Annotated in this window: 50 protein-coding genes (2 of these 50 cut by a window edge); 17 read left to right on the plus strand and 33 right to left on the minus strand. The window is 61.9% G+C overall.

Going from position 1 to position 57,671, the window contains the following annotated elements:
* The 3 genes from prfB to AUL28_RS13360 all read right to left on the minus strand — a co-directional run.
* Positions 1–1,089, minus strand: a protein-coding gene (gene prfB, locus AUL28_RS13350; protein ID WP_153003587.1) for a peptide chain release factor 2 whose coding sequence is annotated in 2 segments (ribosomal slippage) — positions 1–1,019 and positions 1,021–1,089 — 1,128 coding nt in all; it reaches 40 nt to the left of the window's first position. Because the reading frame shifts where the segments join, the coding sequence is not laid out codon by codon here.
* Between the two features lie 90 nt (positions 1,090–1,179).
* Positions 1,180–3,621, minus strand: coding sequence for a penicillin-binding protein 1A (locus AUL28_RS13355; protein ID WP_062233399.1), 2,442 nt, complete (start codon positions 3,619–3,621; stop codon positions 1,180–1,182).
* Between the two features lie 183 nt (positions 3,622–3,804).
* Positions 3,805–4,986, minus strand: a complete 1,182-nt coding sequence (locus tag AUL28_RS13360; protein ID WP_062220323.1) for an N-acetylmuramoyl-L-alanine amidase — start codon at positions 4,984–4,986, stop codon at positions 3,805–3,807.
* A 548-nt stretch (positions 4,987–5,534) separates the two neighbouring features.
* On the opposite strand from AUL28_RS13360, the gene AUL28_RS13365 reads away from it, so the two are divergent.
* Positions 5,535–8,390, plus strand: coding sequence for an Rne/Rng family ribonuclease (locus AUL28_RS13365; protein ID WP_062233402.1), 2,856 nt, complete (start codon positions 5,535–5,537; stop codon positions 8,388–8,390).
* A 59-nt stretch (positions 8,391–8,449) separates the two neighbouring features.
* Here AUL28_RS13365 and AUL28_RS13370 read toward each other — a convergent pair whose 3' ends face one another.
* Positions 8,450–9,619, minus strand: coding sequence for a pyridoxal phosphate-dependent aminotransferase (locus tag AUL28_RS13370; protein WP_062233405.1), 1,170 nt, complete (start codon positions 9,617–9,619; stop codon positions 8,450–8,452).
* Between the two features lie 102 nt (positions 9,620–9,721).
* On the opposite strand from AUL28_RS13370, the gene AUL28_RS13375 reads away from it, so the two are divergent.
* The 5 genes from AUL28_RS13375 to aat all read left to right on the plus strand — a co-directional run bounded on the left by AUL28_RS13375 (position 9,722) and on the right by aat (position 14,690).
* Positions 9,722–11,113 (plus strand): M48 family metalloprotease, encoded by a 1,392-nt coding sequence (locus tag AUL28_RS13375; RefSeq protein WP_192843459.1) that lies wholly within the window; start codon positions 9,722–9,724, stop codon positions 11,111–11,113.
* Positions 11,110–11,889 (plus strand): DsbA family protein, encoded by a 780-nt coding sequence (locus tag AUL28_RS13380; RefSeq protein WP_062233411.1) that lies wholly within the window; start codon positions 11,110–11,112, stop codon positions 11,887–11,889. Before AUL28_RS13375 ends, AUL28_RS13380 begins: the two co-directional genes overlap by 4 nt.
* A gap of 237 nt (positions 11,890–12,126) precedes the next feature.
* Positions 12,127–12,606: an acetyl-CoA carboxylase biotin carboxyl carrier protein gene (gene accB / locus AUL28_RS13385; protein ID WP_062220332.1), complete on the plus strand. Its 480-nt coding sequence runs from the start codon at positions 12,127–12,129 to the stop codon at positions 12,604–12,606.
* A gap of 52 nt (positions 12,607–12,658) precedes the next feature.
* Positions 12,659–14,011, plus strand: a complete 1,353-nt coding sequence (gene accC / locus AUL28_RS13390) for an acetyl-CoA carboxylase biotin carboxylase subunit (RefSeq protein WP_058598302.1) — start codon at positions 12,659–12,661, stop codon at positions 14,009–14,011.
* A gap of 7 nt (positions 14,012–14,018) precedes the next feature.
* Positions 14,019–14,690, plus strand: coding sequence for a leucyl/phenylalanyl-tRNA--protein transferase (aat, locus tag AUL28_RS13395; RefSeq protein WP_062233414.1), 672 nt, complete (start codon positions 14,019–14,021; stop codon positions 14,688–14,690).
* Here the strand turns inward: aat and AUL28_RS13400 are convergent.
* The 7 genes from AUL28_RS13400 to AUL28_RS13430 form a co-directional block, all read right to left on the minus strand.
* Positions 14,630–15,040 carry a DUF2155 domain-containing protein gene (locus AUL28_RS13400; RefSeq protein ID WP_062233520.1) on the minus strand — a complete coding sequence of 137 codons (411 nt, stop codon included), beginning with the start codon at positions 15,038–15,040 and terminating at the stop codon, positions 14,630–14,632. The genes aat and AUL28_RS13400 overlap by 61 nt on opposite strands.
* Positions 15,041–15,057: 17 nt before the next feature.
* Positions 15,058–15,438, minus strand: a complete 381-nt coding sequence (locus AUL28_RS13405) for an NADH:ubiquinone oxidoreductase subunit NDUFA12 (protein WP_244493523.1) — start codon at positions 15,436–15,438, stop codon at positions 15,058–15,060.
* 77 nt (positions 15,439–15,515) lie between these two features.
* Positions 15,516–17,015, minus strand: coding sequence for an Asp-tRNA(Asn)/Glu-tRNA(Gln) amidotransferase subunit GatB (gene gatB, locus AUL28_RS13410; RefSeq protein ID WP_062233418.1), 1,500 nt, complete (start codon positions 17,013–17,015; stop codon positions 15,516–15,518).
* Positions 17,016–17,070: 55 nt separating this feature from the next.
* Positions 17,071–18,552: an Asp-tRNA(Asn)/Glu-tRNA(Gln) amidotransferase subunit GatA gene (gene gatA / locus AUL28_RS13415; RefSeq protein WP_062233421.1), complete on the minus strand. Its 1,482-nt coding sequence runs from the start codon at positions 18,550–18,552 to the stop codon at positions 17,071–17,073.
* A 27-nt stretch (positions 18,553–18,579) separates the two neighbouring features.
* Complete coding sequence (locus AUL28_RS13420) at positions 18,580–19,059, minus strand: GNAT family N-acetyltransferase (RefSeq protein ID WP_062233424.1); 480 nt, start codon at positions 19,057–19,059, stop codon at positions 18,580–18,582.
* A 2-nt stretch (positions 19,060–19,061) separates the two neighbouring features.
* Positions 19,062–19,349, minus strand: a complete 288-nt coding sequence (gene gatC / locus AUL28_RS13425; protein WP_062233427.1) for an Asp-tRNA(Asn)/Glu-tRNA(Gln) amidotransferase subunit GatC — start codon at positions 19,347–19,349, stop codon at positions 19,062–19,064.
* 98 nt (positions 19,350–19,447) lie between these two features.
* A complete protein-coding gene (locus tag AUL28_RS13430; RefSeq protein ID WP_062233430.1) occupies positions 19,448–20,149 on the minus strand; it encodes a metal-dependent hydrolase in 702 nt (233 codons plus the stop codon).
* A gap of 97 nt (positions 20,150–20,246) precedes the next feature.
* Here AUL28_RS13430 and ruvX point away from each other — a divergent pair, with 97 nt between their 5' ends.
* Positions 20,247–20,741: a Holliday junction resolvase RuvX gene (ruvX, locus tag AUL28_RS13435; protein ID WP_058633547.1), complete on the plus strand. Its 495-nt coding sequence runs from the start codon at positions 20,247–20,249 to the stop codon at positions 20,739–20,741.
* Here the strand turns inward: ruvX and AUL28_RS13440 are convergent.
* Positions 20,678–21,010, minus strand: coding sequence for a DUF6105 family protein (locus AUL28_RS13440; protein ID WP_058598294.1), 333 nt, complete (start codon positions 21,008–21,010; stop codon positions 20,678–20,680). The two genes, ruvX and AUL28_RS13440, sit on opposite strands and share 64 nt — an antisense overlap.
* Positions 21,010–21,528 carry a hypothetical protein gene (locus tag AUL28_RS13445; RefSeq protein WP_062233434.1) on the minus strand — a complete coding sequence of 173 codons (519 nt, stop codon included), beginning with the start codon at positions 21,526–21,528 and terminating at the stop codon, positions 21,010–21,012. The genes AUL28_RS13440 and AUL28_RS13445 overlap by 1 nt, the downstream gene beginning before the upstream one ends.
* A gap of 154 nt (positions 21,529–21,682) precedes the next feature.
* On the opposite strand from AUL28_RS13445, the gene AUL28_RS13450 reads away from it, so the two are divergent.
* The 8 genes from AUL28_RS13450 (at position 21,683) to rpmG (ending at position 31,654) form a co-directional block, all read left to right on the plus strand.
* The gene (locus tag AUL28_RS13450; protein WP_062220350.1) at positions 21,683–22,636 is read left to right on the plus strand and encodes an aspartate carbamoyltransferase catalytic subunit; all 954 of its coding nucleotides are present in this window, start codon (positions 21,683–21,685) and stop codon (positions 22,634–22,636) included.
* Entirely contained in the window at positions 22,633–23,949 is a 1,317-nt protein-coding gene (locus tag AUL28_RS13455) for a dihydroorotase (protein ID WP_062220352.1), read from the plus strand. Before AUL28_RS13450 ends, AUL28_RS13455 begins: the two co-directional genes overlap by 4 nt.
* A gap of 8 nt (positions 23,950–23,957) precedes the next feature.
* The gene (plsY, locus tag AUL28_RS13460; RefSeq protein WP_062220354.1) at positions 23,958–24,563 is read left to right on the plus strand and encodes a glycerol-3-phosphate 1-O-acyltransferase PlsY; all 606 of its coding nucleotides are present in this window, start codon (positions 23,958–23,960) and stop codon (positions 24,561–24,563) included.
* Positions 24,563–25,684 carry a DNA-processing protein DprA gene (gene dprA, locus AUL28_RS13465; RefSeq protein WP_062233436.1) on the plus strand — a complete coding sequence of 374 codons (1,122 nt, stop codon included), beginning with the start codon at positions 24,563–24,565 and terminating at the stop codon, positions 25,682–25,684. The genes plsY and dprA overlap by 1 nt, the downstream gene beginning before the upstream one ends.
* Positions 25,685–25,811: 127 nt before the next feature.
* Positions 25,812–28,547: a type I DNA topoisomerase gene (topA, locus tag AUL28_RS13470; RefSeq protein WP_062233439.1), complete on the plus strand. Its 2,736-nt coding sequence runs from the start codon at positions 25,812–25,814 to the stop codon at positions 28,545–28,547.
* An 8-nt stretch (positions 28,548–28,555) separates the two neighbouring features.
* The gene (rnr, locus tag AUL28_RS13475; RefSeq protein ID WP_062233442.1) at positions 28,556–30,835 is read left to right on the plus strand and encodes a ribonuclease R; all 2,280 of its coding nucleotides are present in this window, start codon (positions 28,556–28,558) and stop codon (positions 30,833–30,835) included.
* Positions 30,832–31,275 (plus strand): DUF983 domain-containing protein, encoded by a 444-nt coding sequence (locus AUL28_RS13480; RefSeq protein WP_062233445.1) that lies wholly within the window; start codon positions 30,832–30,834, stop codon positions 31,273–31,275. The genes rnr and AUL28_RS13480 overlap by 4 nt, the downstream gene beginning before the upstream one ends.
* Positions 31,276–31,486: 211 nt before the next feature.
* A complete protein-coding gene (gene rpmG / locus AUL28_RS13485; protein ID WP_019995293.1) occupies positions 31,487–31,654 on the plus strand; it encodes a 50S ribosomal protein L33 in 168 nt (55 codons plus the stop codon).
* A 384-nt stretch (positions 31,655–32,038) separates the two neighbouring features.
* Here the strand turns inward: rpmG and AUL28_RS13490 are convergent, their stop codons facing one another.
* Complete coding sequence (locus tag AUL28_RS13490; RefSeq protein WP_062233447.1) at positions 32,039–33,403, minus strand: PleD family two-component system response regulator; 1,365 nt, start codon at positions 33,401–33,403, stop codon at positions 32,039–32,041.
* A gap of 3 nt (positions 33,404–33,406) precedes the next feature.
* The gene (locus AUL28_RS13495) at positions 33,407–33,778 is read right to left on the minus strand and encodes a response regulator (protein ID WP_058598284.1); all 372 of its coding nucleotides are present in this window, start codon (positions 33,776–33,778) and stop codon (positions 33,407–33,409) included.
* Positions 33,779–33,896: 118 nt separating this feature from the next.
* Here AUL28_RS13495 and AUL28_RS13500 point away from each other — a divergent pair, with 118 nt between their 5' ends.
* The gene (locus AUL28_RS13500; RefSeq protein ID WP_058598283.1) at positions 33,897–34,208 is read left to right on the plus strand and encodes a DUF3572 domain-containing protein; all 312 of its coding nucleotides are present in this window, start codon (positions 33,897–33,899) and stop codon (positions 34,206–34,208) included.
* On the plus strand, positions 34,208–34,852 hold the full coding sequence (locus AUL28_RS13505; RefSeq protein WP_062233450.1) for a hypothetical protein: 645 nt from the start codon (positions 34,208–34,210) through the stop codon (positions 34,850–34,852). Before AUL28_RS13500 ends, AUL28_RS13505 begins: the two co-directional genes overlap by 1 nt.
* A 57-nt stretch (positions 34,853–34,909) precedes the next feature.
* Here the strand turns inward: AUL28_RS13505 and dnaE are convergent, their stop codons facing one another.
* From dnaE to nuoF, 18 genes are all read right to left on the minus strand, one after another.
* Entirely contained in the window at positions 34,910–38,395 is a 3,486-nt protein-coding gene (gene dnaE, locus AUL28_RS13510; protein ID WP_374701418.1) for a DNA polymerase III subunit alpha, read from the minus strand.
* Positions 38,396–38,795: 400 nt separating this feature from the next.
* Complete coding sequence (locus tag AUL28_RS13515) at positions 38,796–40,349, minus strand: GMC family oxidoreductase (RefSeq protein ID WP_062233454.1); 1,554 nt, start codon at positions 40,347–40,349, stop codon at positions 38,796–38,798.
* Positions 40,346–40,891 (minus strand): gluconate 2-dehydrogenase subunit 3 family protein, encoded by a 546-nt coding sequence (locus tag AUL28_RS13520; RefSeq protein WP_280137276.1) that lies wholly within the window; start codon positions 40,889–40,891, stop codon positions 40,346–40,348. The genes AUL28_RS13515 and AUL28_RS13520 overlap by 4 nt, the downstream gene beginning before the upstream one ends.
* Positions 40,892–41,166: 275 nt before the next feature.
* Positions 41,167–41,856 carry an ABC transporter ATP-binding protein gene (locus AUL28_RS13525; RefSeq protein WP_058598279.1) on the minus strand — a complete coding sequence of 230 codons (690 nt, stop codon included), beginning with the start codon at positions 41,854–41,856 and terminating at the stop codon, positions 41,167–41,169.
* On the minus strand, positions 41,853–43,112 hold the full coding sequence (locus AUL28_RS13530) for a lipoprotein-releasing ABC transporter permease subunit (protein WP_244493520.1): 1,260 nt from the start codon (positions 43,110–43,112) through the stop codon (positions 41,853–41,855). The genes AUL28_RS13525 and AUL28_RS13530 overlap by 4 nt, the downstream gene beginning before the upstream one ends.
* A gap of 55 nt (positions 43,113–43,167) precedes the next feature.
* A complete protein-coding gene (proS, locus tag AUL28_RS13535) occupies positions 43,168–44,490 on the minus strand; it encodes a proline--tRNA ligase (RefSeq protein ID WP_062233460.1) in 1,323 nt (440 codons plus the stop codon).
* A 448-nt stretch (positions 44,491–44,938) separates the two neighbouring features.
* The gene (locus AUL28_RS13540; protein WP_058598276.1) at positions 44,939–45,205 is read right to left on the minus strand and encodes a DUF1467 family protein; all 267 of its coding nucleotides are present in this window, start codon (positions 45,203–45,205) and stop codon (positions 44,939–44,941) included.
* Between the two features lie 38 nt (positions 45,206–45,243).
* The gene (locus AUL28_RS13545; protein ID WP_244493524.1) at positions 45,244–46,854 is read right to left on the minus strand and encodes a ribonuclease J; all 1,611 of its coding nucleotides are present in this window, start codon (positions 46,852–46,854) and stop codon (positions 45,244–45,246) included.
* Positions 46,855–46,971: 117 nt separating this feature from the next.
* Complete coding sequence (locus AUL28_RS13550; protein ID WP_062233466.1) at positions 46,972–47,748, minus strand: biotin--[acetyl-CoA-carboxylase] ligase; 777 nt, start codon at positions 47,746–47,748, stop codon at positions 46,972–46,974.
* A 3-nt stretch (positions 47,749–47,751) separates the two neighbouring features.
* On the minus strand, positions 47,752–49,200 hold the full coding sequence (gene nuoN / locus AUL28_RS13555; RefSeq protein WP_062233469.1) for an NADH-quinone oxidoreductase subunit NuoN: 1,449 nt from the start codon (positions 49,198–49,200) through the stop codon (positions 47,752–47,754).
* A gap of 21 nt (positions 49,201–49,221) precedes the next feature.
* On the minus strand, positions 49,222–50,730 hold the full coding sequence (locus AUL28_RS13560; protein WP_062233473.1) for an NADH-quinone oxidoreductase subunit M: 1,509 nt from the start codon (positions 50,728–50,730) through the stop codon (positions 49,222–49,224).
* Positions 50,730–52,706, minus strand: a complete 1,977-nt coding sequence (gene nuoL / locus AUL28_RS13565) for an NADH-quinone oxidoreductase subunit L (protein ID WP_062233476.1) — start codon at positions 52,704–52,706, stop codon at positions 50,730–50,732. The genes AUL28_RS13560 and nuoL overlap by 1 nt, the downstream gene beginning before the upstream one ends.
* An 8-nt stretch (positions 52,707–52,714) precedes the next feature.
* Complete coding sequence (gene nuoK / locus AUL28_RS13570) at positions 52,715–53,023, minus strand: NADH-quinone oxidoreductase subunit NuoK (protein ID WP_058598270.1); 309 nt, start codon at positions 53,021–53,023, stop codon at positions 52,715–52,717.
* A gap of 23 nt (positions 53,024–53,046) precedes the next feature.
* Entirely contained in the window at positions 53,047–53,661 is a 615-nt protein-coding gene (locus tag AUL28_RS13575; protein ID WP_058598269.1) for an NADH-quinone oxidoreductase subunit J, read from the minus strand.
* A gap of 109 nt (positions 53,662–53,770) precedes the next feature.
* Positions 53,771–54,262, minus strand: coding sequence for an NADH-quinone oxidoreductase subunit NuoI (gene nuoI / locus AUL28_RS13580; RefSeq protein ID WP_058598268.1), 492 nt, complete (start codon positions 54,260–54,262; stop codon positions 53,771–53,773).
* A gap of 111 nt (positions 54,263–54,373) precedes the next feature.
* The gene (gene nuoH, locus AUL28_RS13585) at positions 54,374–55,420 is read right to left on the minus strand and encodes an NADH-quinone oxidoreductase subunit NuoH (RefSeq protein WP_058633524.1); all 1,047 of its coding nucleotides are present in this window, start codon (positions 55,418–55,420) and stop codon (positions 54,374–54,376) included.
* Between the two features lie 14 nt (positions 55,421–55,434).
* Positions 55,435–57,510 carry an NADH-quinone oxidoreductase subunit NuoG gene (nuoG, locus tag AUL28_RS13590; RefSeq protein WP_062233479.1) on the minus strand — a complete coding sequence of 692 codons (2,076 nt, stop codon included), beginning with the start codon at positions 57,508–57,510 and terminating at the stop codon, positions 55,435–55,437.
* Positions 57,511–57,579: 69 nt separating this feature from the next.
* Positions 57,580–57,671, minus strand: the end of a protein-coding gene (nuoF, locus tag AUL28_RS13595) for an NADH-quinone oxidoreductase subunit NuoF (protein ID WP_062233482.1). Its footprint extends 1,216 nt past the window's final position; the window shows 92 of its 1,308 coding nt (coding positions 1,217–1,308); its start codon lies beyond the right edge, outside the window; its stop codon occupies positions 57,580–57,582.

Raw genomic sequence — 57,671 nt, forward strand, 5'->3', positions numbered from 1 at the left:
CGCTGCGCAAGCGCGGCTTCGATGAAGTCATCCAGACTGCCGTCCAGCACCTGTTGCGGTGCCGTGCTTTCCCTGCCGGTCCGCAGATCCTTCACCAGCTGATAGGGCTGGAGGACGTAGGACCGAATCTGGTGCCCCCAGCCGATGTCGGTCTTGGAGGCGGCGGCGGCGTTGGCCTTTTCTTCCTGCTTTCGCAGCTCTTCCTCGTAGAGGCGGGCACGAAGCATGTTCCAGGCGGTAGCGCGGTTCTTGTGCTGCGAGCGCTCGCTCTGACACTGCACCACGATCCCGGTCGCCAGATGCGTGATACGCACCGCCGAGTCGGTCGTATTGACGTGCTGACCACCCGCACCCGAGGCGCGATAGGTGTCGATGCGAACATCGGCTTCGCTGACATCGATTTCGATCGAGTCGTCGACGACCGGGTAAACCCAGACCGAAGCGAAGGACGTGTGCCGCCGCGCCTGACTGTCATAAGGCGAGATGCGCACGAGACGATGCACGCCGGACTCGACCTTCATGCGGCCATAGGCGTTGTGGCCCTTCAGAAGAATGGTCGCGGACTTGATGCCCGCTTCTTCTCCCGAATGCTGCTCCAGCACTTCGACCTTCAGCTTCGCCCGCTCGCCCCAGCGCATATACATGCGAAGGAGCATGGAGGCCCAGTCCTGGCTTTCGGTGCCGCCTGCTCCGGAATGGATTTCGACATAGGTGTCGTTGCCATCGACTTCGCCGGACAGAAGCGTCTCGATCTGGCGTTCGGCGACTTCCTTCTGAAGCGCGCGAATACCGGCCTCGGCCTCGGTCACGATCGACTCGTCACCTTCCTCGTCGCCCATGGCGATGAGTTCGATGTTGTCGCGAAGACCGCGTTCGATCGCGAGAATGCCGTTGATGCCCGAGTCCAGACGCTGGCGCTCCTTCATGAGGCGCTGAGCCTCCTGCGGATCGTTCCAGATGGACGGGTCTTCGGCGGCCGCGTTCAGCCGATCGAGTTCTCGAAGGGACTGATCCCAGTCAAAGATGCCTCCTCAGCAGGCTTACGGCCTGCTGGATTTCGTCGACAATGGATTGGATCTCGGCTCGCACGCCGCTCTCCCTCGTTTGCAATGAAAAGGGTTGGAATGGCGCGGACCATAGGCACCACGTCACGCCCTGTAAAGCTGACACAAAAGCGGTTTAGAACAGACCGCCCGCGCCCGACACGATCGCCTGCTGCGCCTCGGCCGGCAGCGGCTGCGAGGCGACCGGGCCGCCGCCCCCTTCGCCGATCACTTGATAGACATTGGACGGGCCCGTGCCGGGCTTGAACGCCTCGATGATCGCATCCTTGGAATTGGGGTCGGCCGCCATACCGGTTCGCCTGTCGACGGCAACCTGAGTCATGCCCTCGGGAATACGGAAATCGGCGACGGGCTTGCCGGCGATCGCATCCTTCATGAAATCGACAAAGACCGGCGCCGCGAAACCGCCACCGGTTCCGCCATGGCCCAGAGGCTGAGGGTTGTCGTAGCCAAGATAGACGCCCGTCACGAGATTCGGGGTGAAACCAACGAACCAGGCATCCTTCTCGTCATTGGTCGTCCCCGTCTTACCGGCCGCAGGCACGCCCAGTTCCTTGACGACGGTCGCCGTGCCGCGCTGGACCACGCCTTCCATCATCGAGGTGATCTGATAGGCGGTCATGGGATCGAGAACCTGCTGGCGATCATCGATGAGTTCGGGTTCGGGCTGATCGGACCAGGCCGCGTCATTGCACTGATCGCACTTGCGGTTGTCATGCTTGTAGACGGTGCGCCCATAGCGGTCCTGCACCCGGTCGATCAAGGAAGGCTCGATGGACCGCCCGCCATTCGCCATCACCGAATAAGCCGAGACCATGCGCATGACCGTTGTTTCGCCGGAACCGAGCGCCATCGGGAGATAGGGCATCATCTTGTCATAGATGCCGAACCGCTCCGCATATTCGGCCACGAGTTTCATGCCCATGTCCTGCGCGAGGCGAACGGTCATGAGATTGCGGCTTTTCTCGATGCCTGTGCGCAGAGTCGAAGGGCCGGCGAACTCGCCGCCATAATTCTTCGGCTCCCAGAAACCGCCCGTTCCGTTCGGGATCGAGATCGGCGCATCGAGAATGACGGATGCCGGCGTGTAGCCATTGTCGAGCGCGGCCGCATAGACGATCGGCTTGAACGACGAGCCAGGTTGGCGGTAGGCTTGCGTTGCTCGGTTGAACTCGGACTGGGCATAGGAGAATCCGCCGACCATGGCGAGAACGCGGCCCGTATGTGGGTCCATCGCAACCAGCGCGCCCTGCACGCGAGGCGGCTGGCGCAGACGATATTCGCCGCCGTCGCCCTTCTTCTCAACATAGACGACATCGCCGCGTTGAAGCACCCGATCGGCGGTCTTCACCGAGACGCGTCGACCGCCCTCGACCATCGAGAGCGCCCAGCGCATGTCCGATAGCGCGATCGTGCCGATCTCGCGCTCCGGACCGCGCCGGCCCGAGGGCAGCTTGTCAGGCTGGAGACCGATGCTCACCGAGTTCGCGTCCGTGGTCAGAACCACCGCGAGCTTCCATTCGGGAACGTCCGACAGGCCTTCGATCTCACCCAGCGGCGTGCCCCAGTCATTGCCGAGTTCGATGGTCTTGACCGGCCCCCGGAACCCCTTGGTCTGGTCGTATTGGACGAGGGCATGTTGCAGCGCTTTGCGCGCCTCGACCTGCATATGCGGATCGATCGTGGTCCGCACCGAGAGGCCACCTTCGTAGAGGGCGTTCACGCCATAGCGCGAGATGATGTCGCGCCGAACCTCTTCGGTGAAATATTCCGCCGATGGCACATAGGCATTGTTGGAGCGCGTCTTGATGCCAAGCGGCTTCGCGATGGCCTTGTTGGCTTCGTCCTGCGTGATGAAGCCGTTCTCGGCCATGCGTTGGATGACCCAATTGCGGCGCGCCAACGCCTCGTTCGGGTTTCGGAACGGATTGTAGTTTTCAGGCGCCTTGGGCAGAGCCGCGAGGTAGGCGACCTCCTGGATTTCCAGCTCGTTCACGGACTTGTCGAAATAGGACAAGGACGCGGCTGCCACGCCATAGGCACCGAGCCCGAGATAGATTTCGTTCAGATAGAGTTCGAGGATTCGATCCTTGGAATAGGCCTGCTCGATGCGCAGCGACAGGATGGCTTCCTTGACCTTGCGCTCCATCGAGCGCTCGTTGGTCAGAAGAAAGTTCTTGGCGACCTGCTGCGTGATGGTCGAACCGCCCTGCATCGGGCCGCCCTTGATGGAGACGACGGCGGCACGCACGATCCCCTCGGGATCGACGCCGTGATGTTCGTAAAAATTCTTGTCTTCGGCCGATAAGAACGCATTCTTCAGCCGCTCAGGGATCGCCTGGATCGGCAGGTAAAGACGCCGCTGCTTGGCATACTCGGCCATGAGCCCGCCATCGGACGCGTGGATGCGCGTCATCACCGGCGGCTCGTATTTCTCCAGAACCTGATAGTCCGGCAGGTCTTCGCTCATCTTGGCGACATAGACGCCGACGCCACCTGCCCCGATCAGCGCGAGCACCGACCCGATGCCGAAGAAATAGCCGAGCAGCTTGATCATCGTGACCCTATCGCCTGCATTCTGGATTCGCCCGAACAGCACGCGACCGGGTCGCGCGGTCCCGAACCCGCGAGTGCGCGATATGGCCGGGAGTTTGGACTTCCTTCATAAATGAGGCGCCCCGATGTTGCGAGGCGCCAATGCGTGTTTGCTGTGGCAATTGCGCCACGCGGAACGCTCGCGTCAATTCGCGCTGCGTTGGTCCACGATCGAGCGATGCCGGGAAAACGCCTCGATCGACCGCGCCAAAATGGACGCGACCTTCTTCTGCCAGTCGGGCGAGGTCAGGAGTTTCTCCTCCTGTTCGTTCGAAAGGTATCCCATCTCGACCAAGACCGACGGCACATCGGGGGCTCGCAGAACGCGAAAACCGGCCGACCGCTTGGGGTTGTTGATCAGGCGAACGCCGCCGTCCTTCAATTGCGCTACCAGCCCGAGGGCGAAATGCTCCGAGAAGCCCTCGGTCTCCTGTCGAACGAGGTCCACGAGGATGTCATGGATTTCCGGAGCGTCCTGGTCCCATTCGGCGCCAGCAAAACGATCGGCGGAGTTTTCGCTATCTGCCAGTTCGCGCGCCAAGCCGTCCGACGCCTTCTCCGAAAGGGTATAAACGGTCGCCCCCCGCAGATCCTTGTAACGGATCGAGTCGGCATGGAGCGAGACGAAAAGGCCCGCCTTCGCCCGGCGGGCAATGGCCGCCCGCTCGTTCAAGGGAATGAACGTGTCGTCCTCGCGCGTCATCAGCACTTTGATATTCGGATAAGCCGAGAGCGCGTCGCGAAGGGCGAGACCGAACGCGAGATTGACGGCCTTCTCTTCCGTACCCTTCTCGCCGGTCGCCCCGCGATCGATTCCCCCATGGCCCGGATCGATGACGATGACGAACGGATCGGACGCCCGGCGCGGCTCAACGTGATCCGCGACGGACGCCTCGCGGGCTTTCGCCGGCACCACGAAATCCGCCTCCCGGCCTTTGCGCAGCGTCAGGAGGATCAGCGTTCGCCCATCCTCCTGTCGAGACGTGAGCTTCGGTTTGACCGCACTATTGAGTTCGAGAAGCAATCGGTAGCGATCGGCGGCGACCAGCCCCTGCTTCACCCCCCGCACCCAATGCGCGCCTTTCGTAATCGGCGCTGCGGCCGCCGAGAGCGTGGCGTCGAAATCCAGCGCCAATCGATAGGGCGACTTGAGCGTCAGAAGATCGGGCTGCGCCGCACCGTCCAACTCGATCTCCACGTCGTCGCCCTCATCCACCGACGTCAGTCGAATCGCCGTAATGACGGAGGGGTCGGCCGCTTGCGCTGGCAGCAAACCGGTAACGAACAGAAGAAAAAGCACCGCAAGGCAACGAAGAGTTTGAGACATGCAGTTGGCAACCGGGGGTCTGGCGGCAAGTTGAGCCGGTTCTAGGCGACGAACATGGGTAGGAACTGCCCTCTGGAGAGGCCTGGCACTTGTTTAGGCGCGTCCCACGCCATAAAAGCAGAAGTGAGGCTACCGCGTCGATTGCGGAACGGCTTCGCGACCGATCGGAAAGACGAGATCTCGTCTCCGAGCCGAGACGCGAGGCCCGACCGAACCAGCGATCGATCGTGACGAGCCTTCGACAAATTTTCTCCGTTCGAGACAGTCTCGACGGACTTCCATCATGCGGGACGGCCGTCAGGTTGGCTGCATGTCTTTCATCGGCCGATGAAACGGCCACCCATTTATTGCAGGTCGCGAGCGCGTGTCGTCAGCAGTGTTTTCATCCCGGATAGACCGCCGCCAGATTGGGCAGGCGAAGCATCCTTTGACCGGGACCATGCTGTTTGCAAACCGTTCGGCACCTGCCGGCCCGCCCTTTCCGATCTTTCAACCGGCGTTATCCGCCGGATCGTTCGGCAGGCTCCGGGTCTCGGAGTTGAGATTTCATGGCAAACAAGATGTTGATCGATGCGTCGCATCCGGAAGAAACCCGGGTCGTCGTCGTCAAGGGTAACCGGATCGAAGAATTCGATTTCGAGTCCGAACACAAGAAGCAGATCAAGGGCAATATCTATCTCGCGAAGGTAACGCGGGTCGAGCCGTCGCTGCAGGCCGCCTTTGTCGAATATGGCGGAAACCGGCATGGCTTCCTCGCCTTCAGCGAAATCCATCCCGACTACTACCAGATCCCTGTGGCGGATCGTCAGGCCCTGATCGAGGACGAACTCGCCCGCGCGGCCGAGGAAGAAGAAGAAACCGAACGCAAATCCGCCCGAGACAGTCGCGCGCGCTCGCGCCGCTCGCGTGAAATGGAGGCGAAAGCCGCTGACGCGGGTGACGACAGCGTCTCGGAAAACGTCTCCGGCATCGAGGACGTCCCTGATACCGAGGAGGAAATCTCCGAGGTGGGCTCGGCCCAGGTCGGCAATTACGGCGAAACGGATGGCGAGGACAGCTCCGCATCCGAGAGCGCCGACACGTCCGACGAAGAGGATTTGGGCGAGCAGCCCGCAGAGCCTGTAGCCTCTGACGAAACGCAGAAGGATGGTAATCGTCGGCGTCGGCCGCGCCGTCGCACGCGTGGGTCGGACGACGATGCGCCGTCCGGCGAGGACGAGGCCGAACAGATCGACGATCTCGGCAGCGAAGACGCGATGGAAGAGGTGCCGGTTCGCACCCGCGCTCCGCGCAAGAACTACAAGATTCAGGAAGTCATCCGTCGCCGCCAGATTCTGCTCGTTCAGGTGGTCAAGGAGGAACGCGGCTCCAAGGGCGCCGCGCTGACGACCTATCTCTCGCTGGCGGGCCGCTATTCGGTTCTCATGCCGAACACGGCGCGAGGCGGCGGAATTTCGCGCAAGATCACCAACGCTGCGGATCGCAAGCGGCTGAAGGATGTCGTGCGCGATCTCGACGTGCCGCGCGGCATGGGCATCATCCTCCGTACGGCCGGTGCCAATCGCACCAAGGCCGAGGTCAAGCGCGACTACGAATATCTGATGCGCCTCTGGGAGACGGTTCGCACTCTGACGCTTCAATCGATGGCGCCGACCCTCGTCTACGAGGAAGGCAGCCTGATCAAGCGCTCGATCCGCGATCTCTACAACAAGGACATCGATCAGGTTCTTGTGGCGGGTGAAGCCGGCTACCGCGAAGCCAAGGACTTCATGCGGATGCTGATGCCAAGCCAAGCCAAGGTGGTGCAGCCCTACCGGGACCCGACGCCGATCTTCGCGCGCCAGGGCATCGAAGCGCAGCTCGACAAGATGGTGCAGCCGAACGTGACGTTGAAGTCCGGCGGCTACATCATCATCAACCAGACGGAAGCGCTGGTGTCGATCGACGTCAACTCGGGACGCTCGACCCGCGAGCACTCCATCGAGGACACCGCTTACCAGACCAATCTGGAGGCCTCCGAGGAGATCGCACGCCAGCTTCGCCTGCGCGATCTCGCGGGGCTGATCGTTATCGACTTCATCGACATGGAGGAGAAGCGCAACAACCGGAACGTCGAGAAGCGCCTGAAGGATTGCCTGAAGGACGATCGCGCTCGCATCCAGGTGGGCCGCATCTCGCATTTCGGCCTTCTGGAAATGAGCCGCCAGCGCATCCGCGCGAGTGTGCTCGAATCCACCATGCAGACCTGCCCCGTCTGCAACGGCAACGGCTTCATCCGTTCGGCGTCCTCGCTCGCGCTGCATGTCCTGCGCACGGTCGAAGAGCATCTCCAGAAGCACGGGACGCACGACCTCATCGTCCGGGTGCCGACCGCGACAGCGCTCTACATTCTGAACGAGAAGCGCCGCACGATCGATGAACTTGAGGCCCATTATGGGCTCCACATCATGCTGGAAGCCGTGGAAGGTCACGGCCATCAGCATATCGCGATCGAACACGGCGCCGAGGCGGTTCAGCGTCCGCGCCCCCAGCCGGTTCGCCCAATCAGCCTCGCCCCGGATGATCTGATTGAGGTCATGCCGGAGGAAGACGAGATCGTTGCCGAGGTGATGGACGACACGGAGGCCGCGACCGAGACGGAAGGCTCCGATGACGATCGCCGCGACGGTTCGCGTCGCCGTCGTCGCCGTCGTCGCAACGGGCGCAAGTCCGATGCCGCTGGTCAGGACAACGATATCGAAAGCGTCTCCGACGAGGAGGACATCGCCGCCGATGACGAAACCACATCGTCGGAAGCAGACGTAGAGGTGGATGGTGAGGATGCCGAGTCCGAGGCGGCGGCAGGTCACGATGAAGATGGCAAGAGCCGCAAGCGTCGTCGCCGTGGCCGGCGCGGTGGCCGTCGCACCCGCGAGGACGAGGCCAATGACGCGCCGGTCATGGATCTCGCCGAAGGTGCTGGCTCGAACGAAGCTTTGCCAGATGTCGTGTCGGACGATGTTGCCGAGGAACCGGTGGAGGTCGATGCGACCGCTCCCGTCGAGATTGGCGACGTGGCCGAACGTTCGTTCGAGCCGGAGATGACGGACGCCGTCGACGCCATGGCGGGAGTCGATCTCGATGCTCGCCCGCTCGGTGAACTCGAGGCGGACCGGAACAGCGATGTGCCGGATGAAAACGAAGTCATGGCAGCCACAGCCGAAGCAGGCGCATTGATCGACGGAAACCCGCCTCTGGATGAGGTCTTCCCGTCGGACAGCACGCCCTCGACCGAAGCCGAAGACAACTCGGCTGAAGAGGCCTCCCGCGGTCCACGACTGACGACCAACGGCGTCGATCAAGAAAGCGAACAGGACGATCGTCCCAAGCGCACGGGCTGGTGGTCGCGTCGCGGCTTCCTCTGATTGAAACCAAAAGGGCGGCTCTCGAGCCGCCCTTTTTGCATCGAGTGTCTTGCCGCCTCTCAGGCCTTCAGAAAGCCCGCCAACCTTTCGGTCGCTTCCGCCAGTTCGGATGTGGAGCCGGCATAGGACAAGCGCACGAAATGCTCCCCCGCCACCGGATCGAAGTCGATCCCAGGCGTCAGCGCGACGTGACAGCTTTTGATGACGCGGCTCGAGAACTCGCTCGCGCTCCCCATCCCAGCAGGAAGGCGCGCATAGACGTAGAAGGCGCCGTCGATCGGAGCGATATCGGAAAATCCGAGCGACGGTAGACGCTGCGCAAGAATCGCGCGGTTGCGAATGTAGGTCTGCTTGATCTCTTCGAGTTGATCGCGCGTTTCGAATACCGCTTCGGCCGCAACCTGACTGAGTTCGGGCGCGGAGATATAAAGGCTCTGCCCGATCCGCTCCGAGGCTCGCACCAGCGAAGCGGGCAAGACGAGCCAGCCGATCCGCCAGCCGGTCATGCAGTAATATTTCGAAAACGAATTGACGACGATGGCGCGGTCAGAGAACTCCAGCGCCGAACTGTCGCGCTCGCCATAAGCCAGCCCATGGTAGATCTCGTCCGAGATGAAGGCGATCCCTTCCGCATTGCAGAGTTCAACCAGCGCCTTCAACTCCCCGCGTGGGGTGACCGTCCCTGTCGGATTGGCCGGGCTAGCTATGAGGACGCCTTGGATCGATTCTTGGCGATGCGCTTCGAGCAGCCGCTCCGCCGTCAGGATATAATCCTCATTCGCGCCCACCGGGATCTCCACGGGCACCAATCCAAGAGCTTTCAGGATATTGCGATAGGCGGGGTAACCCGGATTGGCGATGGCAACACGGTCCCCGACATCGAAGGCCGTCAAGAACGCGAGATTGAAGCCCGCCGACGAACCGGTCGTGACCATGATTCGTTCGGGCGGCACGTCGACGCCGTAGGTCTCAGCGTAATGGCGCGCGATGCGCCGTCTCAGTCCGATCCGGCCGAGCGCGTCCGTATAGCCGATGCGGCCGGCGCGAAGAAACGCCTCCGCCGCTTCGGCCGCATGGGGCGGTATGGGCGCGGAGGGCTGGCCGACAGCAAGAGAAATGACGTTGACGCCCGCTGCCATCATCCGGTTCGCTTCCGCCAGAACGTCCATCGCCCGGAACGGGTCGATTTCGGAGCGTCGGGATGCTTTGATGGGACGGCTAGTGTACATGTCTGGTCTCACAATCGCCAAGGCGCCTTATTTTCCCGGCAAGGGAAAGGGTGTCTGTGATCCGTTCATAGGGGCCGGTCGGGGAGCATGGGAAGGGTCGCAATGAAAGAATGGCGCCGGCAATTGTCGACAGCCTGCCTCGCGGTCGCGCTCGCCTTTTCCTGCGTGATGCCGACCGCTACGCCATCCTTCGCTCAGTCCGCCGGGCAGCGCCGCCTGCCGGTGGTTCGCGACGCGGAGATCGAAAGTCTCGTTCGAGACTACGCGTCGCCGATTCTGAAGGCTGCCGGGCTGTCGCCGAGCCGAGTCGAGATCGTCCTCGTCAACGATCTCAACTTCAACGCCTTTGTGGCGGGCCGCCGTATCTTCATTAATACGGGAACGTTGCTCGATTCCGAAACCCCCAACGAAACCATCGGCGTGATTGCCCACGAGGTGGGCCATTTGGCCGGCGGCCACCAAGAGCGACTGCGAGATCAGATTGCCCGCGCGCAGACCATCGCCGTTGTCGCAGGTCTGATTGGTGCGGGTGTCGCGGCGGCGGGCGCGGCGTCGGGTTCGGGCGCTGTCGCAGGCCTAGGCAGCGGCCTGATGACAAGCGGAAGCGGCATCGCGCAGCGCGGATTGTTCTCCTATCAGCGCACCGAAGAAACCACAGCCGACCGCTCCGCCCTCACCTATCTCCAAAAGACCAATCAGTCTCCCAAAGGTCTTCTCGACAGTTTCGAAGGGCTGATGCGCAAGAACATGCTCGCTGGCATCTCGCGCGACACTTATCTTTCCTCGCATCCGGCTCCGCAGGACCGGATCGGCTTCCTGCAGACGGCTGCGCACGAGAGCCCTTTCTTCGACAAGAAAGACTCGCCAGACCTCCAGTTGCGACACGACTTCGCCCGCGCCAAGATCGCCGCCTATAATGGTGGTGCCGCGCAGGTGCGTCGCAGCTTCGGACGGCAGCTTCACTCCCTTCCCGCCCTCTACGGCGACGCGATCGCAACGCATCTGGCGGGCTCGCCGAAAGCGGCGCTCGACAAGATCGACGCTCTCATCGTCAAGCAGCCGAATAATCCTTGGTTTCACGAATTTCGCGGTGAAATTCTGATGACCGCTGGTCGCGCCAACGAGGCCGAAGCTGCCTTTACCAAGGCGGCCAAACTCGACCCTTCGAAGTCCGGGCTCATTCAAGCCTCCATTGGTCAAGCCATCGTCACCGGGGGCCGGCCCGAGAAGATGAAGGACGCCGTCGCCCAGATCCAGCGCGGCTTGGAAGCCGATCCCGGCAACTCGTCCGCCTACCGCTTCCTGGCCATGGCCTATGGCAAGCTCGGCCAGATCGGGGACGCAGAACTCGCGACCGCCGAGGGCTACTGGGAGGCCGGCAACTTCAAGGACGCGAAGGTCTTCGCGGCTCGCGCTCAGCAAAAATTCCGCCCGAACTCGCCGCAATGGCGAAGGGCACAGGATATCCTCGTCACAAAGGTCAAGCGTCCATGACATCTCCACGCCGCTCGTCGACTCGCCTTCGCCGAGCCGGCTCTCTTCTTCTGGCGCTGACGTTCGTCGCGAGCGCGGTCCCCGCCCGAGCGTTCGATGACGCCCAGACCAAGGACATCGAAGGGATCGTGCGCAACTATCTGCTGACGCACCCGGAAGTCCTGATCGAATCGATGCAGGCTCTAGAGGCCAAACGTACGGCCGAGGAAACCCATAGCCGCCGCCAAACGATCGAAACGTCCCGAGCCGCCTTGGAATCCACGCCCGCTGGCACCGCGCTCGGCGCGAAGAACAGCGACGTCACGCTGGTGGAGTTCTTCGACTACAATTGTGGCTACTGCAAACGCGCGGCCAGCGATATGGAAGTGCTGCTCGACAGCGACAAGAAGCTTCGCGTGGTTCTGAAGGAAATTCCCGTGCTCGGGCCTGCATCCGAGGCTGCGAGCCGTGTCAGCCTCGCGTTTCGTTCTCTGAAGCCTGAAAGCTATGGCGCGTTCCAACGCCAGTTGCTGGCGAGCAAGGCACAGGTCGATGAGGCGCGTGCCCTGCAGGTGGCCAAAGACTTCGGCGTCGAGGCATCCGCTTTGAAGCCGCTTCTCCAGAGCTCCAGCATTCAGACGGAACTGCAACAGGCCGGCGCCTTGGCCATGGCCCTCGGCATCGACGGAACCCCCAGCTACGTCGTCGGGGATGAAGTGGTCGCAGGCGCGGTTGGAGCTGATGCCTTGGCTCAGAAAATCGCCAATGTGCGCCAATGCGGGAAAGCCTCCTGCTAAGATTCCTTGCCAAAGGCGTAAAAAGGGAGCTTTTCCCGCAACCTGCCCCGGTCTATACGCCGTGGGAGACAGGATCGCGGCCTGACCGGACGTGGCGCGCGGATGCGAACGAGACGAACCGATCCCCCACCAGAAAAGCCCCAGAGCACGGGGCCGTTTTCTGGACGGGATCGACACCGCAACCGCTGCGCGGCGACGTCGCCGCGACCTCCCATGATTTCATTTCGAAGGATCCCCATGCAGAACCCGGAAACGAAAGTCGATCGGTCTCTCGTCCGCGAACTCGCCGACATTCTGAACGACACCGATCTGACGGAGATCGAAATCGAACAGGGTGAGCTTCGAATTCGGGTCTCTCGCAAGAAAGAATATATCCAAGGCGGCTACGCCGCGAGCATCCCGATGCCGGTTGCCGCGCCTGCCATGCCGGCCGCCACTCCTACGGCCGCCCCTGGCACACCAGCGCCTTCCGCCGGTCCCGAGGTCGGCTCCGTCCCCTCGCCCATGGTTGGTACGGCCTATCTCTCGCCCGCACCAGGCGCGAAAGCCTTCATCGAGATCGGCCAGTCGGTGAACGAGGGGGACACGCTGCTGATCATCGAAGCCATGAAGACGATGAATCAGATTCCGGCGCCGCGCTCGGGAACGATCAAGCGCATCTGCGTCGATAATGGACAGCCCGTCGAATACGGCGAAGCGCTGGTGGTGATCGGCTGAGCCGATCCTGCCTCCCGCACTCAGTGCCCAGCCGACCGATGAAAGGCCCGTCATGTTCAACAAGGTTCTGATCGCCAACCGTGGCGAGATCGCGTTGCGCGTTCTGCGCGCCTGCAAGGAGCTCGGCATCGCCACCGTCGCGGTCCACTCGACCGCCGACAACGCCGCGATGCATGTCCGCCTAGCGGACGAAAGCGTTTGCATCGGCCCCCCGCCCGCTCGCGACAGCTACCTGAACATTCCGCAGATCCTTGCAGCCTGCGAAATCTCCGGGGCGGACGCCGTTCATCCAGGTTACGGCTTTCTGTCGGAAAACGCGCGCTTTGCCGATATTCTCGACGCCCACAACATTACCTTCATTGGCCCGACGGCCGACCATATCCGCGTGATGGGCGACAAGATCGAAGCCAAGCGGACGGCCCAGAAGCTGGGCATTCCGGTGGTGCCCGGCTCGGCCGGCGCAGTGACGGACGATGGCGAGGCAGCCCGGATCGCGACGGAAATCGGCTTCCCCGTCATCATCAAGGCCTCGGCTGGCGGCGGTGGGCGCGGCATGAAGGTGGCCAAGACGGCGGCCGATCTCTCGGTCGCTCTGGCCACGGCCCGCTCCGAAGCGGGCGCGGCCTTCGGTGACGACGCAGTCTATATCGAGAAATATCTGGAGAAGCCTCGCCATATCGAGGTGCAGGTTTTCGGCGACGGAATGGGCAAAGCCATTCATTTGGGCGAGCGCGACTGCTCGCTTCAGCGCCGGCATCAGAAGGTCTGGGAAGAGGCGCGCTCTCCGGCTCTCGATGATGCCCAGCGCAAGCGGATCGGCGAGATCTGCGCCAACGCCATGGCGGAAATGCGCTATCGAGGCGCCGGCACGATCGAGTTCCTTTACGAGAATGGCGAGTTCTATTTCATCGAAATGAACACCCGCCTTCAGGTCGAGCATCCCGTGACGGAGGCGATCACCGGTCTCGATCTCGTGCATGAGCAGATTCGAGTGGCGGCCGGCCTCGGCTTGTCCGTGCAGCAGTCCGATATCAACTTTCTCGGCCACGCGATCGAATGCCGCATCAATGCGGAAGACCCACGAACCTTCGCGCCATCGCCCGGGCAGATCACCTATTATCACGCGCCGGGTGGCCTTGGCATTCGCGTCGATTCGGGTGTCTATCAGGGCTACTCGATCCCGCCCTTCTACGACAGCTTGATCGGCAAGCTGATCGTTCATGGCCGCACGCGCAATGAGTGCCTGATGCGTCTTCGGCGTGCCTTGGACGAGATCGTCGTCGACGGTGTGAAGACCACCCTGCCCTTGTTCCAGGATCTGGTGGAGAACCCGGACATCCAAGCCGGCCAGTACGACATTCACTGGTTGGAACAGTATCTCGCTCGATCCGCTCCGGCGGCTTGAGGCGGATTTGGCCTCCGGACGGCGCGACGATGATTTCCGGCTCACGCCGGAAATCCTGTTGAGAGCCTATGCGGCCGGCATCTTCCCCATGGCGGAAGATGCCGACGACGATTCGATCTACTGGGTCGATCCCACCATGCGCGGCATCCTGCCTTTGGATGGGTTCCACGTCCCGCGCAGCTTGATCAAGACGATCAAACGACAGCCGTTCGATGTTCGGGTCGACACGGCTTTTGCGGCTGTTCTGGATGGATGCGCTGAGCCCGCGCCCGGCCGCGAGCACACCTGGATCAACGCCCAGATTCGCGACCTCTATCTCTCGCTACACGCAATGGGATATGCTCATTGCATCGAAGCCTGGATGGATGGCCAACTGGTGGGCGGGCTTTACGGCGTCAGCCTCGGCGGCGCCTTCTTCGGCGAGAGCATGTTCTCCCGCTGCACCGATGCCTCGAAAATCCCGCTTGTCTATCTCTGGGATCGACTGAGGCGCGGCGGCTATACGCTGCTCGACACGCAATTCATCACCGCGCATCTCTCGCGCTTCGGGGCCACCGAAATTCCGCGCGCGGATTATCGTCTCATGTTGGACGAAGCGCTGGAACGCAACGCGACCTTCTATCCGGCCGGCGCTGGAACGCTGGACTCTGTTTTGCAATCTTTGAGCCAGACGTCGTAGACGGGATGCTCGACCGCGTTGAGACCGGGCGAGTCCGCAAACATCCAACCGGAAAAGATCCGCCTGATCTGTCGATCCAACGTGATCTCGTCCACTTCCACGAAACTGTCGGTTTTCGGCGATTCGTTCTGCGAGCGCGTGTAGCAGGCGCGCGGGGTCACCTGCAGCGTGCCGAACTGCACCGTCTCATTCACATAGACGTCGAAGGTCGTGATACGGCCGGTGATCTTGTCGAGCCCCGAAAACACCGCCACTTTATTGGCGATGCGTTCAGCCGATGCCGGTGCGGGCAGCAGCGCCAACGTAAGGAGACCGGCCGATAGGAGCCGGCCCAGAATGCGCGATGTCATGAGGTCCTTCAGCCCAATCAGGGCTGCCACGCATCGTAGTCGCCCGACACGCGCGGACGCTCGGCGGTATTGAGAAGCGAGCCCTTCGGCCGATAGGCGCGGCCGGTGCCTGTCAGATTTTCCTGATGCGGCTGCTCCCACCCATGCGCGCGGTAATCTTCCTTGGAAGGCGGGGTATCGACGCGATGATGCATCCAACCGTGCCAACCTGGCCCGATCGATGTCGGCTCGGCGGCTCCCTTGTAGATCACCCAGCGGCGTTGGCCATCGGCCGTCTGATAGAAGCGGTTGCCCCGTTCATCCTCGCCGACCGGCTGGCCGAAGCGCCACGTATAGAAACGTGTGCCGATCGTCTGGCCGTTCCACCAGGTGAAGATCTGTAGGAGCAGAGGGTTCACTTTACTCATCGGGCTCGTTCCTCGCATCGGCAAGGGTTATGATCGCGTGCGAATGGATTGTCCATCGCAAACCGGGCTTACTCCAGGCCGAGCTTGGCCTTGACCAGATCGTTGACGGCCTGCGGATTGGCTTTGCCGCCCATGGCGCGCATCACCTGCCCGACGAACCAGCCGGCGAGGGTCGGCTTGGCCTGCGCCTGCGCCACCTTGTCCGGGTTGGCGGCGATGATGTCGTCCACGGCTTTCTCGATGGCGCCGGTGTCCGTGACCTGCTTCATGCCGCGGCTTTCCACCAGCTCGCGCGGGTCGCCGCCCTCGTTCCAAACGATTTCGAAGAGATCCTTGGCGATCTTGCCCGAGATGACCTCCTCGCGGATGAGATCGAGAATGGCGCCGAGTTGCTCGGCGGAAACGGGCGTGTCCTCGATCGTCCTGCCGGACTTGTTCAGCGCGCCCAGAAGATCGTTGATAACCCAGTTGGCCGCCTGCTTCGCGTCGCGGCCGGCCGCCGTCTTTTCGAAGAAGTCGGCGATCGCCTTTTCGGAAACGAGGATCGACGCGTCGTAGGCTGACAGGCCCGCCACGTCCATCAAGCGCTGTCGCTTGTCATCGGGAAGCTCCGGCAGCTCCGCCTTCAAAGCTTCGACAAAGGCGTCATCGAACTCGAGCGGCAGAAGGTCCGGGTCGGGGAAATAGCGATAGTCATGCGCGTCTTCCTTGGAGCGCATGGCCCGCGTTTCACCCTTCACAGGATCGAAGAGCCGCGTTTCCTGATCGACGCTCCCGCCATCCTCGATCAGCGCGATCTGACGACGCGCTTCGGATTCGATGGCCTGCCCCACGAAACGGATCGAGTTCACATTCTTGATTTCACAGCGCGTTCCGAATTCGCCGCCTGGCCGGCGAACCGACACGTTGACGTCGGCGCGCATCGAGCCTTCGTCCATGTTACCGTCGCAGGTGCCGAGATAGCGCAGGATCGTGCGCAGCTTAGTCAGATAGGCCTTCGCCTCATCGGCCGAGCGCATGTCCGGCTTGGAGACGATCTCCATCAGCGCGACGCCGGACCGGTTCAGGTCCACGAAGGACATGGTCGGATGCTGGTCATGCAATGACTTGCCGGCATCCTGTTCCAGATGCAGGCGCTCGACGCCGACTTCGATATCCTCGAACTGCCCTTTGGAGTCCGGCCCGACCGAGACGATAACATTGCCCTCGCCGACGATCGGATCCTTGAATTGCGAGATCTGATAGCCCTGCGGCAGGTCGGGGTAGAAATAGTTCTTGCGATCGAAGACCGAGCGATTGTTGATCGCCGCCTTCAGACCGAGACCCGTGCGCACGGCCTGCCGCACGCATTCCTCGTTGATGACCGGGAGCATCCCAGGCATCGCCGCGTCGACCAGCGACACGTTGTCGTTGGGCTCGGAGCCAAACTGGGTGCTGGCTCCCGAAAACAGCTTGGCCTCGGACAGGACCTGCGCATGGACTTCCATGCCGATGACGATTTCCCAGTCTCCGGTGAGGCCGGAGATGAACTTTCGCGGATCGGGCGTGCGGGTATCGACGAGGGTCATGGGCGAACTCTGATCAGAATATCAGCGGCAGAGGCGAACGAGAGGCGGCGAAAGCTTACCACCAGCGCTTCGGCTCAAAGCGGCCAGCGGCCTTTTCGATGACGGACGCGGCGGTGAACAGCGTTTCTTCGCCGAAGGGGCGTCCGATCAGTTGGAGTCCCAGCGGCGTTCCCTCGCTCGACAGGCCGGCGGGAACGGAAATCGCCGGAAGGCCCGCCAGGTTGACGGTTACCGTGAAGACGTCGTTCAGATACATGGCGACCGGATCGGCCGCGAGCGTCTGGTCGTTGATTGCAAAGGCTGCGGACGGCGTCGCAGGGGTCAGCAGGGCATCGACACCTGCCTCGAACGCCAGTTCGAAATCCCGCTTGATGAGCGTGCGAACCTTCTGCGCTTGCAGATAATAGGCATCGTAATAGCCGGCCGAAAGAACGTAGGTACCGATCATGATGCGGCGCTTGACCTCGCGGCCGAAACCCGCAGCGCGAGTCTGCTCATACATATCAGCAATGTCGCGGCCGGGGACGCGCAGGCCGTATCGAACGCCGTCATACCGCGCCAGGTTCGAGGATGCTTCCGCCATGGCGACAATGTAATAGGCCGGCAGCGCATACTTCGTATGCGGCAGCGAGACTTCCACGATCTCGGCGCCGGCCTCCTTGGCCCAGGCAATGCCTTGAGCCCAGAGCGCCTCAATCTCGGCGGGCATTCCGTCGACGCGGTATTCCTTGGGAATACCGATGCGCAGGCCCTTGAGCGAGCGACCGACCGCCGCCTCGTAATCCGGCACAGGAAGATCGACCGATGTCGTGTCCTTCGCATCGACCGACGCCATCGATTTCAAAAGGATTGCGGCATCCCGCACGTCGCGCGCCACCGGCCCGGCCTGATCCAGCGACGACGCATAGGCGACGACGCCCCAGCGCGAGCAACGGCCATAGGTCGGCTTGATGCCGACCGTCGCAGTGAAGGCGGCAGGCTGACGGATGGAGCCGCCCGTATCGGTCGCAGTTGCTCCAGCGCAAAGCCGCGCGGCCACGGCTGCCGATGAGCCACCCGACGAGCCACCTGGAACGAGCGCGAGATCGGAGCCGTTGCGGCGCCAGGGATTGATGACGGGGCCGTAATAGCTGCTCTCGTTGGACGAGCCCATGGCAAACTCGTCCATATTGAGCTTGCCGAGCATGACGGCGCCATCGGCCCAGAGATTGGCGGTGACGGTGGATTCGTAGCGCGGCTTGAACCCATCCAGAATATGGGAACAGGCCTGCGTGTGCACGCCCTCGGTGGCAAACAGATCCTTCACGCCGAGCGGGATTCCTTCGAGGGATCGCGCCTCGCCCTTGGCCAACCGCTCGTCGGCAGCCGCAGCCATCGCGCGCGCCTGATCGGGCGTTGTCGCGACATAGGCATTCAGCGTCGCGTTCGCGGCGTCGATGGCAGAAAGATAAGCGTCCGTCAGTTCAACGGCGGAAAATTGCTTGGCCTTCAGCGCGTCTCGGGCTTCGGCGATCGTAAGGGCGGTGAGATCGGTCATGAGCTCTTGTTCGGTCGGTTCTGCGACTCAGGCTGCGGCAGGGCGCGCGGTGAGCGGCTTCTCATAAAAAACGGAATAAGTGCTTTCCGGGTAATCGGCGAAAGCACCGCAACGCTGGAAACCCGCGCGCTCGTAAACTCTCCAAGCGGCGGGGTGTTGGTCGCCGGTTTCGAGTTTCAAAACAGCGATTCCCTCCTGGGCCGCACGCGAGACGATCTCATTCAGAAGAGCGCCGCCAATGCCATGTCCCTGTTCGGCAGGGCGCACATACATCCGCTTCACTTCGGCCAGATGGCCATCGTGGCGCTTCAGCGCTCCGCAGCCGATGGCCTCGCCGTCGCGACGTGCGATCCAAACGGTGGTGGCCCTCTCGGCCATTTCGTCGGCCGTCATATGAAAGCAGAATTCAGACGGGGTCAGCGCCAGCAGCACCTCGTTGAGTTCCGCGATCAGCGCGCGCACATCATCCTGAAGCGGCGACTCTTCGCGGATATCAACGAAAGACACGGCTACTCGACCACTTTGGGAACGAGGAAATAATGATCTTCGGTCGCGGGCGCGTTGGCCACGATGTCATCGGACTTGTGCCCGTCGGTCACCGCGTCCTGCCGCTTCTTCATCTGCATGGGGATGACGGAGGTCATCGGCGCGATTCCCGTGACATCCACCTCGCGCAATTGCTCCACGAAGCCGAGAATGGCGTTCAGCTCGCCTTCCATCGTCGCGACGTCTTCGTCGCTGACGGCAATGCGCGCAAGGCGCGCGACACGGCGAACGGTGGCGGTATCGACAGACATTGGACCTCTTGAAGCGGAGAGCTTGCGTCCAACGCTATATCGGCAGGGCCGGCGCGACGCAATGTCGGCCGGCCCAGGGGTGTTAGATCTCAGTGGCGTCAGATGTCGAAGGGAACGCCGATCTCCGGCAAGCGAACCTGACTCGCCTCGTCCTCCATCGCTTCGATGAACGCGTCCGGGCTGGGGTCGAGGATCGGCATCGTTCCCCAATGCAGCGGGATGATCGTCTCGAAGTTGAAATAGCGTCGGCATGCGAGCGCTGCGACCGCAGCGCCCATCGTCAGACGATCACCGATCGGCACCAGCCCGATCCGAGGATGGTGCAGTTCCTCGATCAGGGCCATGTCGCTGAAAATGTCGGTGTCGCCCATGTGATAGACGCTTTGACCATCGGCGAAGTGTAGCACCAACCCGTTCGGCATCCCAAGATAGGTGATGCGTCCGTTTTCCTCGATCGAAGCGGACGAATGGAAGGCCTGAGTCAGCGTCACCGAGAAGTCGCCGAACTTCACGGTGCCGCCCGTATTGGCCGGCTCGATCGTCTCGACGCCCTTCGATTTCAGCCACTGGACCAGCTCGAAAGTTCCGACGACTTTGGCTCCCGTCCGCTTGGCAATCTCGATCGTGTCGCCCACGTGATCGGAATGACCATGCGAAAGCAGGATATGCGTCACGCCTTCGGTCGCGTGAGTGACGTCACCTTTGAAATGCGGATTGCCGGTCAGAAACGGGTCGATCAGAATCACCGACTCGCCGGTTTCGATCCGAAAGGCCGAATGGCCGAAATAGGTCATCTTCATGTTATGGGTCTCCGTCGCCTCGCCGATGCCGCTCGGCCGGGGATCGTGTTCGCGGGCGATTAGGTAGCGCGCTCGGTATCAGGTCAAGGAGAAGCCGGTGGCATTGGTAGGCATCGAAGAGCTGAATACGCTGGTCGGTGAAGGCCGGACCTTGGCCGGGCTGGATCTCGGTACCAAGACCATCGGCCTTTCGGTCTCCGACCTCAGCTGGCGATTCGCCTCGCCCCGCCCGGTCATCCGCCGCGTCAAATTCGGGATCGACGCCGCAGCCCTTCGCAAGCTTCTGGACGAAGCCGAATGCGGCGGCGTCATCATTGGTCTGCCCTTCAACATGGATGGGAGCGAGGGTCCACGTGCGCAATCGACCCGCGCTTTCGTGCGAAACTACACACAACTCGACGCCCGCCCCATTGCATTCTGGGACGAGCGTCTGTCCACGGTCGCCGCGGAGCGCGGCATGTTGGAAATGGATGTGTCGCGGGCGAAGCGGGCGGAGCGAATCGACTCGGCCGCCGCATCGTTCATTCTTCAGGGCGCGCTCGACAGGCTCTCCGCACTGGCCGCGCGGGCCGAAGACGAGAGTTTCGAATAGGCCTGCATGACGAGGGCTTGGATGCGCTTGCGACGACGCAGAGCATAAAGGCCGAGTACGATCGCACTATCGACGATCAGCGCGCGAACCACCAGCGGAGGAAGCTCTTCGGCCGGAATCCCAAGCGTCTGCGCGTAGATCGAGAAAACGAGATCGTAGAAATCCCGCGTCAGGAAAAAGAGTCCGAAGCTCAGATCGCGCGAGGCCAGCACCAGCCAGGTGACAAGGATTGCGATCGGTGTGAACCAGAGGCTGAGAAGCCAGCGCATCAGCCGCGATCCTTCTCGTGCGATCGGCCGATGGCCGAGCGATGATCCGATGGCCGCTCCAAGGCTGCGAGAGCCTTGCGGAACGCCATATCGTCATCCGCATCGTCCCGGATCGCGACGGCATGGTCGAACACGAGCGCCACCACACTTAGGAAGAGCGCCCAAAACGCCAGATCAACCCTGTCGAAAACATGTGAGAACGGCGCGCCGAAGAGATAGGCGGCCACAACGGTCGCCGACGCCAGACCGATCGAACCGAAGGCGAACGCCTCGCCCCGCCTTGCAATACGCACGTTGCTGGAGCGCAGGAAGGCCAAGGTGGCGGCCATGACGCCCGCCGCGCTCAACGCCACGAGGGCGACGAAAGCGGACTGTGCCGCGGTACCGCCGGCCGCGGGCTCCAGCGCCTGGGAGCCGATATGGTCGATGCCGGCCAGATGGGCGAGCTCGGATAAGCCGGTGACGGCGTAGAACCCCAGCCACAGGCTCAATGCGAAACTGGAAGCGACCTTGGTCATCCTGCGGCTCCTATCGTTAGCGCTTTCTTAACGAAGTTAGTCCCGCACTCGTTCGTTGGACGCAAACGAAAGACATTGTTAGGGTTAACGGCCGCGCCTGCGAGCCGCTTTCCCTTGTGGCGACGAGGGCTTTCTCCTATAGGCGGATCTCGACATGTCAGCGCCCTCGCCCACTCCGCTCGCCCGTCGACATCTTCTCGGCATTGCCGGGTTGTCGCTCCCCGATATTCACCAGCTCATGGATCTCGCCGAGAGCGAGATCGCCGTGAGCCTTGGCCGGGACAAGAAGAAGTCCGCCCTTCGAGGGCGGACCCAGATCAACCTCTTCTTCGAAGCCTCGACCCGCACGCAGGCATCCTTCGAGTTGGCCGGCAAACGGCTTGGCGCCGACGTGATGAACATGTCGGTCGCCAACTCGTCGGTGAAGAAGGGCGAAACGCTCATCGACACAGCGATGACGCTGAACGCCATGCGTCCGGACCTTCTTGTCGTCCGGCATCACGCGGCCGGGGCTGTGGCGCTTCTCGCGCAGAAGGTCGGCTGCTCGGTGGTGAATGCCGGCGACGGCGCGCACGAGCATCCGACCCAGGCCCTTCTCGACGCCCTCACCATTCGACGCCGCAAGGGCCGGGTGGCGCGGCTGGTCGTCGCCATCTGCGGCGATGTTCTGCACAGCCGAGTGGCCCGCTCCAACATCCTTCTCCTGAATGCCCTCGGGGCGGATGTCCGAGTCGTCGCGCCCTCGACGCTGCTGCCGGCCGGAATCGAGCAGATGGGCGTCACGGTCTTCCGAAACATGGAAGACGGATTGAAGGGGGCCGATGTCGTGATGATGCTGCGGCTTCAGCGCGAGCGGATGGAAGGCTCCTTCGTGCCTTCGGTCCGCGAATATTTCCGCTTCTTCGGCCTCGATGCCCAAAAACTCGCGCGCGCCAAACCGGACGCGCTCGTCATGCATCCCGGCCCGATGAATCGAGGCGTCGAAATCGCGTCCGATATTGCCGATGGGCCTCAGAGCGTCATCGAGGAACAAGTCGAGATGGGCGTGGCCGTGCGCATGGCCGTCATGGAATGGCTGGTCGGAGACCATGCGGAGATGCGTGCATGAAGGCGGACACTCATCCTCCCCTGGTTGTCGAAAACGCTCGAATTCTTGACCCGTCCCGAGGGATCGACGAGATCGGCACGCTGATCGCCGAAGACGGCGTCATCCGTGCCGCCGGCGCTTCGGCGCGTCAACAAGGCCGCCCGGATGGCGCCGAAATCATCGACGCCAAGGGCCTGCTCCTCATCCCGGGCGTCGTGGACGCGCGCGTCTTCATGGGCGAGCCCGGCGGCGAGCACCGCGAGACCATCCGCTCGGTCTCGCGTGCGGCGGCCGCCGGAGGCGTCACGTCCATTCTCACCATGCCCGACACCGACCCGGTGATCGACGACGTGGCGCTGGCCCAATTTGTCAGCCGCACGGCGCGCGAAACGGCCATCGTGAACGTCTTCCCGTCTGCCGCCCTGACAAAGGGCCTGCTCGGCAAGGAGATGACGGAGATCGGTGTCTTGACGCAGGCCGGTGTTCCCGCCTTCACCGAAGGGCGCAAGACCCTGCACGATCCCGCGCTGATCCGCCGGATCATGACCTATATCCGAGATTTCGACGCTCTCTTCATGCACGAGACGCAGGATGCCGACCTGACCGGCTCCGGTGTCATGAACGAAGGCCTCCTCGCCTCCTGGCTCGGCCTTCCCGGCATTCCGCGCGAGGCGGAGATCATTCCGCTCGAGCGCGATTTGAGACTGGCGGCCCTGACGCGCTGCCGATACCACGCGGCCAAACTCTCGACCGCTCCGTCCCTCGACGTTCTGCGCCGAGCCAAAGCCGAGAACCCGCTTGTGACGGCGGGCGTCTCGATCAATTCGCTGTCGCTCAACGAAAACGACATCGGCGAATACCGAACCTTCTTCCGCCTGTCCCCGCCGCTGCGCTCCGAAGACGACCGTCAGGCGATGATCGAAGGGATCGCGGACGGTGCCTTGGACATCATCGTCTCCTCCCACGATCCGCAGGATGCCGACGGGAAACGTCGCCCCTTCTCGGAAGCGGAGGCCGGATCGGTCGGTCTGGAGACGCTGCTGCCGGCTGCCCTGCGCCTCTATCATTCGGGCCGCGTGTCGCTCTCGCGCGTGGTGGAATGCCTTACCTCGGCACCGGCCGCGCTTCTGAAGCTCGATCGCGGAACCTTGATGCCCGGCCGGCCGTCGGATTTCACCTTGGTGGATCTCGATGCTCCCTTTATTTTTGACAAGTCGCGAATCCGTTCGCGCTCGAAAAATTCGGCCTTCGAGAATGCGCGCTTCCAGGGCGAAGTAATGCGAACGGTCGTCGCGGGTCGAACCGTGTTCGATGCAACCGATGGAACGGTGTGAGGATCGATATGACCTGGGACCATAGCGATCCGACGGCGGTCATCGTCTTTCTGATCCTCGGCTATCTCTGCGGAACGATCGCCTTCGGGTTGATCCTCACCAAGCTCTTCGGCTTGGGTGATCTGCGTTCTATAGGGTCGGGCAATATCGGCGCGACCAATGTCCTGCGCACGGGCAACAAGAAGGTCGCGGCGATGACGCTGCTCGGCGACCTTCTGAAGGCCACGGTGCCGATCTGGGTGGCCTGGAAATGGGGCGCGCCTGCCGCTGCCGCCGCAGGCTTCGGGGCCTTTCTCGGCCATCTCTTTCCGGTCTGGCTCGGCTTCAAGGGCGGCAAGGGTGTGGCGACCTATATCGGCGTTCTCTTGGGGTTTGCGCCGATCGGCGTTCTGGTCTTTGCCGCCGCCTGGCTCGGCATGGCCAAGATCTTCCGCTACTCCTCTCTCGCCGCACTTACCGCAACGCTCCTGGTGCCCGTCATCTATCTCATCATCGGCAACAGCATGGCGGCGGCTTTGACGGCGGTTCTGACCGTGTTGGTCTATCTCAAGCATATCCCGAATATCCGACGGCTCCTCGCGGGCACGGAAAGCCGGATCGGGTCGAAAGGCTGATGAATCCCATAGGCGGGCGCGAAGGAATCTCCGATAGCGAGCGCCTCGCCCGTCTGCGTCTGATCCGCAGCGAAAACATCGGTCCCGTGACCTATCATGGGCTCCTGCGCCGCTTCGGCACGGCGCAAGCCGCCCTCCCGGAGATCCCCGCCCTCGCGGCCAAGGGCGGCAAGCGCCGCATCCAGCTTTGCGACCCGGGTACCGCCGAAGCGGAACTTGCGCGCTTGGCCCGCTTCGGCGCGCGACTGATCTGCCACGACGAGCCGGATTTCTCGCCGGCCCTGCGCGCCGCCGAAGGCTCGCCGCCACTTCTCTCCGTGATGGGCGATGCCGCTCGCCTCACCCAACCCAGTGTCGCGATCGTTGGGTCGCGCAGCGCCTCCGCCGCCGGGGCGCGGCTCACGCGCATGTTCGCCTCGGAACTTGGCGAGGCCGGCTACGTCGTGACCTCCGGCCTTGCGCGCGGCATCGATACGGTCGCCCATGAGGCGGCTCTGGCCAGCGGCACGGTCGGCATCTTCGCGGGCGGACTCGACCGCCCTTATCCGCCGCAGAACAAGCCTCTGATGCGCCGGATCGTGGATGAGGGCGGTTGTCTTGCGACGGAAATGCCGTTCGGCTGGGAGCCACGCGCCGTAGACTTTCCCCGGCGCAATCGCATCGTCGTAGGCCTCTCCCTGGCTGTTCTGGTGGTGGAAGCGTCTCTGCGGTCGGGCTCGCTGATCAGCGCGCGTCTCGGCGGCGAGCTGGGCCGCCTTGTCTTCGCCGTCCCCGGCTCACCGCTCGAACCGCGTTCGGCCGGCACCAACATGCTTCTGAAGGATGGCGCTCAACTCGCCACGGAGACGGCGGACATCCTGCAGGCTCTGGAGCCGATGGCCCGCCGCCCCTCACCTGTTCAAGCGCTTCTCCATCCCGATGACAGTGGCGATACACACGAGGCGGATGCAGGCGAGCGGGCGCGCATCCTTCGCTCGCTCGGGGTCGCTCCCGTCTCTCTCGACGATCTGATCCTTCACAGCTCCGTATCGCCGTCGACGGTCCATATGACGCTTCTGGAACTCGAACTCGCCGGGCGCCTGGAGCGTCATTCGGGCGGGCGAATCTCGCTTCTTCCTTGACACCGGCCTGACACGAAGCTCGCCTGTTGCAGCCGATGGGTTGACCCACGCGGCTCGGCTGTCCATGTGAACAAAGCGATATTACGGCGCGTCGGCACCGGCCGGCCGCCCTTTCCGGGACGTGCACATGGAAGTGGTCATCGTCGAATCGCCTGCAAAAGCGAAGACGATCAATAAATATCTGGGCAGCAACTACACGGTGCTGGCCTCCTTCGGGCACGTTCGGGATCTCCCGGCGAAAGACGGCTCCGTGCGCCCGGACGAAGACTTCTCCATGGACTGGGAGGTCGACAAGCCTTCGCAGAAGCGCCTTACCGAGATCGCCCAGGCCGTGAAAAACGCCGACGCCTTGATCCTCGCGACCGACCCGGATCGCGAAGGAGAGGCGATTTCCTGGCACGTGCTCGAAGTTCTGCGCCAGAAGAAGGTTCTGAAGGACAAGCCCGTCAGCCGCGTCGTCTTCAACGCCATCACCAAGAAGGCGGTGCTCGACGCGATGGCCAATCCGCGCGAGATCGACGCGCCGCTGGTGGACGCCTATCTGGCGCGCCGGGCGCTCGACTATCTCGTCGGCTTCAACCTGTCGCCCGTTCTCTGGCGCAAGCTGCCGGGGGCGCGCTCGGCGGGCCGCGTCCAGTCCGTCGCGCTACGTCTTGTCTGCGACCGTGAAAGCGAAATCGAGCGGTTCAACTCCGAGGAATATTGGCAGATCGCCGCCAAGCTCGCGACGCCGCGCGATGATGATTTCGAGGCTCGCCTGACCGGCTTCGAGGGCGAGCGCCTCCAGCGCCTTTCGATCAACAACGAAGCGCGCGCTTTCGCCATTCGCGACATGCTGAACGGTGCCTCGTTCCGGGCTGTGAGCGTCGAGGCCAAGCCGACCAAGCGCAACCCCTCCCCGCCTTTCACAACCTCGAGCCTCCAGCAGGCGGCCTCCGCCAAGCTCGGCTTCGGCGCGTCCCGCACGATGCAGATCGCGCAGCGCCTGTACGAGGGCATGGACATCGGCGGCGAGACGGTCGGTCTCATCACTTACATGCGAACCGACGGCGTGCAGATGGCGCCTGAAGCCATCGATGCTGCCCGCTCTGCGATCGCGGAGACCTTCGGCGCGCGCTACGTGCCGGAGAAGCCGCGTGCTTATTCCACCAAGGCGAAGAACGCGCAGGAAGCTCACGAGGCGATCCGCCCCACCAGCTTCATGCGCCACCCCAAGGACATGGAGCGCTTTCTCGATCGTGATCAGGCACGGCTCTATGACCTGATCTGGAAGCGCGCCATCGCCAGCCAGATGGCGTCCGCCGAGATCGAGCGCACGACGGCCGAGATCGTGGCGGAGAACGGTGGTCAGAAGGCGCAACTGCGCGCCACAGGCTCCGTCATCCGCTTCGAAGGCTTCATCGGCGCCTATCAGGACCACCGCGACGACTCGAAGGCCCCGGCCGAGCAGGAATCGGATGACGATGATTCCGCTCGCCTACCGGAAATCCTCGCTCAGGAGCCGCTGAAGAAGCTTTCGATCGACCCGAGCCAGCACTTCACCGAACCCCCGCCGCGTTTCTCGGAAGCGTCGCTGATCAAGCGGATGGAAGAACTCGGGATCGGTCGCCCGTCGACCTATGCCGCAACGCTTCAGACACTGCAGGACCGTCAATATATCGTGCAGGACAAGCGCAAGCTTCTGCCCGATTCCAAGGGACGGCTCGTCACGGCCTTCCTGCACAATTTCTTCGAGAAGTATGTCGAGTACGATTTCACGGCCGACCTCGAAGGCAAGCTCGACGGCATTTCCTCCGGCGAGTTGTCCTGGAAGGAGGTCCTGCGCGAGTTCTGGAAGGATTTCTCGGCCCAGATCGACGGGACCAAGGAACTCCGCGTCACCGATGTTCTCGATGCGCTGAACGAGGAACTCGCGCCGCTCGTCTTCCCGGATCGCGGCGACGGGACCGACCCACGCGCGTGCCCGCGCTGCGGCAACGGCAAGTTGAGCCTCAAGCTCGGCAAGTTCGGGGCTTTCGTCGGATGCTCGAACTATCCTGAATGCGGCTTCACGCGTCAGCTCGGCTCCAATCTTTCGGCCGAGGCGGCAGAGGGCGATGGCGGGCTGAACGAGCCGAAGGATCTGGGTGTCGATCCCGAATCCGGCGAACCTGTCACGCTTCGCTCGGGGCGCTTCGGCCCCTATGTCCAGCGCGGCGACGGCAAGGAGGCCAAGCGCTCTTCGCTGCCCAAGGGCTGGCAGGTCGCCGATATCGATTTCGAAAAGGCCCGCCAGCTTCTCTCGCTCCCGCGTGAGGTGGGTTTGCATCCCGAATCCGGCAAACCGATCCTGGCCGGCCTTGGCCGTTACGGCCCCTTCCTCCAGCACGATGGCGCCTATGCCAATCTGGAAACCGTCGAGGACGTTCTGACGATCGGCCTCAACCGCGCCGTGACCGTGATCGCCGAGAAGAAGGAAAAGGGCGGACGCAGCCGCTCGACCCCGGCCGCTTTGGCGACGCTGGGCGAGCACCCCGATTTCGGGGGCACGATCACGGTGCGCGAGGGTCGCTTCGGTCCTTACGTGAATGTCGGCAAGGTGAACGCGACCCTGCCGAAGTCCAAGGACCCCGCGTCCGTCACGCTGGAGGAGGCGATTCAGCTTCTGAACGAGCGCGCCGAAAAGTCGGGCAAGGCGCCGAAAAAGGCCGCACCGAAGAAAGCGAGCACGAAGAAGGCCGCAGCCGCCGATGGCGAGGCCGCGGAGAAGCCCAAGCGCGCCACCACGCGCAAGTCCGCGCCCAAGACTGCAGATAAAGAGGCGGCGGCACCGAGAGCCGCTGCGCCCAAGACCGAACTGATCAAAGCCAAGAAGGCGACGTAAGGAGTTCCATGGCCAAGCGAGCGATCCCGACCACCGACGAGCGCTCGCTGAGCCGGGAAGCCGTTCTGCGTTTCATCGCGGACAATCCGCAACGGGCGACGAAACGCGATCTCGCCAAGGCCTTCGGGGTCAAGGGCGCGGCGCGGGTGACGTTGAAGGATATTATCGCGGATCTTCAGTCGGAAGGTCTCCTGGCGGGAACGCGCAAGCAGTTCACCCAGCCGGGTGCCCTTCCCACGATGACGGTTCTGGAAATCCGAGACCGTGACGATGAAGGCGGTCTGCTGGCCGATCCCGTCGGATGGGACGAGAACGATCTCGGCCCGCGCCCTCGCTTCGCCATTCGTCAGAAGCGCGACCAAGCCACCATTGCGGGCGTCGGGGATCGCGTCCTCGCGCAGCTCGACTTCGAGGCGCCGGACGGTCCGCTCGCTCATGTCATTCGGCTCTTGGAGCGAAAGACCGCTCGCGCGCTCGGCGTCTTCCGCGCGGCGCCGGGCGGCGGTGGCCGCGTCGAGCCCGTGGAGCGGCGGCAGAGCGAGTATCTGATCGGGGCTGGAGAAACGCGCGGCGCCAAGGACGGAGATCTGGTCGAGATCGAGCCCTCGTCGCGTGTCAAATCGGGCCTGCCGCTCGGCTCCGTTGCCGAGGTCATCGGCTCCCTCCATACGGAGAAGGCGATCTCCACCATCGCGCTTCACGCGCATTCGATCCCGCACGTGTTTCCCAAATCCGTGCTGGCGGAAGCCGAAGCAGCCGGACCGGCCAGCATGCAGGATCGGGAGGATTGGCGCGCGCTGCCGCTCGTCACCATCGACCCGCGGGACGCGAAGGATCATGATGACGCCGTTCACGCGGCTGATGATACCGACCCGTCCAATCCCGGCGGCTTCGTCGTGACCGTCGCGATCGCCGATGTCTCCTGGTATATCCGACCCGGCTCCAAGCTCGACGCCGAAGCCAAGCTGCGCGGCAACTCGGTCTATTTTCCAGACCGGGTGGTTCCTATGCTGCCGGAGCAAATCTCCAACGATCTCTGCTCGCTGCGCGACGGCGTGGATCGCCCTGCCCTCGCCGTCCGCATGATCTTCGATCGCGACGGGCATAAGCGCGATCATCGCTTCCACCGCATCATGATGCGAAGCCATGCCAAGATCGCCTATCAGGATGCTCAAGGGGCGATCGATGGAGCGCCGGATCTCGTCGACCCCACCATCGTCGAGACTGTTCTTCGCCCACTCTGGTCAGCCTACGCGGCTTTGAAGCGGGCCCGCGACCAGCGTGGCCCGCTCGACCTCGACCTGCCCGAGCGCAAAATCCTTCTGAACGCGGCCGGGCGGGTTGATCGGGTCATTCTACCGGAGCGGCTCGATGCGCATAAGCTCATCGAAGAGTTCATGATCCAAGCCAATGTCGCGGCTGCCGAAGTGCTGGAGCAACGCAAACAGGCGTTGATCTACCGCGTGCACGACTCACCCTCCCTCGCCCGCCTGGAAACGCTTCGGGACTTCCTACGGACGCTGGACCTGCCATTGGCCAAGGCCGGCGCGCTGCGGCCCTCGCATTTCAACGGCATTCTCCATGCCGTGAAAGAGACCGAGCACGAGAGCCTTGTGAACGAGGTGATCCTCCGTTCACAAAGCCAAGCCGTGTACGCGCAAAACAATCTGGGGCATTTCGGGCTCAACCTCGCGCGCTACGCGCATTTTACCTCGCCGATCCGACGCTACGCCGATCTGATCGTGCACCGCGCTCTGGTGAAAGCCTTGGGCCTCGGAGACGGCAGCCTGTCCAAGGAGGACGAAGAGCATCTCGAGGAAACGGCCGAAGCCATCAGCCAGGCCGAGCGCCGCGCCATGGCCGCCGAGCGCGACACGATAGACCGTCTGATCGCGCATCATCTGGCCGAGCGGCTGGGCGACCAGTTCACGGGCAAGATTCAGGGTGTCACGAAGTCGGGGCTTTTCGTCCAGTTGCCGACCTTCGGCGCGGACGGCTTCATTCCAATCTCGACGCTCGGCACCGACTATTACCACTATGACGAAGTGGGACATGCCCTGATCGGGGAGCGCACCAAGCGCGGCTTCCGGCTGGGCGATACGGTCGAGGTCAAACTGGTCGAGGCGATTCCCCTGGCAGGCTCCATGCGCTTCGAAATGCTGTCCGAAGCCCGCGACTTGCCAGCAACGACCGGCTCCTTCCACAAAGCAGCGCGACGTTCGCATCGCTTGCACAGGCCCGGCCGCCAGCCCAAGATCGCCGGCAAGGGCGGGAGGAAAAAGCGATGAACGTTTCGGATCATCCAGCGGACGATCCTCATCTCGCTGAAGCTATAGCAGATCTGGGCGAGCCGCGGGACACGCTCCAAGCCATGGCGCGTGGCTTCCTGATGCGCTGCCCTCGCTGCGGACGCGGGCCGCTCTTCCACGGCTTCCTGAAAAGCGTGGACAAGTGTGAGGCCTGCGACGAGGTGTTCCATCATCACCGCGCCGACGATCTGCCGCCGTATCTCACGATCTTCATCGTCGGCCATCTCGTGGTCGCCCTTTTCATGGGCGTGGAAAAGGTGAGCGACCTGCCGCTCTGGGCGCATCTGGCGATCTGGATTCCCGTAACGATCGCCTTGTCACTGGTGCTCCTGCGCCCGTTAAAAGGCGCGACGATCGGTCTGCAATGGGCCATGCGAATGCATGGTTTCGGAGGCCGATCGGAGGAAAGCGACGCCTGAAAGCTCGGCCCACGAGGCCTGCATCTTGACTTCGCCGCTCCCATGCGTAGTGTCCGCGACGATAAGGAAACGTGGTTTCACGCTTCCGTTCGGTTCTGTCCGCTTCGGCGGTATGGACCAGACACAATCTCTCATGTCCTGCATGCCCCGTGCGACGCCTGCCCGGCCCGCCGTCAGACGCAGGGCCACGATACGCCAGGATGGACGCACAATGGCCAAGGCTACAACGATCAAGATCAAGCTGCTCAGCACGGCTGACACGGGCTTCTTCTACGTCACGACGAAGAACAGCCGTACGATGACCGACAAGATGGTCAAGACGAAGTACGATCCGGTTGCTCGCAAGCATGTCGAGTTCCGCGAGACCAAGATCAAGTAAGATCTGTCTCATAGACTGACGATGCGCCGCTCCCTTTCGGGGCGGCGTTTTCGTTTGTGCCTGACAGCACGACGACACACCGCATGATACGCTTGCGTCGCAGCCGTTCGAATTAGCGGTTGGGGATGGGGCGCACGCGCGACGCTCGAAAGTGGTCGGCCGACTGCCGATCGCGGCACGAGGATACCGCATATGACCAGCTGCCGACCGACCGCCCCACGGGACCCAGGAGATGCGGCGGACCTGAGCATTCCATGGGGGAACCAGAGATCAGGCTTTCGCCTGTCTATTGATATCGCCCTGCTTCGTAGACTTGCCGAGAATCGGCAGGGAATCAATCCAGAAGCTGAAAATTGATCCTGATCTATTCAGGAATGGTTAAAGCTAGATCATACTTGTAAGCGTGGACCGGACCACGCGATTGCGGCCTTCCCGCTTGGCTTGGTAAAGGGCCAGATCAGCCCGCTTGAGAAACTCGCGCGGCTCTTCCCCCGCCCACATGGCCAGCCCAAAACTTGCCGTCACGGGGAGCTCCTTGTCTCCCGCACCAAAGGGGCTCGCCGCAATGACCTCACGCAGACGGTCGGCGGCCTGCAACGCCTCATCCTCGCTGAGATCGGGCATGAGGAGGGCAAACTCCTCGCCCCCCATCCGCGCCGCCAAGTCGCTTCCCCGAGAATTGGCGAGAATGCGATGGGCGAACTGCCGCAGCACCTCGTCACCGGCATCGTGGCCGAACGCGTCATTAATGTGTTTGAAGTGGTCAATGTCGAGCATCATGACGCAGAGCGGCCGTCCGCTCTGGCGGGATTGATCGATCAATGGCCTGAGATGGGTGTCGAAGAAGCGCCTGTTGTGCAAGCCCGTCAAAGGGTCCGTGATCGCGAGTTCGAGCGTCGATTGAAAGCTGCGGCGCAGACCTTCATCATAGCGCCGGCGACGCACCTGCGTGCGGATACGGGCCAGAAGCTCGTTCTTGTCGAGCGGCGTCTGGCAGTAGTCATTGGCGCCGAGTTCCAGACCACGCCCCACCCGCGCCTCATCTTCCGGAGCGGCCAACAACAGAATGGGGATTTGCCGCGTCGCTTCCTGAGAGCGCAGCCGCGAACACAGGCGCAGAGGGTCGAACCCGGTCGAGCGCAGGTCGATGATAAAAAGATCCACCGTTTCTTTGGGCTGTACCGCCGCGTCCGGCTCGCTCATCACGATCAAATTATGCTCGGTGCCGATCAGGCGGGCCAGCCGCTGCGACTGATCCGGCGCATCCAGAATGGCGTAGACTCGACCCTTGAGCCCCGAATCGAGAGGGGGAGCGGGCTGGAGCGCCGCCGTCAGCTTCGTGCTCGTCTCGGCGCGCATCCGCAGCTCGTCCGTCAACATCTTGAGACGGGTGAGACTTCTGATTCGGGAGAAAAGCGGCAGGCCGCGCACCGGCTTGGTCAAGAAATCGTCGGCGCCAGCTTCCAGCCCCCGGACACGGTCCTGCTGCTGGTCCAGCGCCGTCACGAGCACGACAGGCAGATGCATGGTGCGCGGATCGCTTTTAAGCCGCCGACAAACTTCGAAACCATCCATGCCCGGCATCATCACGTCGAGCAGAACGAGATCGATCATCTCGCGGCCGCATATATCCAGCGCCTCCTGCCCGGACGTCGCGAGGAGAACGTCGTAATATTCTTCCGCCAACTGCGCCTGCATCAGGCGCAAATTGACGGGCATATCATCGACGATCAGAATCCGGGCGGACATGCGTTAAGCATCGCCAAGGAAGGACTTGATGGTCTCGATGAATTTCAGAACCGAGATGGGCTTGGAGATATAAGCTTCGCAACCGCCCTTCCGAATGCGCTCTTCATCGCCCTTCATCGCGAAGGCCGTGACGGCAATAACGGGAATCGAGCGCAGTTCAGGATCGGCCTTCAAATCTCGCGTGACATCCAGCCCGGAGACCTCAGGCAGTTGGATATCCATCAGAATCAGGTCCGGACGATGCTCGCGCGCCAGATCGACAGCCGTCAAACCCGAACGGGTTTGGACCGTGCGGTAACCGTGAGCCTCGATCAGATCGCGAAAGAGCTTCATATTCAGCTCGTTGTCTTCGACGATCATGACGGTCTTGGTCATACGAATACCCTCTTCCGAACGTGACTCGTCCGGTTTCCCGACCTTCAATAGGCAAAGCTAGGGTAATTTGATTTAACAATTCGGCAATTCGGTCCTTCGACCGCGAAAGGAATCAGTTATGATTAACAAGACCTACCGCAGCGGAAGCGACGATCTGGAACAGACGGCGGCCGGTCTCGCGATCGAAGCCCTGACATTCATCTCAACCGATCGACTTCTGTTCAATCGGTTTCTGCGCCTCACCGGGCTCGAACTCGAGAATCTTCGGCAAGCCGCGGGCGAGCCGGCGTTTCTTGCGGGCGTTCTGGATTTCGTTCTTTCAGACGAAAAACTCGTTACGGACCTCGCCGCCCATCTCGACATCCCAGCCGTGCGGATCTCGGCCGCGCGCCGCGTCCTGGCACTTCCCTACGCGGAGTCCTATTCCTGATGACGACGATCGGTCCTTCGATCGATGCGCTGCCCAAGCGCCATGACGCCTTGCTCGTCCTGGATGTCGATGAGGTCGTGCTGCATTTCATCGCGCCCTTCTGTGAACTCTTGGCCGAGCATGGCGCGCAACTGCATTTCGAAAGCTTTCGGCTGACCGGGAATGTCCGATCGCTTTCGACGGGCGCGGCCGTCTCCGGTCATGAGCTCGATCGCATCACCGACCTTCTCTACACCGAGCAGGTCGAGCGGCAGCGGCCGGTGGCGGGTGTCGCCGAAGCGCTGAGTGAGCTTCGCGAAAGCGCCGACATCGTGTTCCTGACGGCGATGACGCCGCACTATTACGCGCAGCGCCGTACCCTCCTCGATCAGCATGGGCTGACCGATCCAATGATCGCCACCGAGCGATCCAAAGGTGGCCTCCTCGCCGAAATGCGCCAGCGCTGGAAGGGGCCGATCGTGTTTGTGGACGATCTCCCGCCCAACCTGGAGGGAGCCCGGCGCAGCGCGCCGGATATTCATCTCGTCCATCTCATGCCGAACCGTGAGTTCCGCGCTCACCTTCCATTGATGCCGAAGGGAACCGTGAGAGCCGACAACTGGTCAGAGGCCGCAGGGCTGATCCAGCGCCTTCTGGCAGGCTGAATTCTATCCGGCCGATCCGGTGCCACGTTGGTAACGGCTCCGAACGGCGCTCCCGCCTTACGCCAGCTCGACGTCGAGAACGCCGGGCGCCGCCTTGATCACACTCGCCATCTGCGGCGAAACGCGGAACTTGCCCGGCAGGGTGATCTCCACTTCGCGGTCGCCATCGTCGCGCAACAGGATCAGCGAGATGTCGCTGTCTCCGCCTTGGCGCAATTGACTCTGGAACAGCGAAAACGGCTTGGCGTCGCGCATGAAGATGCGCAGCGCCTTCTGCATCTTCTCGGCCTCGGCTTCCAGCGACTGAACGCCGGACGCGCGCAACGAGATGCCCTCCGGCCGATCTTCTGCCGAGACCGTGACGATCACCGAAGCGCCGGGCTCCAGCTTGTCACGGAAGGTGATGAGCGTTTCGGTGAACAACACGATCTCATATTGCCCGGTCGGGTCGGAGAGTTGGACGATGCCGATCTTGCCGCCGGTGCGCGTCTTGCGCTCCTGCCTCGATGTCACCGTTCCGGCCAGGCGACCTGCCGTCTGCCCCTTGCGGACGCCAGCGACGACTTCCGCGTAGGTCTGAACCTTCAGACGCTTCATGGCGTCCTTGTATTCGTCCAGCGGATGAGCGGACAGATAGAAGCCGATCGACTGGAACTCCCGCAGCAGCTTTTCCGCCGTGCTCCATCCCGATACCTCGTCCAGCCTCAGCGGTTCGGGCTCCCCGCCACCACCGAACATATCATGCTGGCCGGACGTGCGGCCAGCCTGCGCCAGCGCGGCATAGGCGGAGAGCTTCTCGAGATTGCCGCACAAGCGAGCACGGTCGATGCCGAAACAGTCCAGCGCGCCGGCCGCGATCAGATGTTCGAGCGTGCGCTTGTTGACGATCTTGGGATCGATCCGCGCGCAGAAATCCTCGAGACTTTTGAAGGTCCCGCCTTCCTCGCGCTTTTCGACGATATGATCCACCGCCTGCTCGCCGACGCCCTTGATAGCCGCCAGCGCGTAGATGATCTTCCCGTCCCGCACCTCGAAAGGCCGGTGCGAAAGCTGCACCGACGGCGGCACGACGGGAATGCCCAGACGCTTGGCGTCGAGTCGGAAGTCGTTGAGCTTGTCCGTATTGCCCATATCGAGCGTCATCGACGCGGCCAAGAACTCGACCGGGTAGTTCGCCTTCAGATAGGCCGTATGATAGGAGACCAGCGCATAGGCCGCCGCATGGCTCTTGTTGAAGCCATAGTCGGCGAACTTCGCCAGAAGATCGAAGATCGTATCGGCCTGCGCCTTGGGAATGCCGTTCTTCACGCAGCCATCCACGAAGCGCACGCGCTGGATATCCATTTCAGCGCGGATCTTCTTGCCCATGGCGCGGCGCAGCAGATCGGCCTCGCCCAGCGTATAGCCGGACAGAACCTGCGCGATCTGCATCACCTGTTCCTGGTAGATGATGACGCCCTGCGTTTCCCGAAGGATCGGTTCGATCTTCGGGTGGATGATCTCGACCTCTTCCTCCTTGTGCTTGCGGGCGTTGTAGACCGGGATATTCTCCATCGGGCCGGGGCGATAGAGCGCGACGAGAGCGACGATATCCTCGAACCGATCGGGTTTCATGCCGATCAGCGCCTTGCGCATGCCAACCGATTCCACCTGAAACACGCCGACCGTCTCGCCGCGCGTCAGGAGTTCGTAGGTCGGCTTGTCCTCCAGAGGAACAGCGCCGAGATCGATCCTTTCACCGCGCCGGGCGATCAGGTCGACAGCGGTCTTCAGCGTCGTCAGCGTCTTCAGGCCGAGGAAATCGAACTTCACGAGCCCGGCCTGCTCCACCCATTTCATGTTGAACTGGGTGACCGGCATATCGGATCTGGGATCTCGATACATCGGCACGAGCTTCGACAGGGGCCGGTCGCCGATCACGATACCGGCGGCGTGGGTCGAGGCGTGGCGGTAGAGACCTTCGAGTTTCAGCGCGATGCTGAGAAGGCGGTCCACCACCTCCTCCTTGCGCCGCTCTTCCTGAAGGCGCGGTTCGTCCTCCAGTGCCTGCGCAAGCGTCACCGGATTGGCAGGGTTTTGAGGCACGAGCTTGCAGAGCTTGTCCACATGGCCGTAGCTCATCTCCAAAACACGCCCGACGTCGCGCAGCACGGCGCGCGCCTGCATGGAACCGAAGGTGATGATCTGGGCCACCTGCTCGCGCCCATATTTTTGCTGAACGTAGCGGATGACCTCCTCGCGCCGATCCTGGCAGAAGTCGATGTCGAAATCGGGCATCGAGACGCGGTCGGGATTGAGGAAGCGCTCGAAAAGAAGCGCGAAACGGAGAGGATCGAGATCGGTGATGGTCAGCGAATAGGCGACGAGCGAGCCCGCGCCCGAACCACGGCCGGGTCCGACCGGGATGCCCTGCGCCTTCGCCCATTTGATGAAGTCCGACACGATCAGGAAGTAGCCGGGGAACTTCATCCGCTCGATGACCGAGAGTTCGAACTCAAGCCGCTCGCGGTAGGTCTCGACGGTCTGGCCCGGTGCGGGACCGTGCGCTGACAATCGCGCCTCGAGCCCGGCTTCGGCTTGGGCGCGCAGCTCCGCCGCTTCGGCGAGCTCGGCCTCGCTCGCATCGGCATCGGCGCCAGCGAAACGGGGCAAGATGGGCTTGCGGGTGCGCACGCGATACGAACAGCGCCGCGCGATCTCGATCGTGTTCTCGATCGCCTCGGGCAGATCGGCGAAGAGCAACGCCATCTGCTCCTGTGATTTCAGGCAGTGATCCCGCGTCAGGCGCCGGCGATCCTCGTGGCTGACGAGCCGGTTCGAAGCGACGGCAATCAACGCGTCATGCGCATCGAAATCTTCATTGCAGAAGAAGAACGGCTCGTTGGTCGCGACAAGCGGGAGATTCAGTTCGTAGGCCAGCGCGCAGGTTTCGGGCTCCGTACGCCGGGCACGGCCCTCATGGCGCTGCAATTCGACATAGAGCCGATCGCCAAAGGCGGAGGCCAGCATTTCCAAACGAGCACGCGCGACGACGCTTTGGCCCGACGCGATGGCGGCTCCGATCGGTCCGAGCGGACCACCGGTCAGCGCGATCACGCCTTCCGAATGCTCGGCCAGCCATTCCGCCAGAACGTGCGGACGCGTGTTTCCATCATGTTCCAAATAGGAGCGGGACACGAGCTCCACGACGTTCTCGTAGCCGCGCTCCGTCGCCGCGATAAGAACGATCGACCCCGTCGATCCAAAGCCGGAGCGATCGCGCGGATTGCCCTCGACGTCGCGGAAATCGACCTCGATCTGACACCCGATGATTGGCTGGATGCCGGATTTCGCCGCTTTTTCCGAAAACTCCAGCGCCCCGAAAAGATTGCCTGTATCGGCAATCCCGATTGCCGGCGCTCCATCGCTCTTGGCGAATTTGACGATCTGGTCGACGCGCAGCGCGCCTTCGAGCAGAGAAAAGGCGCTGTGCACCCGAAGATGGATGAAACGCAGGGGCGCCGCTGCGCCCGCCTTCTCTTCGGCCATGACGATATTCCCGATTTCCGCACGGACCTCGTTGAGAGACCCGTCAGGCCGAAGCTCGCAATCCGGATTGAGGATCGATTCGGTTTCGATGTCCGCAGCCAGGAATTCGTCAGTGTTCCAATTCATGAGCCGGAGTCCAGACCTGATCCGGACTTGTTCACCATTCCCGCAAGCGTGGGGTCAGATCAGATGAAGGATCAAGGCAAAGCTCGCGATGAAAGCGGCTACGGCCGTGAGCGAAGCGATTTCTCTGAGAACCAGCATGACAACCTCCGTCGATCTGTGTTCCCAATTTGTTCCATTCCCTGGCGATACGCAAGAACAAAATAAGAACAAGCCCATTATGGTTGCTGAAATGACAAAGCCCCGCATTCAGGGCGGGGCTTCGAAAGCTTGCGGTTGGGATGGACGCTCTTCAGCCGTTCAAACGCCCGAGAAAGCGGTCCGCCGTCCGAAGGCTCAGCGCCATGATGGTCAGCGCCGGATTTGCTGCGAGCGCCGAGGGGAAGACCGAATTGTCGGCAATCCAGAGATTGGGCACATCGAAGCTGCGGCCATAGGGATCGACCACGCTATCTCCCGCATCGACGCCCATCCGGCAGGTTCCGATCGTATGGGCGGTGCGATCGAGCACCCAGATGTCGCTCGCCCCGGCGGCTTCCCAGACCGATGTCATGAATCGAACCGCGTGGGCGCGGAGCGCCTTTTCATTCTCGCCGTACCCGAAGCGGATCAGCGGCTTGGGCATACCCCTCCCATCCAGCTCGTCCGATAGAGTCATCACGTTCTCGTCGCTCGGAAGGCATTCGCCATTGATGCCGATGCCGGCGACGTGGTTGTAGCGGTCGAGATAGTCGGTGAGCTTCTGTCCCCAGAGGCCTCGCCCGCGAGCCACCTGGTCCGCCCATGTCTGGAGCACCACGCCCAGGCTTTGAACGAGATAGCCGCCGGCAAATTCCGCTCCGTTCGGCCGGACCATATCTTCGGTGATCAGCGAGGACGGATAGCCTTTGTTCATCCGCATCTCGTGCGGGAACGTTCCCCAGACCTGCGTTGCGACATGCGCTGTATAGTTGCGCCCCACCTGACCGCTGGAATTGGCGATCCCCTCCCGCAGGAGAAGGCGCGGCGTCTCGATCGCCCCCGCGCAGAGAAACACCTGTGCGCATTTCTGGCGCATCATGGTCCCGGCCTGCCAGTAGACGACCGCAACGATCCGCCCTCGGCTGTCAAACTCGAAATGATCCGCGAAGCTCTCAGGCCGGATTTCCGCGCCCCGCGCGACGGCAAGGGGAAGATAGGTGACGTCCATCGACGTCTTGGCACCATTGCGACAGCCCTGATGGCAATAGCCGCAATTCACGCAAGGCTCGCGTACTGGCGCGTCCGGTTGCTCGAACCGACGTGACACGACCGCGACAGGACCATCGCTCGCCTTCGCCCCAACGGCCTCGCATCCTTTCGCCATAACCTGCGCAGGTGCGTTCCGCAGAACGGGCGGCAGCGCATAGCGGCGCGATGCGTCCCACGGATAAGATGCCGGTCCTGACACGCCGACGAAGGACTCCACTTCCTCATAGTAGGGAATGAGTTCGTCGAGTGACAAAGGCCAATCTCGACCCTTCCCGGTCTCGCTCGCTAGGCGCAGATCGCGCGCGTCGGCGCGCGGCACGAAGGCGCCCCAATGCAGCATCGAGCCGCCGACACCTACACCGCTATTGTTGGCACCAAACGCTTCCGGCATCGAGCCACCGCTGACGCGCTCATCCATCCAATAGAGATCGGACGACATCGCCTCGTCCGCCGCGTATTCTTTCGGGTCTCGGTTCGATCCGGCTTCCAGCGCTACGACGCGCAGGCCCGCTGCGGCCAGCCGCGCCAGAAGGGGCGATCCACCGGCACCCGTCCCGATGATCACAGCGTCCACGACCTCGTTCAGCCCATAACGTGCCATTCGGTCGAGCTTCATCGTGCGCGCTCCGATTGGTCGAACGATAAGACCGGCTCAGGCTCCCAAGCCTCGCGTTCGTCGATGCCGACGTTCTCGAAGCCTTGGAACGCCGATCCGGTGCCGCCGCCATTCGCAAAGCCGGAGTAGCCAATCCGCGCCATGATGGCGGGATGCGCGACATAATGACGAACCGCGTCAGATCGGACTTCTTCGAACCAGAGCTTCATCTGCTCGGCATCGAAGCGTCCTGCCGGCATTGGGGAGACGGCATTGCCCTGGCCGATCGTTTCCAGCAATTCGTCCCTCGCCGCTTCCGGCAGGAGATCGAACCCCTGCCCGGTCTTCGCCTCGGCCAAGGCGTTCAACGTGTCGAGGCCGGCGCGATAGGCGTCTGGATCGGTCGGGAGAGCTTCGTAGCGCCAGCCGTTTCCCTCTTGATCCGCCATCATCGCGTCGAGGCGCAGCGCGAGGTCGATGCCGTAGGCTTCCGCATCGGGGAGAATACGGGAGACCATCGCTCGCAAGGTGTCCAACTGTCGTTGGTCGAACGAACGGGGCACAGTGGCAGGATCGTCGGGCAAAGCTCGTCGAAACAGCTCAGCTTTCAGCTGATCGCTGACGCGCTCCGGCGGAACAAGATCGGTGCAAAGAGGGAAAGATCGAGACGGCGTATCGATCGAGGACGCAGTGGACAAAGGCAGGTCCTAACGCAGTTGGAACGGTTCGAATGTGGCCGTCTAACTACGTGGATGCGAAAACGCTGCATCGGATCGCTCGGCAAGTTGCCGCATGATGCAGGAGCCGCCGCCCCTCGCAGGGCGACGAACCTGTTGTCTCAGAGACGATGATCCCGAATCTTCCCTTCGGACAGCGTCACGGCGCGGTCCATTCGACGAGCCAGATCGTGATTGTGTGTCGCGATCAGCGCTGCCACACCGGACTGGCGCACCAGCGCGGTCATGGCGTCGAACACATAGTTCGACGTGGTCGGATCGAGATTACCGGTCGGCTCGTCCGCCAGAAGCACAAAGGGATTGTTGGCGACCGCTCGAGCGATCGCGACCCGCTGCTGCTCGCCGCCCGAGAGTTCGGAGGGGCGATGTTTGGTGCGATGGCCCAGCCGCATATAATCGAGCAGTTCCCGTGCCCGATCCGCCGCCAGATCCCGGCGAAGACCGCCGATCATCTGGGGCAGCATGACGTTCTCCAGGGCCGAGAATTCCGGCAGGAGATGGTGGAACTGATAGACGAACCCGATGGCGGAGCGCCGCATGGTCGTGCGCCCGGCGTCGTCAAGCGCGCCGCAGGATTGCCCGTTGACGACCACGTCCCCAGCGTCTGGCCGCTCCAGCAAGCCGGCAATGTGCAGAAGTGTGGATTTACCCGAGCCCGACGGTGCGACAAGCGCCACCATCTCGCCCGGCATGATCGCGAGGTCCGCCTGATCCAGGATCGTGAGACGAGCGTCCCCTTGCGCGAAATGGCGTTCGACGCGCTCCAGTCGAAGAGAAGCCTGATCCATCATTCGTAACGCAATGCCTCGACGGGATCGAGCTTCGATGCCTGCCACGAGGGGAAGATCGTCGCGAGAAAGGACAAACCGACCGCCATGAGCACGACTGTCGCGACCTCACGGGCATCGATCTCGGCCGGCAGCCGGCTGAGGAAGTAGAATTCGGGATTGAACAAGGTCGTGCCCGAGACCCACGAAAAGAACTGACGGAGATTTTCGATATTCAGGCAGAAAACCGTACCCAGAACGAAGCCCGCCAGCGTTCCCGAAATCCCGATCGAGGCGCCCGTGATCAGAAACACGCGCATGATCGATCCACGCGTAGCCCCCATGGTTCGCATGATCGCGATGTCCCGGCCCTTGTCCTTCACCAGCATGAAGAGACCGGAGATGATGTTCAGCGCGGCGACCAGAACGATCAGGGTCAGGATGATGAACATGACGTTGCGCTCGACCTCCAGAGCCGAAAAGAAGCTCTCGTTCTGACGCTGCCATGTGATGGTGTAATTCGGCCGTCCGGCCGCCTGCTCGATCTGCGCCTGCATGGCCGACACCTTATCTGGGTCGTTCACGAAGATCTCGATCGACTGCGCTTGGTTTTCCGAATTGAAGAAGAGCTGCGCTTCGTTGAGCGGCATATAGACATAAGCGGCATCATACTCCGACAGACCAATCTCGAAGATCGCGACGATCGGATAGGCTTTGACGCGTGGCGTGACACCCAGCGGCGTCACGTCACCTTCAGGCGAAACGAGCGTGATGGAGTCGCCGAGGCGCAGCCCGAGCGAGTCCGCCAGACGGCTTCCGATCGCGACACCCTGGCTGGTGTCGAAATTCTCGATTGTCCCGAGTTTGATATTCGACGCGATGGGCTTCAGCCGCAGGAGATCGGCCCCTCGAACGCCTTTCACCAGAGCGCCGGTGCTGGCATTGTTTGTGCCCGTTGCCAGAACCTGTCCTTGCACCAAGGGCATGGTGAAGGCGACGCCGGGCACAGCTGCGATGCGCTTGGCCACCTCGTCATAGTCGGTCAGCGGCTGATCCATGGGCTGCATGATGACATGCCCGTTGACACCCAGAATGCGCGTCAGCAACTCCCCTCGAAATCCATTCATCACCGACATGACGATGATCAGCGCCGCCACGCCGAGCATGATGCCCACGAAGGAGAAGCCGGCGATGACGGAGACACCCGCATCTCGCCGACGTGACCGGAGATACCGGCCCGCGATCATCCATTCGAAGCGCGAGAAAGGCTTGGTCTTCATGAAGGGCTCCGGAGCGATGCCGGCTGCGGGACCGACCGTCATCGGGCGCCGATCGTCAAGCCGAGAGACGACGCAGGACGTCGCCCACGGGCAGCGTCTGGCGCTCGCCACCGGCGCGCAGCTTCAATTCGACCTCGCCGGCTTTGGCACCGCGCGGCCCGACAATGATCTGCACCGGCAGGCCGATCAGGTCCATCGTTGCGAATTTCGCGCCCGCTCGCGTGTCCTGATCGTCGTAAAGGACATCCTGCCCCGCTGCCTGCAGCTCGGCATAAAGACGCTCGCAGACCGCATCGCATTCGGCGTCGCCCGGCTTCATATTGATGAGACCGACATCGAAGGGCGCAACGCCCTTCGGCCAGATGATACCGTTCTCGTCGTGAGACGCTTCGATGATGGCCGCGATCAACCGGCTCGGGCCGATACCGTAGGAACCCATGAAGACCGGCGCGTCCTTCCCATCAGGCCCGGTGACATAGGCTTTCATCGGCTCGGAATATTTCGTACCGAAATGGAAGATGTGCCCGACTTCGATGCCTCGGGCTGCGACCCTTTCGCCCTCAGGCACAGCGCTCCAAGCGGCTTCGTCGTGCATCTCTTCGGTTGCCGCATAGGGCGTGGTCCAGGTGTTCACGATGTCGGCGAGGGCCGCGGCATCGGTGAAATCGACGCCCTCGCCCGGTGCCGCCATATCGAGATAATCGCGATGGCAGAAGACTTCGCTCTCACCAGTGGAGGCCAAGATGATGAATTCGTGGCTGAGCTTGCCGCCGATCGGGCCTGTATCGGCGCGCATGGGGATGGCCTTCAAGCCCATCCGCTCGAAGGTGCGCAGATACGCCACGAACATCCGGTCATAGGCCGTCTTCGAGGACTCATAATCGATGTCGAACGAATAAGCGTCCTTCATCAGAAATTCGCGTGAGCGCATCACGCCGAAGCGCGGACGCACCTCGTCCCGGAACTTCCACTGAATATGGTAGAGGTTAAGCGGCAGGTCCTTGTAGGAGCGGACATAGGAGCGGAAAATGTCCGTGATCATCTCTTCGTTCGTCGGACCGAACAAAAGCTCCCGCTCGTGGCGGTCCTCGATTCGCAGCATCTCCTTGCCGTAATCGTCGTAGCGCCCGCTCTCGCGCCAGAGATCGGCCGACTGAATCGTCGGCATCAGCATCTCTATCGCGCCGGAGCGGTCCTGCTCTTCGCGAATGACACGCGAGACCTTGTCCAGAACACGCTTACCGAGCGGCAGCCAGGAATAAAGCCCGGCCGCCTGCTGGCGGATCATCCCGGCGCGCAGCATGAGACGGTGCGAGACGATCTCCGCTTCCTTCGGGGTTTCCTTGAGGATCGGCAGAAAGTAGCGAGACAGACGCATGAGAACTCGAAGCTCGGCGAGAAAGGAGAAGGGATACCCTACCCCGGCTTCTTAATGGCTCGAACACCGAATGCAAAGCGAAGCTAGGACAGGCCGTCCATCAAACCGGATCGCACCGTATCCGGCGAGCACGAAGCTTGCGCGAGGCATGCCATGCTCAAGTCCTAGGCGCGATGAGAAAGAAATCGTCACATTTCTGCCATTCGCACTCGACAGCACCACGATTTCGAGTCTAAGTTCTGTCCATCAAAAAGCGTCGAACGACGCATACTTCCGCAGACCGCGTTTGGGAGGACGTGACCTTCGGCGCGCTAACGCGCAGCCTCGACTTAAGGGTCGATGCAAGGTCCAGGTTTGTGATCTAAAATGCGAGGCATGGCCTCGCATTTTTTTTGCCTGCGCCTTCCCTTTAGGCAGCTTTATATCGCCTGGCCCTCCGAAATCTCACTCAGGTTCCCGGCACGATATGGGGAATCATGTCGATGCTGTATCCCCAGACCTCCGTGACGAGATAAAAGACTGCGAAGACCGCGAAGGCGAGAAGCGTCGTGCGGAGCGCCGCTTGCCCAACCTTGAACCGGCTCGGCGCGCTGTGGGCCGTGCCGAGAACGATATCGCCATCGTCGATTTGTGATCGCATGCCGATCGGCAGAACGATGAAGAGCACCGTCCACCAGATCACGAAATAGATCGCAACATAGGTGACGATGCTCATCTGATATCTTCCTCAACGTATTCTAAGGCGGAAAGATTTCAGCCCTTGACGACGAACACCGTCACCGATGGCTTCTTGCCCCATGCATCATGCGCCTCGCTGCGAACAGCACGACGAACGGCCTCGCGCACGAGCTCGACATCCTTGCGGCGGCCCCGAGGGATACTCTCTACCGCACCAGCGGCGGCGTCGAGCAGGATTTCGACCATTTCGTCGCCGTTCTCATCGCGCTCGGGAAGCCCCATGGCAACGATTTCGGGATCGACGTCCAGTTCCAGCTTCGCGCTGAGTTCGACCAGAACGGAAACGTGTCCCGCGAACGCCAGACGTCGGCGCTCGTCGATGCCCATTTCCTTCGTGCCGCCGATCAGGAAGCCGTCCTTGTAGAACCGCCCAACGGGCACTTCATCGATAATGGCGGCCGGCCCCGGCGCGAGACGCACCATCTTCCCGTTCCGCAGCGAAACTACGTCGGGTACGCCGAGATCCTTCGCGAGTTGAGCATGTGCCACGAGATGCGCTGGCTCGCCATGCGCGGGTACGGCGATCTTCGGACGCGTCCATTCATACATGCGGCGCAGCTCTGAACGCCTCGGGTGGCCCGACACGTGAACCAGCTTGTCGTGATCTTCGATCACGATGATGCCGCGTTCGATCAACGCGTTCTTGATGTCGTTGATCGCCTTCTCGTTCCCAGGAATACTGCGCGATGAAAAGATCACCGTGTCGTCGCGAGACAGGGCGACGGCCGGATGCTCGTCCTTCGACAGCTTCGACAAAGCGGCCCTCGGCTCGCCCTGACTACCGGTCAGAACGATGACCGCCTTTTCCCGCGGGATGTAGCCGAAATCCTGCTCGCCCACGAAGGGCGCCAGCGACTCGAGATAGCCAAGTTCCGACGCGACATCGGCGACGCGCTTCATGGACCGGCCCATCAGCAGAACTTGCCGCCCGGCGACTTCGGCTGCCTGCGCGATCGAGCGAATGCGACCGACATTGGACGAGAAGGTTGTAACAGCTACGCGGCCCTTGGCCGCCTGAATGATCTCGGACAAGGACGCCGAGACCTGCTTCTCGCTCGGCGACTCGCCTTCGCGCATCGCATTGGTCGAGTCGCAGACGAGAGCGAGCACGCCCTCGTCGCCAATCTCGCGCAGACGTGCCTCGTCGGTCGGCTGACCCAAACCGGGTGTCGGATCGATCTTCCAGTCGCCCGTATGCAGAACCGTACCCAACGGCGTCCGGATCGCGAGGGCCACGGGCTCGGGGATCGAATGCGTCACGTTGATCGCTTCGATCGAGAACGGACCAACATCGAATCGATCCCCCGCCTTGAAAATGGTGACCGGCACTTTCGGTGCGCCCGGCTCGCCCTCACGCTTTGCGGCGAGAAGCGCTGCCGTGAAAGGCGTCGCATAAACCGGGGCCTTCAAACGTGGCCAGAGATCGAGAACGGCCCCGTAATGGTCCTCGTGCGCGTGGGTGATGATGAGAGCCTTAAGAGAATGGCGCTCGGACTCCAGGAATGTCGTATCCGGCAGAATCAAATCTACGCCCGGCATCTCGGGGCCGGCGAAGGAAACGCCACAATCGATTGCGATCCATTCGCGATTATCGGCCGGACCATAGCCATACAGCGCGAGATTCATACCGATCTCGCCAATGCCGCCCAGCGGCACGAATACCAATTCGTTCAATGCACTATCGCTTTCCTACAAGCCGCAAGGCGGCGCCGACTTTCAAAAAGGCAGGGGTTACCTGCAAACTCACAGCACCGCCGCTGCATCACCGCGCGGCAGTAAGAAGACGTCTCCAGCCGACACCTCGCGGCGAGACCCGTCCGGCAAATCCAGCACCAGACGACCCGAGGAATCCAAATCAGCGAAACGCCCTTCGATTGTCTCATTGGGAAGATTGACGCGGCACGGACCACCGATCCCCGCCGCACCCGACAGCCAATGGCGACGAATATCAGAAAAATGGGCGCCTTGGCGCCATAAGTCCAGAGCGTCCTCGATTCCGGTCGCAACGGACAGGAACACATCACGCACGCCAGCGACGATACCGGCTTTGTGAAGCGTCGTCACAGCATAGGGCGCACCATCGGGAGCGGACACGACGTTCACACCAAATCCAATGACGACGGCTTGACGCCCGTCAGGCGTACGCTCGCTCTCGACCAGGATGCCAACGCATTTGGCACCATCTATGAGAAGATCGTTGGGCCATTTGATCCGGATCGCAGCGGGATCGGCACCGGGCAGTTTAAGCAGCCCGTCCCGCAAACCGACCGCAATGACAAGAGGAATTTGACCCATCGCATGCACGGGCGCGGGGTCCACCAACAGGAGACTCGCGTAGAGATTGCCCTGCTGAGACGACCAAGGGCGGCCACGCCGCCCTCTTCCCGCCGACTGACTTTCAGCCGTAATCCAAAGCGCTCCGGGATCACCTGAACGCGCCGCCTCAAGCGCTATCGTATTGGTCGAAGTGACCTGCCCGAGAGCGAGATGGCGGCGCGTCGAAGGTCCGGTTCGGGGCATTGATCAGAGGAAGAAGCCGCGCGCTGCGTTGGCGGCGGCAGCGAACATCGGCCCCGCCACGAAAATGTAGGCAGGGAAGACAAACAGAGTTGCGGCACCTAGAACGATCTTCAGTTCGGTCCCCATGGGCTCGAAACCACCGACAGGCTCGTCGAACCACATGACCTTCACGACGCGAAGGTAGTAGAACAGGCCGACCGTCGATGCGACGACGCCGATCACTGCCAAAGGCACCAGTCCAGCGCCGACAGCGGCGACGAAGACGTAGTACTTGCCCCAGAAGCCGAGAAGCGGAGGCAGACCTGCCAGCGACAGCATCAGCGTCGTCAGAGCTAGAGCCAGGATCGGATTGCTGCGGGACAAGCCGGCGAGTTCGTACACGTCTTCGATCATCTCGTCGTGGCGACGCATCGACAGGATCACAGCGAACGTGCCGAGCGTCATCGCGACATAAGTCGCCATATAGATCAGAACGCCGCGCACGCCCGCCTCATTGCCTGCGGCAAGGCCGACAAGAACGTACCCCATGTGGCCGATGGAGGAATAGGCCATCAGACGCTTGATGTTGCGCTGGCCGATCGCCGCGAAAGAGCCCAACAGCATCGAAGCAATCGAAATGAAGATGATGACCTGCTGCCAATCCGCCGTCATCGGGCCGAAGCCTTGAACCGTGAGGCGGGTCAGCAAGGCCACTGCCGCGACCTTCGGCGCGCCAGCCAAAAGAGCCGTGACCGGCGTGGGTGCGCCCTCATACACGTCAGGTGTCCACATATGGAATGGCACGGCCGAAATCTTGAATGCTAGACCCGCCAGAACGAAGACCAGACCAATCAGCAAACCGGTCGAACGAGTTTCTTGAGACGCGACGGCGAGCGCGATCTCGTGGAAGCCAATCTGGCCTGTGAAACCATAGACCAGCGAGGCGCCGTAAAGCAGCATGCCGGACGAAAGCGCGCCGAGAACGAAGTACTTCAAGCCGGCTTCCGTCGACTTGATGTGGTCACGAGCGATCGCCGCAATGACATAGATGGCGAGAGACTGAAGTTCCAAGCCCATATAGAGCGCGATCAGATCTCCGGCCGATACCATAACCAGCATACCGACCGTGCACAGCACGATCAGGACGGGAAACTCGAACTTATCGAAGCGTTCGCGCTTTGCGAAGGCGTTCGACATGAGAAGAGCGGCAGCTGATGCGATCAGCACCAGCACCTTCATGAAGCGAGCGAACGGATCGAGAATAATGGATCCGCCGAACGCCACGCCGTTCGGCGTGACGAAACAGAGCCAGCCGGCCGCGAAGACGAGTAGACCGACGGCCAGCGACATGACGAAACCGCCGCTGCGCTCGCCTTGAAACGTGCCGATCATCAGCAGGAGCATCGCCCCGACCGACAGGATCAGTTCAGGACCGACGATAGGGAGGCTTTGAGCCACGAATTGGGAAAACATGATCTGTGTAGCCCCGGTCGGTTAGTGCAGGGAGGCGACGCTGGCTGCAGCTTGCAGCGCAGCCGTATAGCCGCCCAGGAGATGCTCGACGGACGCCGAGGTCACATTGAAGACGGGCATCGGATAGACGCCGAAGAAGACCGTCAGAACAGCTAGCGGATAGAGCAGGACCTTTTCTCGCGGCGTCAGATCGAGGATCGCCTTCAGGTTCTCCTTATCGAGGCTGCCGAGGATCACGCGACGGTAGAGCCACAATGCATAGGCTGCGGACAAGATGACGCCCGTTGCCGCGAAGATCGAGACCCAGGAGTTCACGCGGAATACGCCCATCAAGGTCAGGAACTCGCCCACGAAGCCGCTGGTGCCCGGTAGCCCGACATTGCCCATGGTGAAGAGCAGCATCATAGCGGCATAGGCCGGCATCCGGTTGACCAGACCACCATAGGCCGAGATCTCGCGGGTATGCATCCGGTCGTAAACCACGCCGACGCAAAGGAACAAAGCGCCGGAAATCAGTCCGTGCGACAGCATCTGGAAGATCGCGCCCTGCACACCCTGTTCGTTCGCGGCGAAGATGCCCATGGTGACGAAGCCCATGTGAGCGACGGATGAGTAAGCAATCAGTTTCTTGATGTCGTCCTGCATGAGCGCCACCAGCGAGGTGTAGATGATGGCAACGACGGAGAGTGTGTAGACGAGCGGAGCGAATTCCGCCGACGCCAGCGGAAACATCGGCAGCGAGAAGCGCAGGAATCCGTAGCCGCCGAGTTTCAGAAGGATGCCGGCCAGGATCACCGAACCCGCCGTCGGCGCCTCGACGTGAGCGTCGGGAAGCCAAGTGTGGACAGGCCACATCGGCATCTTGACAGCGAAGGACGCGAAGAAGGCGAACCAGAGCCAGTTCTGCATCCCGGCTGGGAATTGATAGGCTAGAAGTTCAGGGATGGAGGTCGTACCGCTCGTCCAATACATCGCCATGATGGCAACGAGCATGAAGACCGAGCCGAGGAACGTATAGAGGAAGAACTTATAGGACGCGTAGACGCGACGCTTGCCCCCCCAGACGCCGATGATGAGGAACATCGGGATCAGGGAGCCTTCGAAGAAGAGGTAGAAGAGAACGATATCCAGCGCGCAGAACACGCCGATCACCAGCGTCTCCAGCACCAGAAAAGCCATCATATATTCCTTCACCCGGACGGTGATGGAATCCCGGCTGGCCAGGATGCAGATCGGCAGCAGGAAGGTCGTCAGGATGACGAAGAGCATGGAAATACCGTCCACGCCCATATGATAGGAGATGCCGCCTTCCAGCCACTCGACGTGCTCCACCATCTGGAAGCCGGCATTGCTCTTGTCGAAGCCGACCCAGATGAGAAGCGATAGAAGGAAATTGAAGATCGTCACCAAAAGAGCGACGTTGCGGATGTTTCGGCGCGCGAGCTCGCTGTCGTCGCGCGTGAAGAGGATGATCAGAACGCCGACGAGTGGGAGAAACGTGACGGTCGATAAGATCGGCCAACCGGACATCAGATGGTTCCCCGGAACATCATGAAGGTGACGAGCGCCGCGACGCCGATCAACATGGCGAAGGCGTAGTGATAAAGATAACCCGTCTGCATCTGGACGACGCGGCTGGTCACATCGAGGACGCGGGCCGAAATGGCATTCGGGCCAAGACCGTCGATGACCTTCGTATCACCGGTCTTCCATAGGAACCGCCCAAGGCGCTTTGCATTCTGAACGAAGATGAAGTCGTAGAGCTCGTCGAAATACCACTTGTTGAGCAGGAACTTGTAGAGCCCCGGATTGCGGGCCGCGAGCTGCGAAGCCTTCTCCGGAGAGCGGATATACATGATGTAGGCCAGCACGAACCCGATCGCCATGGCGATGGTCGGCGAGTAGGCCACCAGAGCGGAGACGTGGTGTGCTTCGTGAAGCACGTGGTTCTCTGGTCCCGTGAAGATCGCCGTATGCCAGAAGCTTTCGTATCCTTCGCCAAGGAAGAACGGGTAGAAAACGATACCCGCCAGCAGCGCCCCAGCCGCCAGGACATAGAGCGGCACCAGCATGACCGGGGGCGACTCATGGATATGGTGCATGACCTCATGCGATGCGCGAGGCTTGCCGTGAAACGTCATGAAGATGAGACGCCAGGAATAGAAGCTCGTCAGCAGCGCCGCGATGACGGTCATGATGTAACCGTACATGGCGAAAGCGTTCTCACCCACGAACGCGCTCTCGATGATCGCGTCCTTCGAATAGTAGCCAGCCGTGAACGGGAAGCCCGTCAGCGCGAGCGTTCCGACGATCATCATCCAGTATGTCATGGGAATGTGCCGACGCAGGCCACCCATACGGCGCATATCCTGCTCGTCCGACACGGCATGGATCACCGAACCGGCACCGAGGAACAGCAGCGCCTTGAAGAACGCGTGGGTAAAGAGATGGAACACGGCCGCGCCATAAGCGCCGACACCCAGTGCCACGAACATGTAGCCGAGCTGCGAACAGGTCGAATAGGCGATGACGCGCTTGATGTCGTTCTGAACGAGACCGATCGTCGCCGCGAAAAAGGCCGTCGTCGCGCCGATGAACGTAACGAATGTCAGCGCGGAGTGGCTGAGTTCGAAAACGGGCGACATGCGCGCCAGCATGAAGACGCCCGCCGTCACCATCGTGGCCGCATGGATCAGAGCCGACACTGGGGTCGGGCCTTCCATAGCATCGGGCAACCAGGTGTGCAGGCCGATCTGGGCGGACTTACCCATAGCGCCCATGAAGAGAAGCAAACAAATGGCGGTCATCGCGCCGGCGGCACCGAGCGAATAACCGGCAAAGTGCAGCACGGCCTCTCCGTTGCCTGTCGCCTCCCCGGCCAGGCTCTCGCCCAGCTGTCGCGCGCCGGCGAAGATGGTCTCGAAGCTGACCGATCCGAACACTACGAACAGACCGAAAATCCCGAGCAGGAAGCCGAAATCGCCCACGCGGTTGACGACGAACGCCTTCATCGCAGCGGCATTCGCGGACGGCTTCTTGTACCAGAAGCCGATCAGCAAGTACGAGGCGAGACCCACGCCTTCCCAGCCGAAGAACATCTGGACGAGGTTGTCCGCCGTCACCAGCGTCAACATGGCGAAGGTAAAGAGCGACAGATAGGCGAAGAAGCGCGAGCGGGACTCGTCGTGATGCATGTACCCTATCGAGTAGATATGCACGAGCGAGGAGACCGTGTTCACCACGACCAACATGACCAAGGTCAGGCGATCGATGCGCAAAGCCCAGGACACATCCAGAGCACCGGCCTGCATCCAGTGCAGGACGTTGAGATGCAGTGTTTCGCCGTTTCCGAATCCGAACGAGATGAACGCAATCCAGGAGAGGATTGCGGCCAGAACAAGCAGGCCGGTCGTGGCGTACTCGGACGCCTTATGCCCGATCGTCGGGCCGGCGAGGCCCGCGACCAGAAAGCCGATTAGCGGGAGTAGAACGATGAGGGTATACATCCTCGCCTTCAGCCTTTCATCGTATTGACGTCTTCGACCGCGATGGAGCCGCGGTTGCGGAAGAAGACGACCAGAATTGCAAGACCGATCGCCGCTTCAGCAGCTGCGACGGTCAGAATGAACAAAGCGAAAATCTGGCCTGCGAGGTCGTTCAGGAAACCTGAGAACGCGACGAGGTTAAGATTCACCGAAAGGAGGATCAGCTCGACCGACATGAGGATCGTGATGATATTCTTCCGGTTCATGAAGATGCCGAAGACGCCGATCACAAACAGGATGGCGGCAACCGTAAGGTAATGTCCTAGACCAACGGCCATGATGTCTATTCCTTGGAGCCCGCTCAGATACCGCGACCGGTTTCGACCTTGACGACCTCGATGGACGTCGCCGGATTGCGAGCGACCTGCTGAGGGATGGATTGGCGCTTCAGGCCGGGCTTATGGCGCAGCGTCAGGACGATCGCACCGACCATGGCCACAAACAGAACCAGACCGGCCATCTGGAAGAAGAAGACGTAGCGCGTGTAGAGGACCTGCCCGATGGCCTCAATGTTCGACATGGTCTCGAGCGGAGGCGTCGGCAGCACCGTCCCGGCGCTCGGCGTGGGCTGGAAGTAACCGCCCGAGACGGCGATGATCAGTTGAGCCAGCAGAACAAGTCCGATGATCGCGCCGATCGGCGCATATTTCAGCGCGCCCTGCTTCATTCGACCGAAGTCCAAATCCAGCATCATCACGACGAACAGGAAGAGGATCGCGACGGCGCCGACATAAACGACGATCAGGATCAGCGCGAGAAACTCCGCCCCGGTCAGAAGGAACAGACCAGCGGACGCCACGAAGGTGAGAATGAGAAACAGAACCGAGTGAACCGGATTTCGGGAAACAACGACCATGAGCGCCGAACCGACGCTGACAATGGCGAAGAGATAGAAGAAAAACGACTGTAGGCCCATCGTGGCGGGCTCCCCCAAAAAGGTGCGGTTCAACGGCGGACGAGGATCGTAAACGTCCCTCGCCGCCTCGGTTGGATCCCCGGATGTCGCAGGCGACAACCTCTAACGATTAACGGTACGGCGCATCGAGAGCGATATTGCGAGCGATCTCACGTTCCCAGCGATCGCCGTTCGCGAGCAGCTTTTCCTTGTCGTAGTAGAGCTCTTCACGTGTCTCGGTCGAAAACTCGAAATTCGGACCTTCAACGATCGCGTCGACGGGGCAGGCCTCCTGGCAGAAGCCGCAGTAGATGCACTTCACCATATCGATGTCATATCGGACCGTTCGGCGTGTTCCGTCGTTTCGGCGCGGTCCAGCTTCGATTGTGATGGCCTGCGCGGGGCAGATCGCCTCGCAGAGTTTGCAGGCAATGCAGCGTTCCTGCCCGTTCGGATACCGACGCAGCGCATGCTCACCGCGGAAGCGCGGACTCACAGGTCCCTTCTCGAAAGGATAGTTGACGGTCGATTTCGGCGCGAAAAAATAGCGCATCGAAAGACGGAAAGCCGCCAGGAACTCCAGCAGGAACAGCGATCGGATAGTCTGCGTCAGAGCGCTCATCTTAAACCTTGCCTCCGATATTCGGAGAGAAATGGGGCCGGCCCTCACCCCTGCGCCGTGCGGGGCTTGCGCATGATGGCGAGGCGGCTACGACGCCGCCCCCCCGCAAGATCAGGCCTGAGCCCAACCGGTCAACTGAAGAACGAAGGCGACGATCACCACCATGGCCAGCGAGATCGGAAGGAAGACCTTCCAGCCCAGTCGCATCAACTGATCGTAGCGGTAGCGGGGGACGAAAGCCTTCACCATCGCGAACAGGAAGAAGCAGAATGTGACCTTGATTAGGAACCAGATGACGCCCGGAACCCACGTGAAAGGTGCGAAGGCCAATGGCGGCAGCCATCCCCCAAGGAACAGGATCGTCATGAGCGAGCACATCAGGGTGATGGCAGCATACTCGCCGAGCATGAACATCATGTAAGGGGTCGAACCATACTCGACCATAAAGCCGGCCACGAGTTCGGACTCCGCCTCGGGAAGGTCGAACGGTGGTCTGTTGGTTTCAGCCAGAGCCGAAATGAAAAAGATCACGAACATTGGGAAGAGCGACAGCCAGTGCCAGTCCAGGAAGCTGGAAGGCAATCCCAACATCGTCCCCAAGCCATCGTTCTGCGAGATCACGATGTCCGTGAGGTTCAGCGACCCAACGCAGAGCAAGACCGTGACGATCACGAAACCGATCGAGACTTCGTACGAAACCATCTGCGCCGCCGAACGGAGGGCGCCGAGGAATGCGTATTTCGAATTGGAAGCCCAGCCACCCATGATCACGCCGTACACCTCGAGCGAGGAGATGGCGAAGATGTAGAGGATACCGAGATTGATATTCGCGATGACCCAACCGTCGGCGACGGGAACAACGGCGAATGTCGCGAGAGCCAAGGTGACCGCCACAAGGGGGGCGACGAGGAAGACGACCTTATCGGACGAAGCCGGGATGACCGGCTCCTTCAGAACGAATTTGAGCAGGTCGGCAAAGGATTGAAACAGACCGAAAGGCCCAACCACATTCGGGCCGCGCCGCATCTGGACAGCCGCCCAGATTTTTCGGTCAGCCAGCAGAATGTACGCGATCAGAACCAGTAGGACCACGAGGAAGAGAAGGCTCTGCCCCAGGATCACCAGCGCCGGCCAGATATAGGACGTGAAGATGTCCATGTGTCTCGTCTTCCTTACTCGGCCGCTTGAAGCTGCTCGCCGCGAGCGAGGCGAGAGCACTCCGCCATCACCTTCGAGGCTCGGGCGATGGGGTTTGTCAGATAGAAGTCACCAATCCGCGAACGGAAAATGTCTCCGCTGAGCGGCCCTGCCCGATCTGCCAATGTCGTAATGGCCGCCGCATCGACGTTCGACAGTTCTTCGATCGACAGGTGGGGAACCTGAGCGAAAAGGTCTGCCCGGAGCTGACCCAGCGAGTCGAACGGCAACGTCTTGTTCAGCACGGCCGAAAGGGCGCGCAGGATGGCCCAATCTTCCTTGGCATCTCCCGGTGGGAACGAAGCGCGGCTCCCAGACTGCACGCGGCCTTCCGTGTTGACGTAGGTCCCGGCCTTCTCGGTGTAGGCCGCGCCGGGTAGAATTACGTCTGCGCGGTGTGCGCCATGATCGCCGTGCGTTCCGATATAAATCACGAAAGCGCCGGGAGCGATTTCGATCTCGTCCGCGCCAAGATTGAATACGACCTCGACGCCGCCTGAAGCGATGCGCGCGGCATCCAGGCCGCCCTCTTGCGGGACGAAGCCGATGTCCAAACCACCGACACGCGAGGCTGCGGTGTGGAGGATGTTGAAGCCGTTCCAACCCTCGGTTACCGCTCCGATCTCGCGAGCCAGCGCCGCGACCGAATTCAGAACGTCCGCGCCGTTCGCCCCAGCAAGCGGTCCCTGCCCCAGTATGATCATGGGACGCTCGGCCTTGCGGAGCGCCTCGTAGAAGTCCCGATTGACGGTCTCGATTTCGCCCAGCGTCTGAGGGCCGGCCCCGAGATGCGTTACGGCATAGCGCAGGTCGACCGGCTCGCCGATCAACCCGACCGGGAAACCACCGCGCCGCCAGCGCTTTCGGATGCGGGCGTTCAGAACAGGCGCTTCGAATCGTGGATTGGCCCCGATGATCAGAAGCGCGTCCGCGTTTTCGATACCAGCGATCGTCGTATTGAAGATGTAAGAAGTACGCCCGTCCGCCGGATCGATCTTGGACCCATCCTGGCGGCAATCGAGGTTGTTCGAGCCGAGGAGACCCATCAGACGCTTCAGCGCCCACATCTCTTCGACATTGGCCAGATCACCGGCAATTGCCCCGATCCGGGAACCGTCGACCGATGCCAAGCGAGCCTTGATCGTGTCGAATGCCTCCGACCAGCTCGCCGGCTGCAGACGACCATCCCGACGAATGTAGGGGCGATCAAGCCGCTGCGTACGTAGACCGTCCCAAACGAAGCGGGTCTTATCCGAGATCCATTCTTCGTTCACAAGCTCATTGGTACGCGGCAGGATACGCATGACTTCGCGTCCCCGCGTGTCTACGCGGATGGCCGAGCCGACGGCATCCATGACGTCTACGGTTTCCGTCTTGGTCAGTTCCCAAGGACGAGCCTGGAACGCGTAGGGACGAGAGGTCAGCGCACCGACAGGGCAAAGATCGATCACGTTGCCCTGAAGTTCGGACGTCATCGCCTGCTCGAGATAGGTCGTGATCTCGGCGTCTTCGCCCCGCCCGATCAAGCCCAACTCCGAGATGCCCGCCACTTCCGTCGTGAAGCGAACGCAGCGCGTGCAGTGGATGCAGCGCGTCATGATCGTCTTGACGAGGGGGCCGATATATTTGTCTTCGACGGCGCGCTTGTTTTCGGTGTAGCGCGACGAATCCACACCGAAGGCCATGGCCTGATCTTGCAGATCGCATTCGCCGCCCTGATCGCAGATGGGGCAGTCGAGCGGATGGTTGATGAGGAGGAACTCCATCACACCTTCGCGCGCCTTCTTCACCATCGGCGTGTTGGTGAAGATTTCGGGCGCCTCGCCGTTAGGCCCGGGACGAAGATCACGAACGCCCATAGCGCAGGACGCCGCTGGCTTCGGCGGGCCGCCCTTCACCTCGACGAGGCACATGCGACAATTGCCTGCCACCGACAGTCGCTCGTGGAAGCAGAAGCGGGGAACCTCAGCGCCCGCCTCCTCCGCTGCCTGGAGCAGCGTGTAGTGATCCGGGACTTCGATCTCGTTTCCGTCGACTTTGATCTTTGCCATCTGACTTTTCTCAGTTCCGGCGGCCGTTCCCAGCTCTGCCGGCGCCCTGCCCCGCTTCGCGTCGATCGATTATTCCGCAGCCTGCAGGACTGCGGGCCGATCCTTATCGGCGTTGCGTGAAAACTCGTCGATCCGCCGCTCGATTTCAGGGCGGAAATGCC

The sequence above is a fragment of the Aureimonas sp. N4 genome, assembly GCF_001463925.1.
Lineage (GTDB): Bacteria > Pseudomonadota > Alphaproteobacteria > Rhizobiales > Rhizobiaceae > Aureimonas > Aureimonas ureilytica_A.

Excerpts from the sequence above, each read along its gene's own strand:
- AUL28_RS13355 (WP_062233399.1), bottom strand. The coding sequence starts at position 3,621 with ATGATCAAGCTGCTCGGCTATTTCTTCGGCATCGGGTCGGTGCTCGCG.
- AUL28_RS13360 (WP_062220323.1), bottom strand. The coding sequence starts at position 4,986 with ATGTCTCAAACTCTTCGTTGCCTTGCGGTGCTTTTTCTTCTGTTCGTT.
- AUL28_RS13365 (WP_062233402.1), top strand. The coding sequence starts at position 5,535 with ATGGCAAACAAGATGTTGATCGATGCGTCGCATCCGGAAGAAACCCGG.
- AUL28_RS13370 (WP_062233405.1), bottom strand. The coding sequence starts at position 9,619 with ATGTACACTAGCCGTCCCATCAAAGCATCCCGACGCTCCGAAATCGAC.
- AUL28_RS13375 (WP_192843459.1), top strand. The coding sequence starts at position 9,722 with ATGAAAGAATGGCGCCGGCAATTGTCGACAGCCTGCCTCGCGGTCGCG.
- AUL28_RS13380 (WP_062233411.1), top strand. The coding sequence starts at position 11,110 with ATGACATCTCCACGCCGCTCGTCGACTCGCCTTCGCCGAGCCGGCTCT.
- accB (WP_062220332.1), top strand. The coding sequence starts at position 12,127 with ATGCAGAACCCGGAAACGAAAGTCGATCGGTCTCTCGTCCGCGAACTC.
- accC (WP_058598302.1), top strand. The coding sequence starts at position 12,659 with ATGTTCAACAAGGTTCTGATCGCCAACCGTGGCGAGATCGCGTTGCGC.
- AUL28_RS13400 (WP_062233520.1), bottom strand. The coding sequence starts at position 15,040 with ATGACATCGCGCATTCTGGGCCGGCTCCTATCGGCCGGTCTCCTTACG.
- gatB (WP_062233418.1), bottom strand. The coding sequence starts at position 17,015 with ATGACCCTCGTCGATACCCGCACGCCCGATCCGCGAAAGTTCATCTCC.
- gatA (WP_062233421.1), bottom strand. The coding sequence starts at position 18,552 with ATGACCGATCTCACCGCCCTTACGATCGCCGAAGCCCGAGACGCGCTG.
- gatC (WP_062233427.1), bottom strand. The coding sequence starts at position 19,349 with ATGTCTGTCGATACCGCCACCGTTCGCCGTGTCGCGCGCCTTGCGCGC.
- AUL28_RS13430 (WP_062233430.1), bottom strand. The coding sequence starts at position 20,149 with ATGAAGATGACCTATTTCGGCCATTCGGCCTTTCGGATCGAAACCGGC.
- AUL28_RS13440 (WP_058598294.1), bottom strand. The coding sequence starts at position 21,010 with ATGCGCTGGCTTCTCAGCCTCTGGTTCACACCGATCGCAATCCTTGTC.
- AUL28_RS13445 (WP_062233434.1), bottom strand. The coding sequence starts at position 21,528 with ATGACCAAGGTCGCTTCCAGTTTCGCATTGAGCCTGTGGCTGGGGTTC.
- AUL28_RS13450 (WP_062220350.1), top strand. The coding sequence starts at position 21,683 with ATGTCAGCGCCCTCGCCCACTCCGCTCGCCCGTCGACATCTTCTCGGC.
- AUL28_RS13455 (WP_062220352.1), top strand. The coding sequence starts at position 22,633 with ATGAAGGCGGACACTCATCCTCCCCTGGTTGTCGAAAACGCTCGAATT.
- plsY (WP_062220354.1), top strand. The coding sequence starts at position 23,958 with ATGACCTGGGACCATAGCGATCCGACGGCGGTCATCGTCTTTCTGATC.
- dprA (WP_062233436.1), top strand. The coding sequence starts at position 24,563 with ATGAATCCCATAGGCGGGCGCGAAGGAATCTCCGATAGCGAGCGCCTC.
- topA (WP_062233439.1), top strand. The coding sequence starts at position 25,812 with ATGGAAGTGGTCATCGTCGAATCGCCTGCAAAAGCGAAGACGATCAAT.
- rnr (WP_062233442.1), top strand. The coding sequence starts at position 28,556 with ATGGCCAAGCGAGCGATCCCGACCACCGACGAGCGCTCGCTGAGCCGG.
- AUL28_RS13480 (WP_062233445.1), top strand. The coding sequence starts at position 30,832 with ATGAACGTTTCGGATCATCCAGCGGACGATCCTCATCTCGCTGAAGCT.
- rpmG (WP_019995293.1), top strand. The coding sequence starts at position 31,487 with ATGGCCAAGGCTACAACGATCAAGATCAAGCTGCTCAGCACGGCTGAC.
- AUL28_RS13490 (WP_062233447.1), bottom strand. The coding sequence starts at position 33,403 with ATGTCCGCCCGGATTCTGATCGTCGATGATATGCCCGTCAATTTGCGC.
- AUL28_RS13495 (WP_058598284.1), bottom strand. The coding sequence starts at position 33,778 with ATGACCAAGACCGTCATGATCGTCGAAGACAACGAGCTGAATATGAAG.
- AUL28_RS13500 (WP_058598283.1), top strand. The coding sequence starts at position 33,897 with ATGATTAACAAGACCTACCGCAGCGGAAGCGACGATCTGGAACAGACG.
- AUL28_RS13505 (WP_062233450.1), top strand. The coding sequence starts at position 34,208 with ATGACGACGATCGGTCCTTCGATCGATGCGCTGCCCAAGCGCCATGAC.
- AUL28_RS13515 (WP_062233454.1), bottom strand. The coding sequence starts at position 40,349 with ATGAAGCTCGACCGAATGGCACGTTATGGGCTGAACGAGGTCGTGGAC.
- AUL28_RS13525 (WP_058598279.1), bottom strand. The coding sequence starts at position 41,856 with ATGATGGATCAGGCTTCTCTTCGACTGGAGCGCGTCGAACGCCATTTC.
- AUL28_RS13530 (WP_244493520.1), bottom strand. The coding sequence starts at position 43,112 with ATGAAGACCAAGCCTTTCTCGCGCTTCGAATGGATGATCGCGGGCCGG.
- proS (WP_062233460.1), bottom strand. The coding sequence starts at position 44,490 with ATGCGTCTGTCTCGCTACTTTCTGCCGATCCTCAAGGAAACCCCGAAG.
- AUL28_RS13540 (WP_058598276.1), bottom strand. The coding sequence starts at position 45,205 with ATGAGCATCGTCACCTATGTTGCGATCTATTTCGTGATCTGGTGGACG.
- AUL28_RS13545 (WP_244493524.1), bottom strand. The coding sequence starts at position 46,854 with ATGAATCTCGCGCTGTATGGCTATGGTCCGGCCGATAATCGCGAATGG.
- AUL28_RS13550 (WP_062233466.1), bottom strand. The coding sequence starts at position 47,748 with ATGCCCCGAACCGGACCTTCGACGCGCCGCCATCTCGCTCTCGGGCAG.
- nuoN (WP_062233469.1), bottom strand. The coding sequence starts at position 49,200 with ATGTTTTCCCAATTCGTGGCTCAAAGCCTCCCTATCGTCGGTCCTGAA.
- AUL28_RS13560 (WP_062233473.1), bottom strand. The coding sequence starts at position 50,730 with ATGTCCGGTTGGCCGATCTTATCGACCGTCACGTTTCTCCCACTCGTC.
- nuoL (WP_062233476.1), bottom strand. The coding sequence starts at position 52,706 with ATGTATACCCTCATCGTTCTACTCCCGCTAATCGGCTTTCTGGTCGCG.
- nuoK (WP_058598270.1), bottom strand. The coding sequence starts at position 53,023 with ATGGCCGTTGGTCTAGGACATTACCTTACGGTTGCCGCCATCCTGTTT.
- AUL28_RS13575 (WP_058598269.1), bottom strand. The coding sequence starts at position 53,661 with ATGGGCCTACAGTCGTTTTTCTTCTATCTCTTCGCCATTGTCAGCGTC.
- nuoI (WP_058598268.1), bottom strand. The coding sequence starts at position 54,262 with ATGAGCGCTCTGACGCAGACTATCCGATCGCTGTTCCTGCTGGAGTTC.
- nuoH (WP_058633524.1), bottom strand. The coding sequence starts at position 55,420 with ATGGACATCTTCACGTCCTATATCTGGCCGGCGCTGGTGATCCTGGGG.
- nuoG (WP_062233479.1), bottom strand. The coding sequence starts at position 57,510 with ATGGCAAAGATCAAAGTCGACGGAAACGAGATCGAAGTCCCGGATCAC.